The sequence below is a fragment of the Halomonas sp. SIMBA_159 genome, from assembly GCF_046536035.1.
In the GTDB taxonomy this organism is placed as follows: Bacteria; Pseudomonadota; Gammaproteobacteria; order Pseudomonadales; family Halomonadaceae; genus Vreelandella; species Vreelandella venusta_A.
Genome location: NZ_JAWJBT010000012.1, coordinates 1 through 54,989 on the forward strand (window position 1 = coordinate 1; position 54,989 = coordinate 54,989).

The following is a 54,989-nucleotide window of genomic DNA, read 5'->3' on the forward strand; positions in this document are numbered from 1 at the left end:
ACGGGGACGGCTCATGGATCCTCCTAGATACCTTTAGTATAAGGCCTGGAGGTGTCTACGAAACCCAGGGCGATTCATCCTATACCAATTTTAAAAAATGACTTTCATAGTGAATGGGTAGATATTCTTGAAGTTTTATCGACTTATGTATTGCGTCGAAGCGATATCATCTCCCCAGGCAGAAATAAATCACCTATTTCTGCTTATCTTGATGGCGAACTATATAGGAGGGGCTGGGAAGAACGAAAATTCAATGTCAATATAGATGTTGACAATAACAGCATGAACACACCAACACATAAAATTGACTGTTACAAAAACCGAATAGGCTTGGAAATTGAATGGAATAACAAAGATCCATTCTATGACCGCGACCTAAATAACTTTAGGCTTCTCCATCAATTGAATATAATTTCTGTTGGAGTCATTGTTACCAGAGCCTCCTCACTACAAGCAATATTTAATCAGTTAGGAAAAGGACCTTCTTACGGCAATTCGACTACCCATATGGATAAATTAATACCAAGAATTCTTGGTGGTGGAGCTGGTGGTTGTCCAGTATTAGCCATAGGAATTTCGGATAGGATGTATAACGAAAACTCTTAATACCAGTAGAGCCATCTTGATGGCTCTACTCTATTTAATTTCAGAAATGCTTGTTTTTCAACTTATCAAGCTTAAATTCACGTGCCCTAGGAAGATTCATTAGAAAAACTGGCTCTTCTCTCCATTGTTCCGCTCCAATTTTATGAGGAACAAGGCTTAAACTAGGGATAAGTTTTTTCCATTGGACGCACACTGCGCTATCACTCACATCGGTGACAATACCGGCTGCTTTTACAGTTGCTGATCTATCATTTAAATTGAAGTTAGCTAATATTATGAAGGCACCTAGAGACATGTCAGATACAACTTTCTCTACGGTGTTATATTTACCGGCAGCATTTGCATTTAACTCTGGAAACACCAGCTTCCCCGAATCTATAATTTCTTTGAGTGCGTCGGCGTTATACTGAAATCTCCAATACTGACTACTCATCATCATCTCCAAAAAAAAGGGAAGCATTATACAGCCCCCCTCCTATTTGTCAACAATGGCTTGCTGCTGTATTTTTCAGTCTCGCAAATTAAAAGATCGTTAACTTTAAGTTAAAAATGACTCATAAATAGAGGTTTTGCACATAATTAACTTAAAAATTGTGTAAAGCGCACAGTGATTAAATTACATCTTCTTCGGCGACCCACTCGCCATCAATCATCAGCTCGCTAGAGACGATCTCGCCCCCTTGCGTCATAACCACCCGCTTGTCCGCAAAATCCCAATTAGACCCGCCTGGACCATACGCCTCCCCCATTATCAGAAGGTTGTTGTAGTCCGTCAGCTCTATGCTGGTAACGTCCAAGAACGGAATCTGCATAGGGGGTCTTGTCAGGTCAACGTAGAACAGCTCTGCCACGCCAGCTCCCACGAAACTTACCTGCCATGTGACGCTACGACCACCATCACAACCCAGGCTGCTATGCCAGGCCACTGCATACTCTGTCTCATATGAGCCGATCACCTCTTCATCCAAAGGCTCTTGAACTCGCACCGCTTTGAATTCTTCTGGCCCCATTGAATCGTTGCAGACCGCAGCCTCGGCCACGTCATACATTTTTTGCACCGCGTCCTGCTCAGTCATTGCCCAAGCGTTTTGAGATAGGCAGCCAGTTAGAACGGCGGCAGAGATAAACGAACCTAGTGTCATGTTTTTAAACATTATATTCCCTGTTATTTAAACTCACAGTTTTAATTTTGAAGATAGCGCTACCTAGTTATAACTAACCAGATGCCACACGGCAACCGCAGGAGACTATTGCCCTTCTCCCCTTATACCGGCTAAGATAGTAAGTCATCGCTTACTTACAAGGCTTTCACCATGTCGATCTTCTCTGCCAAACCCGAATCCTGCGACCACATCGCTGACAATGCCCTTATTCAGTCAGAGCGCGCCCTACACGGCTTAATCGATGCCCTGGCAAAGTCAGAGAGCGTCGTCGACCAAATCGACGCTCAAATCGACTCTCTAATGGCACGCAAAGCCATGATCTTGAAGCGTAACGAACGTATTGAGTCTGTGATCGATGCGATGTCGGAGGCGCTGCACCCTGTCGACCCTAACGAACTCTTGACCAATGCGTAACCTGATTGGTCGCGACCCAGAGCTGTTCATCGCACAGAACCCGCGCTGCGTGGTTTTGTTGCGCGCTCCCTGGTGTGGTCGCCCGTGTGAATCAATGGTTCCCGTCCTTCAGGAGATCGGCTCTGAGAACCCCAGCGTGGCTTTTGGCTATTTAGACGTCGAGGGCTGCCAAGACTTTGTGTCAAAGCATCAGGTCGTCGCTCTGCCAACCGTTCTTGGTTTCGTCGAAGGTCATTTAAAGGGCGTTTCTGCTATTACGCGTGAGAAGAGTGAAATCTTGGTTGCGCTTAAAGAGGTGTTAGATCATGTGTAAGTGGTTCGTTTTGCCATTGCGAGTTGTCATCTTTCTCGCTGGTGTCGCTGGCATCATTGCTTCAATGACCTCGATGCTTTGGGGATTAGCGTTTGTTACTGCCCGGAGTTTCGGTTTAGAGGTGGTAAGTTGGTTCTGGGTATTTGCAGGGCCGGTAGTCGTCGTGTTCGCCGCTTTTGCATTGGCGATTATAGGCTACGTGCTGGTTTATTTGAGTCACGAGTTGTCGCCATGAAAATCTCAATACTGGCTATTGTGATAGCATCGTTGACATTTGGCGGAGACAAAATTCAAACGCAACAATTCGCAGAGCCAATGGTAGATATTGAAGTAATACCGATCACCAGCACCGCTTATCGAGCATGACAAATAGGGCGCTACAAAAGCGCCCTTTTATTTAGGCGCGATTTATTTTTTTAAAAGAGCAAGGATTTCCTTAACCCGTTCTGGGCTGAGCGGTTGAGTAACCGACTCTTCTTTTGCAGGTTTGTTTTGTTTGTTATCAATATAGGGTTTCAGTAGACTGACTGCTTGCTCGTAATTTAAAGCCAAAAGAAAACACTCAAGTATTTCACTGTTAGTGAGTCCAGTTTTGGCTGCTATAAATCGCAAATGCCTATGAGCTTCCGAATTAAGGGCAATGTTTGCGGTTACAGTATCTTTTTTACTCATTAAATTTGCTCTCATGCCGCAGCAACACCCAGCTTATAAAACTCAAAGTCGGCTGGACTATAAATGATATTCTCAGAAAATCCAGGCGTGTTTTGAACTATTGCCAATCTTTCAATTGAGTGTTTGCGGAGGTGATTATTGGCCGTATCGATAAAGTCCACGACGAACGCTACGTTTGGCCCATTTTTCTTCGCTCTTAACCCTCGTCCAATTCTCTGTCTTAATGCAACCTCTGCTTTTCCTCCCCCTGCAAGTATCACACAACCCACAGCAGGAACATCGACACCTACATCCATTATGGTAGAACCAATCAGCGCTTGAATCTTCCCATCCCGAAGATTATTTAACGCCTGCTGTCGAGTATCGCGCTTTGATTCGCCAAATACAAAGCTAGATCGAACCCCAGCTTCTTTCAGACGCTTCTCCAGCAAACGCCCGTGATTCTTTTGCAGCACCAGGATCATCACAGGTAATCCCATGCTAGCTGCACGCACCGCTTCATCGACAATCGCACGGTTGCGTTGTTCATTGTAAATGACACCGAGCTTATACGCTCGCTGCCAACCTGTCCCTCTTCCGAGTCGAGTGCTTCCGATGGTTAGCTCTTTCATATCGTCGATACCGGCTCGGTCGGGAGAATACCCAACGTTGTGGTATCGAAAATAGGGTCTTGCCAACACACCACGATCAATGAGCATCTTTTCAGATACCTTGATCAGCACCGGCCCCGTGCAGGCCAACAAGCGCATATTGGACTCTTGGTCGTCTCGCATAAAGGGGGTAGCTGTCAACGCCATGCGATAACGAGCGTTTTTGCACACATCGAGGATTCGGTAATAGCTATCACCGCCGACCTCGTGGGCCTCCTCAAGCACCACAAATTCGACCAATGCCAGGTATTTCAGCGTTTGTTCGCGGATACGAGCTTGCTTAGCCTGTTCAGCCTTCGATTTTGAACGATCCGGCTCTTTCAAACGCATGGCCAGCGTTTGAACCATGCCTACTGTGACTGACTTGCGAGGGTTCCACTCGCCATCACCAATCACACCCACTTGACGGCCTTTCCAGTAGTGATCGCCGTTGTCGGCTTGATACTTCATCGCCGCTTCAAAGGCGCGCTTCATCTGATACATCAGAACGCCACGAGTGGTCAGAAAAAGCGTGGGTCGACGGATGCGTGAAACGGCAATGTTACAACACCGACTTTTTCCTCCACCTGTTGCGATCTGAAAAATGCCCTGACCTTCGCGAATAAGCGCATTGACGCACTTGAGCTGGTAGTCATATTCAGGCGTGTAGCCAAAGGGGTCGATTGCTGGCATAACCGGCCCCAGAGGTTCTGGTAATGGCTTTTGAATCAACTGAACGTTATAGCCCTTCTTTGAAAGCTCGGTCATTACCGGCTTCGTAAATCCAGCAGGGAATTTTCCTGTGGCCCATTCAAAAAACGTGCTCGTTCCATCCCATGCGCCACTCTTGGCGGAATCGCTGAACTCTGCGCCCGCCACCTGATACGACAGGAGTGATTGCACAATGCCTTTGATGGTGGCGTCGGCATCCACTACCTGAGCCATCCGAGCGTTTCTGGCAATCCTTACGACTGAAGTCATTCCGCTGGTCTCCTGCGGTATTTTGCCTTATATTTTAAGTAAGTAACCGCTTACTTATCTAGCAGGCCAAAAGAGTCGTGACAAGTCACGATTACTAACGATGGATATTAGCACAAAATGTCAAAACTAACGAAAGTTGATCCGCGTTTGTTACGGCGAAACCCCTGGAATACCAACAAGGTGTCTGCCGAGAACGAGGAGAAGCTGCGAACCAGCATTCGCCGTAATGGGTTGATTGGCGTCATCGTAGCTCGCGAGCTTGACGATGGCTCCTTGGAAATCATCGGTGGCGAGCATCGCGCTCAAATTGCCATTGAAGAGGGTCTTCATGAGGTAGACGTTCAGAACGTTGGTTACATCGGTGATGAGCGAGCTAAAGAGCTAATGCTGCTCGATAACGGCCGCTACGGCCAAGACGACGCTTTTGAATTGGCGGCTCTGTTAGACGAGCTGTCTCAGGACGCCGATCTTGCCTCTTTCATGCCCTACTCTAGCGAGGACATGGATAAGCTGCTGACTACCGCCAACATCGACCTGGATGCCCTTGAGGATGAGTTGAACGACGACCTGGATGACATCGAGGTCACAAAGGAAAAGCGCGAAACGCCCATTCAGACCCATCAGATCCTTCGCTTCAAAGTGGCGATGGATGATGTTGAGCGCGTGCAGCGAGTCATCAATCGCATCAAAGCCGAGCAAGGTTTTGAAGATGCTGACTCCCTGACCAGTGCCGGTGACGCCTTGGTATTCCTGGCGGGAGAGTTTGACGATGAGTGAGCGTGTCGAGCAGAAAATGGTCTTCATGAATCCGAAAGACCTGATTCCCTACGATAAGAACGTCAAAAAGCACCCGCAGAGCCACATCAACGTGCTTAAAGCGCTCATGACCAAGTATGGCTTCTCTACCGGCAACGCCATTCAGGTAGATCGCAACTTGGTGATCATCGCGGGTCATGGTCGACGCGAGGCTGCCATGCAACTGGGGCTTGAGCGAGTTCCGGTGATTGTGCGTGGCGACCTCACGGATGATGAGGTGAAGCGCTGGCGTATCGAGGAAAACAAGTCTGTTGGCCTCGACTACGACGTGGTGATGATGAAAGAGGAAATTGCCGAGCTTCTTGAAGGCAACGATGACCCTCTTCTTGGCTTTGACGACAAGGAGTGGTCGGTTTTGACCGACGATCTCACCGCTGGTTTTGATACGGAAACCATCATTAGTGATCTCGAAGAGGAAATGGCCGCTTCTCAGCGTCAACACGACGAAACCATTCGTGAAGCAAAGACCACCGATGTCGCTGTCACTGACTTACTAGGGTTCAAACGTGTCCCTGCCGATCAGCAGCGCAAGTTTGCCAACTTCATGGCGGAAGTGGAGTTTCGTGCCAAAAAATCTGGTCTCGATGCCTTTTTGGAGCTGATTGACCGCTGCGACCTGGATTTAGCTATGCCCGAAAGAGGAAGTAAGCGATGAGTGTTCTTTGTGAGGTCATCAACGTCGATAAGCGATTTAGCTCTCGCGTCATGCAGACCGAGCGCGTTCTGGAGGTGGCAGAGGCTTTTGGCTTGGGCTTAGAAGAGCGCGACTTCGTTATTTACGACAACCTCCCGATCACTGTCGAAATGGGCGATGTGGTGTATATCAACGGTCAGTCAGGTTCCGGCAAGTCACTGGTGCTTCGTGAGCTGGCCGCCGAGCTGCGGAATCGCGGTCATCGTGTTGCCAACATCGACGAGATTGAGCTGCTGGATAAGCCGCTGGTGGATCAGATTGGCGAAACCACCAATGACGCCATTCGTTTGCTCTCACTGGCCGGTCTGAACGATGCCTATCTGTTAGTGCGAACGCCTGATCAGTTGTCCGACGGTCAAAAGTATCGCTTCAAATTGGCGAAGGTCATTGAGTCCAACGCCGACGTTTGGGTGGCCGATGAGTTTTGCGCCGTCCTTGATCGTGAAACTGCCAAGGTGGTGTCGTTCAACGTCCAGCGCACCGCTCGGAAAGTAGGTGCTACGGTCATCGTGGCCACCACTCACACAGATCTTGTAAGCGACTTAAAGCCCAGCCTGATCATCGAGAAGCACTACAAGGCCAAGGTGTCCGTTGAGAGGTCTGAGGCATGAAAAAGCTATTGACCGCCAGTGAGCGCCGACGCATTCAGCGCGTGGGTGCCCATATCGCTCGTATTGAACCGTATGGTTCTGAGGTGGTGATTTTCACTAGCCTGACCAACCTTCCTAACGACCTGAGTTTCGTCTTCCCCAATGGCCCTGGCATTGGGCAAAGCGAGATCGGCGACAGCATTTATGGGATGTCGTTTTTCGCCACCACAGAGCAAGGGCAGTTGTCGTGCATTGCCTTTAATGCCGACAAGTATCGCGAGGAGACCATTTGGCATGAGGCTCTGCACACTACGGTCGACGTCCTGAACGCTCATGGGGTGTTGTTTACCCCTGACAATCATGAGCCTTTTGCCTACACGCAGGGCTATTTGGTCAGTCAGATTCGCAGCAAGGTCTATGGTCTGCCGGAGTTTGGGTATGACGACTGATACACACGTCTACCGCCCCGCTAAAGGCGAGTATCCGGCTCATTTCTCCCTTCTGGAGCGAATGATGGTGGAGCCTGGGGATCGAGAAGACTGGCTCTCGCTTCATGATCTTCACTACAAGACCGAATCCGACTCGTTTGGCCAGAAATACTATCGGTGCACGATGGATGGGAAGTTGATTGGCGTGGTTGTGACGGCCTACCCAAAGCTGTTGCTTGAGCCGCGTCACCGAATGTTCCCGAAAATCAAACCCACAGGCGGAACGAAGCTGACGAATACGGCGCGTGGCAAGTTCGTCAATGACCTGTTCGCCATCGTGAATCGCTCGGTGGTGGACACGCTCTACCGTGGCGTCGGTGTTAGCTACCGGATGATCAATCTGGCGGCTCGACTTCATCCGCGTCAGGTCATGGAAATTCAGTCGGCCATGTCCAAGTTCAGCCCGTTCGCCATGAAAGCAGGGTTTCAGTTCGCCAAGCCCGTGCAGAACAAGAACTACGGCAAAGGCGTTCAAGTAATGAGTCGCTACCTGGACTCGCACCCTTATGACACCGAAGGGCTGATCGCAGAGATAGAGGCAATGTCGCCGGCTTTTCGCCACAAAGCTATGCGCGAGCTGACCGCGTTTTACTACGCCTGCTCATCGCTTGAGAAGACCGGTCGCAACCTTGGGCGAAGCCTGGACGACCTGAATTACGGCCCACGCGAGCTGATCGCAAAGATACAGGGCTTGATCTTCACCAGCCCTCTCTATGGTGCCTACAAAAACCCCGACTATGGCCGCGATTTACCTCAACGACTGCCGCTGATCGCCTTTGATCTTCAGGCACCTTCTGAACCACTAAACCTTGACCGATTGGCACAGATAACCGGAGTCAGTTATTCAAAATGAGCCTCTATCGATTAACCGAGAAGCAAATTCAAATCCTGTCCGTGATCCACCAACACCGAATGGATCAGGATGAGGCTGTTGATATGGACCAACTTCTTGCCGAACTGCCCTACACGACCTCGAAAGAGTCGATGCAATTCAGTCTGCGAGCGCTCATCAAGAAGGGGTTTATCAAGAAAAACGATCAATGGGCCGTGCGTCGCGGGCGCGCCCGCCGCACGTATGATCTGACGGAATTCGGAAAAACCATGCTCCGACTGTGAGGCAGAGTTTTTGTATTGAATGCCTCACTCCATCTATATAAAACCCCTATTCCGAAGGACTTGTATTACTTGTAAGTAAAAACAGACAGAGAAAGCCGCGTTGCAATAGCTCAAAGGAGTGAGCCTACCTCTGCGCGACGCGGCCACGCCATCGATCCCCCACAATCAACATTCTTCGCTGCTCTGCTCGGACTAATAACGCTGTCTGAGCGCTTTCGCGTGCGACGTATCCGCTGATACGTCCAAACGCTTAAAAGCGCTGAGAACGCAAAACTGAGCGATCTGGAGCGCTTCTTACGAATGAGCGAAGCAAAAAAACGATTGAGTCCTGCACAGTGGGCAGAAGCGCGTGCTATGTGGGCCTCTGGCGAATTTAATCTCGACCAAATCTCGGAGAAATACGGTGTTACCCGCGAAACGCTATCACGCCGTTTCAACAAAGATGGCGTGAAAAAGGGCGAGGCGGCCATCGACAAGAAGATCGAAGCCGAAATCATCGATAAGGCCGTCAAGAACGTCGACAAGTGGACAGAGCGTGGTGAGCAAGCCCGCGAAAGCCATTTCAAAGCTCTCGACATGCTTCACAAAATGACCGTGAAGACCCTCGTCGATGCTCAACGAGGCAAGGGCTTATTTACCGCGCAGCCTGATCTCAAAGCTCTACAAATGGGCGCAACCACGTTGGGGCTGATTCGCCAGCATCAGTGGGCGGTCATTGGTCTTGATAAAGATCTCGGCGAGGAAGACGACATCCCGGAACTGCTCGTCCGCAGCCTCACGCCTGACGAAGTGCAGCGTATTCGATCCATGCAGGGCCAATTACCGGAAGACGACATCGAGATTGGCGATGCAATGCCCTATTTGGAAGGGGATCTGCTCGAAGAGCTTGAAAATGACCTCGTGATTGAGGGGGATAACGACTAATGGCCGCCATTGTCGATGTCTCTCTGCATGACAAACAGATGGAGGTTTATGCGTCTCGCCACCGATTTAAAGTCGTGGTGGCTGGTCGACGTTGGGGAAAAACCGCCCTCTCCAAAGCGATGATCATGCGGGCAGCCAAATATCCGAAGGCTCGGATTTGGTATATCGCACCCACCTTCCGCATGGCCAAGCAGATCATGTGGGACGAGATGCTTGAGATGGTGCCTAAGCGCTGGATCAAGAAGATCAACCACTCCTCGCTGACCATTACGCTTCGCAACAAAACCGAGATCGCGCTGAAAGGTGCCGACCGTCCTGACACACTTCGAGGCGTGGCGCTGAACTTCGTTGTGCTTGACGAGTTTCAGGATATGAAGGCGGATGTATGGGTGAAGGTTATTCGCCCAACGCTATCGTCAACGGGTGGCGGTGCCATGATCATCGGCACGCCCAAGAGCTTCAACTACCTCTACGAACTCTGGAAGATCGGCCAGCGACCCGAAATGCAGCTTCAGGGCCAATGGAAGTCTTGGCAGTATGAAACAGCCACCTCGCCGTTCATACCCACCGAAGAGATTGAAGCGGCGCGGGCCGATATGGATCCAAAGTCTTTTGAGCAGGAATACCTCGCCTCATTTTCGACCATGAGCGGCCGCGTCTACTATCCGTTTGATCGCAACCGCCACGTCGGTCGGTATCCGTTCAATCCAGCATTGCCCATTTGGGTAGGCCAGGACTTCAACATCGACCCTATGTCATCGGTCATCATGCAACCGCAGCCCAACGGCGACGTTTGGATTGTTGACGAGATTATCCTGCCCTCCTCCAACACCTCCGAGGTCTGCGACGCCATCGAGCGTAAGTTTTGGCGTTGGCAAGAGAAGGTAACGGTATATCCCGACCCTGCCGGTGGTCAGCGACAACACGCTAGGGGCGAAACGGACATCGACATCTTTAGGGATCGGGGCTTCAAGCGGATCAAGTTTAAGCGCAAACACCCGCCCATTTCAGACAGGGTGAATGCGGTGAACTCGATGCTAATGTCGGCCTCCGGCCAAATTCGGCTCTACGTCAACGAAACGTGTCGAGAAACCATTGCGGCCTTTGAGCAGACGCTTTACAAGCCAGGTGGGAGAGACATCGATAAGGCGGCGGGAGTTGAGCACCCTGCTGACGCGTTGGGCTACTGTCTTGAAATCGAACGACCTCTGCGCAAACGCAACATCATGGGCGCTTCTATTTGATCTAAAAAGTAAGTAAGTGTTTACTTATTATTGGGCTTATGCTTGAATTGCCAACTAGGGCTTAAAGGTGAAAGGTATGGATTTAACAGGCGTTATCAAGCGGCGTCATCCTGAATATGAAGACACCCTTGCACACTGGGAATTCTTAGAGGCGACCTATAACGGTGGCCGTAAATGGTTTGCGAAAAACATCTTCGCCTATCACAAAGAAGGCAAGAAGGAATTTAAAGACCGCCTTTCCCGTGCTTATCGGTTTAACCACACTCGCGAGATCGTCAACCTCGTCAACAAGTATGTCTTCCGTGGCGAAGTGAAACGCCAGGATGACCCCACCCCGGCACTCGGTGAGTTCTGGAAGCGGGCCACGCGTGACGGGCGGACGATTCAGCAGTTTATGCGTCAAGCCGATGTGAAAGCCTCTACGTTTGGTCGCATTTGGATCGTAGTTGATAGCAGCCTGGAGGATGGAGAGGCGATCTCGGTCGCTGACCAGAAGACCGGCGGCTCACAAATTTACGCTTACATCGTTCCACCCACCCACATGCTCGACATGGGCTTTGGTGAAGATGGAGAGCTGCTTTGGGCGTTGATTTACGAGCCTGTTCGTGACGACGACGACCCTTTTACCTCTACGGGTTGCATCAAGAAACGCTGGCGTATCTGGACTCGCGATAAGTGGTATCTGATCTGCGAGAAAGGATCCGGCACGTCGATGGCTTGTGAGGTTGAAAAAGAAGGCATTAATAGCCTGGGTGTTGTTCCGATTGTGGCTTTAGATGCTCTGGGCAACCACGAGTCGCAATACACCTCCCCTGCTCTTATCAACGACGTAGCGTATCTGGATCGTGCGGTAGCCAACTATCTCTCGAACCTGGACGCCATTATCCAAGACCAGACTTTTTCGCAGCTCGCCATTCCCGCTCAAAACCTGATGCCTGGGGATGACGACTACAAAAAGATGCTGGAAATGGGCACCAAGCGAGTGTTCGTTTATGACGGTGAAGGTGGCAGGGGGCCTTTTTATCTGTCACCGGACGTCAAGCAAGCCAACCTTATCCTCCAAGTGATCGGCAAGATTATCAATGAGATCTATCACTCGGTAGGTGTCGCTGGCGAACGAACCAAAGAAGACAACAGCAAAGGGATCGATAACAGCTCAGGCGTGGCAAAAGCCTACGACTTTGAGCGCGTCAACTCCTTGCTGTCTGCCAAATCACGTTCTCTTGAGCAAGCCGAGAACGAGATTGCACGTCTGGTCTTGCTTTACGCAGGCGAAGAAAAGGAAGTAAGCGATGACTTCAAATACGTCACTTACGCCGAAAGCTATGACGTTCGTGGTCTGATGGATGAGTTTTCGGTGTGTGAGCGACTTGCTCTGATCGATGCACCGAAGACGGTAATGCGTCAGCAAATGCGAACTCTGGTCGATAAGCTCTTCCCTCATTTGAAGAAAGACCTTCGTGAAGCGATTGAAAGCGAACTGAAAACCTACGGTGAGACAGAAGAGCCTCGACTGCCCACCGCATCGTTTCCATCCGTGGAAACAAACAACCCAAAGTGGGTAGCCCAGTGATCGGCGAACCACGCCCCGATAGACCAAGAGATAGGTCGTAAAGGAGAAAGCAATGCCCTGGTATCTGAAGTTATTAGCTGATGCACGAATCATGGACGCCGCTGGTGATGAAGGCGGTGAAGCAGGCGGCGGTGCTGCCTCTGGTGAAGGTGCTCCTGGCGGTGAAGATCCTGCCAATGAAGGTGGTGAAGCTCCTGCCAATGAAGGCGGTGAAGCTCCTGCCAATGAAGGCGGTGAGAAGCTATCTGATCGTGAAGCGAAGCTGTTGAAAGAAACCATGCAGCGCAAAGAGCGCATTCGCGAGTTAGAAGCGCAAGTCCAGGCGTTCGGTGATGTGACGCCAGACCAGATCAAATCGCTGCTTGAAGCCGAAGCTGCTCGTAAGGCTGAAGAGGCCAACCGCGAGAAGGCGGATCTTGAGGCTCGCGGCGAATTTGATCGACTCAAAGAGATGATGGTGAGCGAGCATCAATTAACGCTCAGCGCCAAGGATCAAGAGCTAAATGAGTTGCGTGAGATTAACGCCTCTCTGGTCAAAAATCTTGAAGAAATGACCGTAGGTGCTGACTTCGGCAACTCCAAATTTATCGCCGATGAGCTGCTGCTGACACCCTCCAAAGCGCGAGTGGTATATGGCCAGCACTTCGACGTGAAAGACGGAAAGGTCGTGGGTTACGACAAGCCAGCAGGCGCTAAAGATCGCACCGTTTTAGTAGGTGGCGACGGTAAGCCTCTTAGCTTCGACGACGCTCTGCGCAAAATCGTAGCGGCCGACCCTGACCGAGATTCGCTGATCCGAGCAAAGGCTAAGCCTGGAGCCGGTTCTGCACAACCCGAAGCTGGGGCACCCGAGAAACCTGTCGCCGCAGGCGTAGGACGTATCTCTGTGGGCCTCGCCTCTCTAAGTAGTGATTAACTGAAACGAGGTAATTGATATGCCTTTGCTGGTCGAAGAAGCTGCCAAACTGTCCAATACAGACTTGCAGCGCGGTATCATTGAAGAAATTATCGACAAAGAAGACCTGCTTGCAGTGCTGCCTTTCGTGCGCTCTGAAGGCAAGTCTTACGACTACAACCGCGAAAAGACTCTGAGTGAAGCGGAGTTTTTGAGTCCTTACGACCCCGTGCCTGAAGGCGCTGCGACGTTTGAAGAGGTCAACACCAAGCTGCGCATCCTGGCGGGCGACGTGGACATCGACAAATTCACCGCAGAAACACAATCTGATCTTAACGACCAGATTGCTATTCAAGTGCAAGGTAAGGCGAAGGCTATCACTCGCAAGTTCCGCCGCTCTCTGGCCCAAGGCGACTCCAGCGTGAACCCGAAAGAGTTTGACGGTGTTCTGCGTCTGGTATCACCGACTCAGAAAATCGACGGCCTTGAGACAGCACTGTCCTTCACCATGCTCGATGAGCTGCTGGATGCGGTGCCGAACGGCGCTGATGCCATCTTCATGACCTCTGCGCATATTCGTGCGCTGCGCGCCCTTCTGCGTGCAACCGGTGGTCTGGAGCCTGCTCACGTCATGATGCCGAACTTCGGTCGTCCGATGCTGACCCACAACGGCGTTCCGGTTCTGGTCAACGACTTCATGCCGATTGCTGATAATGCCGGTGTGAAATCTTCCAGCATCGTGGCTGCTCGTCTTAACGAGACCGATGGTCTGCACGGTATTTTCGGCGGTGCATCTGCTGGTATCCGTATGGAGCAGATTGGCACTATTCAGAACAAAGACGCTATCCGCTACCGCGTGAAGTGGTATGTCGGTCTGGCTCTGAAGTCCACCAAGTCCCTGGCAACACTGGACAAGGTAAAAGTCGGTTAATTTCGGCTTAAACAGTAAGTAACAGCTTACTTATAGGGGAGACGGGGCAACTCGCTCCCCTTTTGTCTTAGGAGGCAGATATGAAAGTCCGAATCGTAGAACCCGTATTGAGCGGCTATACCGGCACGCTCTATCAAATCACCTTCACAGATGGCGTGAGTGATCGCGAGCTAACCCCCCAGGAAGTGTCAATGGTGGGGGCGGCCATGCGGATTCAATCACTGGAGGGTCAGCAAGTGGGCGCGGGAGTAGAGCAGTTGGCCGCGAAAGGCATGACGGTCGCGTCGGCTGACAAGATCAACAGCGACAAAACCGATCAAATCAATCAGCAGCACGCCAAAGAGTCGATCAGCAAGGTGGCCGACGTGGCCGTTGAGCTTCGCGATGCCCTGGTGGCGGTTGCAGAGTCGACCCCAACGAAGCGCTATACCCGCGAAGAGCTTGAAGCAGTGGCCGATAAGTCTGGAGAAGACGGCGGCATTTCCGGCCTTCGTGCTATCGGTTCAAAGCTGGGCGTTAAGGGTCGCTCTATCAATGAGTTGATCCGCGAAATTCTGGTGGCTCAGGGGGAGTAAGCGATGAAGATCGTTGACGCTGGCGAGTCGTTCTCCATCTCTATCGACATCTCTGCGGTCGCACACCCGACCAGTGCAACGTATGAAATCGCCGACCAGACCGGTGTCGTCAGACTTTCAGAAACAGAATTGGTGGTCTATGGGGATGATGAGCGGCTAGACATCCCCATCACCTCTGAGCTGACTACGCTCGACGAGTCGGAACGTCGACGGGTATTGGTCGTAACGCTCAAAGTGAATGGGAAAGACGACCAGTTCATCAAATTCAGCGAGTCGCTGCTGGTTCAAGATCTGGACAAGCTGGACATTCCGCGTGAGTCATTCCAGACGGTGAATCAAGCCAATATGTTGGCGATGGATGTGTATCGCATCGACAACTGGCTTTCATCGTCGGATGAAGATCGTCGTAAAGCGCTGATTGAAGCGGCTCACCGCATCAAGACTCTTCGCTTCGACATCACAGACTCGCTAGGCGAAGATCATGTGACCTTTGAGGGTATCCAGGCAGGATTCGCTTTTGAGGTAATGAGTCGCGAGACCTTTGACACCCTACCAAAGCCATTTATCGATGACCTTCTGATTGCGCAAATCATCGAGGCCGATGAAATTCTTGGTTACGGTGCCACTGCCGAAAGCAAACGTCACTCTGGCGTTCTCTCAGATACCGTTGGTGAAACCTCGCAGATGTTCCGAACCGGCAAGCCGATTCACACAGGTGTGTGTATGCGGGCTTTCCGATACCTCACTCGCTGGACAACAAGCCGCTGGAGGATTGGTCGTGGATGACTTCTCCTACCTCGATCAGTTAGCAAACAGCGCCATTGAGGTTGAGCGCAACTTCATGAACGCGCTGATTGGTTCCAAGGACGGAGCCATATCACAAGCCAGGTCTTCTCGGATTGCCATTGGCCAAATGACCGGCGTCTCTGATACCGGCTTTTTAACGGCGTTGAGGCTTAGAAATGATGAGCTTCTTGGTATCTGCGACAGCATGATCTCTCAGTCCCTTTCGCAAGCCTCCAAAATATCCAATCAAGACGTCACGATGGAAGCTAACGACATCGCCCTTCACCACCGGTCGTTCGTTTATGAGCGTCTTGTTAGTGATGGAGAGCGAAAAGTTGCCCAGCTTCAGCTCGACATGAAGCGTATCGCTATCATCGCTCGCTCAATGCGTGACGATAACGATTGGGATACGTCAGCATCGCTTCTACGCTCACGCGAGAGCGTCGAAAAGAGAAAACAGCTATCGACGGATGCAAACGGAAAATCGCAGCTTACAGAGCGTTTTACGAAGCTCCTGATGCGTGGACTTGGGGTCTTGTGTCTTGCGGATGCTGTCATGGCAATGTCGCCAACGGACAGCTTTGAAGTGGTGGGTTTTGAGGGTGAGGTTCTAACGACCATTGAGCGCGGAGAGTATGAGTCGGTGCGAGATTCACTCTTTCACCCTCAATGTCGCCGTTACTTACGCCCGCTTAGTAAGTAAGTGCTTACTTTTATTCGCAACAAAGGTAGAATAAATCATGTTCCGACCGAACACATTTTGCTTTGTGAGTCAGCGCAAAGGCTTTGATGACTGGGGTCGAGAGACGTATGGGCCAAGCCTGCGAGTCCCCTGCTCTCTTGTGCGGCTGAAGATGACCAAAGAGTCGACGTCGGTGCGCGCTGACAGCTCAGCATCACGAGGTCGCGGCCAGGAAGTCAGTTCTGAATCCATCGTCTTGCTTCCACCAAGACTAAACATTCAGATCGGTGATCGCCTGGAAATACTGGGCTTTCAGCTTGAGGTGTCTTCATTGACACCGCGTTTGGACATCATGGGTCGCCATGATCATAACGAGGTGGGCTTGAAGGTATGGGTCTCAAAATCGTCGGTGTAAAAAGCACCCAATTTCGCCTGAACAACGTCGTCCAGAAGACAAACCGAGCCGTTTACTCCTTGCTTGAGCAGGCGGCAAAAGAAGCTAAGCGGAGGGCGGAGCTTCAAGCACACTTAGATACGGGTGCTTTAGAAAAAGCCTTTCGCATTAGGCGGCTGTCTCGGGCGGGTGCAGGTGGCAGAACGGTATTTGAGGTGTTCGTAGACTCCAATGCTCGTCGCAATCAGCGCACTCGCAACGGCATACGTAGGCAGCGTGTTATCACCTACGCGAAAAGGCTGGAGTCCGGCGAATTTAAAGGGTTGGGCCGCAAATCGAGGGAGAAGGATCAAAGGGTTAGAAATACCGACCCTAATCTTTCAGTGGGAAGTGGATTTATGGCCCGCTCAATGAACTACGTAGAGGCGGTATATCGACGCCGGATTGAACGGGCGGTCAGTCAGATAATGAATCGGGGCTAACGGAGGCTCTTATGATTGAAAGAGCGATTGTTCAGGGGTTGAAAGATAGCCGCGTAGGCTTTGAAAAAACCCCCGTTTTTTTCAATTTCATGCCGGAAACAGTCAACTTCGCCATCATGGTTGACACCCCCATTCCTGGCTTTGAGATCGACCCTGAGCTTCCTGGTTATTACAACGACATCATTGAAATTGTCGTCCGGCATAGCGACCCAGAAGCGGGTTTCGCGTTGTGCCAGAAGGCAATGAAGGTTTTGAATGTGACGAATCAGCGGTTTGGTGATTATCACTTCAATCACGTCAGGCCAATCAGCGAACCCACCACTTACCCCATCTCCAATGGAGGTCTGTTTGAGTTCGCTTTTCGCCTTGAATTTAGCTGTTACCGACTAGAGCAATAGGAGACTTATATGAGTCGCGAAAACATCAAATTGGGTGCGTGCAACGTCAACTTCAAAGGCACCGAGCTTGGCTTGACCAAAGGTGGCGTTGAAGTTTCTGTCGAGACCACCACCTACCCTATCACCGTCGATCAGCACGGCGAGACGGCGGTAGACGAGTTTATCACCAAGCGTCAGTTCAAGATCACTGTGCCTATGGCTGAAACCACTCTGGCCTTGCTTGGCTTGGTGCTGCCTGGATCTCAAGTGACTGCCGGTCAGCTTGTCGTCAATAACGCCGTTGGCGTTTCTCTGATCGACGGTGCTGGCCTGTTAAAACTTGTTCCGGTATCAGGTGGAAACGCCGACGAGCCGGTGGAGTTCGTGAAAGCCAACACTGCCGGTAACTTCAGCTTCGCTTACCGTCACAACCAAGAGCGAATCTACAACATCGAATTTACGGCCTACCCCGACGACACGGGTGTTCTGGCCAAATTTGGCAAAGCCACACCTTAATTTAACGCTAGAAAGTAAGTCACTACTTACTTATTATAAGGGGCTTACATAGCCCCTTTTTTTGACAACTAACCGAGGTAACGACTGTGGCTGAAATTTTAAACCTGGATGAGCTAAGCAATGTGGTGAAGCAGTTTCAGTTTAAGGGACAGATTCACGACATTTGCGAAATTTCGCTTGGCGACTTTATCACCATGACTTCTGAACAGAAGGCTATGGAGAAGAAGTTGGAAAAAGGCGGCATCACTCAAGAAGAGCTGGTTCTCAATTACCGCAAAAATATCTTGCGCGTGATCCCCACCATGACCGACGAAACCCTCGATCTGATGACCGTTCGTCAGCTCAAAACGCTGCTCGACTTCATCAACACTGCCGCGATTGATCAGCAGGTTGTAGAGGAACACGCAAAAAAGTAGCGCGGGCAGAACAGGACGATGAAGCGCCGAGGATTGAGGCCATCGACCTCGGCTTTTTTATATCCCGCGTCATGCGGTTTTACTCAATTAGCCATCGAGACGTTCTGAAACTGCCCCTGACATCGTTTTGGATGCTCGACCGAAATATCTCCCGAATTCGCGCTGACGAAGAACAGCGCCACGCCCGTCTGCTGCTCGTCACCCAGTCCGGTGATCAAGAAACGATCAACGGCTATTTCCGTGAGCTTGAGGCTGAAATCGATAAGCCCATCCGCCAAGAGGCTCGCATGGAAAAGGGTGCCATTGATCGCCTAAAGGCACATTTGGGAGTAATTGAATGAACAAGCAAGGCGATGACTTGGTTGTCGTTCTGTCACTTGACGGGAACGACTTCGAGGTTGGCATTCGTGGCGCTGGTCGACTGCTCAGTCAATTTGAAAATAGAGCCGTCAGCAGCGCCGCTCAAGTCAAAAAGCTCGATGCCTCTGTTGAGGGTCTAGCGGCTAAAACTCGCGATTTAACCATCATTTTAGCTACTGCCGAGCAGGCGCTTGGCACGATCTTCCGTGCAACGTTCGGATGGCAGATGGCCATCATGAATGCTGCCGGTGAGATCGAGAAACTTACCGTCATGATGCGCGGCATGTCGTCAGAATCGGACATGGCCAAGCGCAACATGGACGCTTTAGCCGATACCAAGTTCGTGACTGACTTCGCGCAAAACGCACCGTTTACGATGGAGTCGATCACCGATGCGTTCATCAAATTCCGAACCGTTGGCCTGGAGCCTACCGATGGAAGCATGAAGGCGCTGACGGATGCGGTAGCAACGTTTGGTGGCAACGGTGACATTCTCCACCGCGCCTCTATCGCCATTCAGCAGATGGTCGGTAAAGGCGTTATCTCGATGGAAGAGCTTCGTCAACAGCTCGGTGAGGCGGTTCCCAGCGCGATGGCTATCATGGCTCGCTCGATGGGCCTCTCTATGTCAGAGCTGGTCGTGAAGATCGAAAGCGGCACGGTTGAATCGCGCACTGCATTGAACAAGATGCTATCTGAGATGGCACTGACCTTTGATGGTGCCGGTGTTCGGATGATGACCACTTGGCAAGGCGTTCTTCAATCCATGAACACTCGCTGGAAGCTGTTCTTGAAGGATGTCGCCGGTTCTGCTGAAGATTCCGACAGCTACTTCTCGACCGTCAAGGATATGGCTGACCGAATGTCCCAATGGCTGACCTCTTCTGAGGCAAAGCTGTTCGCTCAAGAGCTGTCTGAGGCCATGAAAGAGTTGGCGTTTTGGATGGAGAAGGGTCTGGTTTTCATTTACGAGAACCGTGACGCTATTCAATCGCTGTTGAAGGTGTTTGCTACATGGTATGTGGTTAGTCGCGCCACTCAAATCACGCACTCGCTTATTACTGCCATGATGAGTCTCAACACTCAGACCGGCATGTTAGGCACATCTCTTCAAAACTATCGACGTCACATGGATGCGGCCAGAGCGACAGCGGTAACCACTGCAAACGCCGTGGATGCCGCCAGCTCCTCTTCTCAGCGAGCAAGCATTGCCTTTGGCGGCCTCGCTGGATCTGTAGGTCGCGTGGGAATGGCATTTGCCTCTATGGCAGGGCCAGCGTTTGCAGCAGTCTCCATTCTTTACACCGCTTATCAAGCCATCAAAGAGCTAACCGGCGGCGTTGACGAGGCGACACGAACCATTCTGGAAAGTCGCGGGCTATTGGCCACAACCGAAAACGTCGATCAGATCAGAGAGCGCTTTCAGGAAAAAACAGCCGAACTAGAACGCGAGGAAGCGTGGCTTGCGCAATTCCAGAGCCGAGCTGCCAATCCGCGACTGAGCCAATATGAACGTGGCCAAGCCCAATCACTTGTCGACACCACGACGATTCAGATTGAGCGTCTGCGAGCCGAAGCTGATGAGGCTCAGAGAGCCTTAGAGGTGGGCGAGCAAGGTCTTCACTATCTAAACGTAGAGCGCTCCAAAGCCTCTGTCGAGCGGATGCTACAGCATCAAATCGACCCTCTTCGTGCCGCCTTCCGAGAGCAGCGTGAAGAGCATTCGCGCATGTTGACAGAGGCTCGTGGCAATCAAGAGCGGGTCGAAGAAGTTAATCGCCTCGCCATTCAGTCGGCACAAGACCTGCTGGACGGTCAGTTGCAGGTGATCTCAAGTAACTTGGCAGCCGAGCAGGCGGTGCTTGACCGCTACAAAGACTCTTCTGGCGCTCTAAGTGAAACCGCCCAGGCCGAAGTTGCTCGCGCAGAAGCAGCCATCGCCGCTTTGCGCGAGAATGAAATTACCTTCCGCGAGCAGCACCGAAACTTTGTTGAGTCGTATGAGCAGGCCAACCAATACGTTGAGAAGCCTTCAACTGCAAAGCCGAAAACCCCTCAGTTCATCAAAGACTCCGAGCGTGCGCTGGCCAGTATGGGCACGTTGGCGAATGGCTTTGCTATCCGGCTTGCGCAGGTAAGAGGCACTGCCGAGGAGATCAACCCGCACCTTGAGGGATTAAACGAGCGCATTAGTCAGCTTGCCGAGTCGATCACCGACAAAGACCGAACCATGTTCGATCAGTTGTCGGCCCAAGCGCGTGACTTCGCAGAAGAGCTTTACAACATCGAGCGGCTAAAGAAAGCCGAAACCGATGGCCAAAAAGCCTACATGCAGTTGCTCGGTAAAACCGCTGGCTTCATGGAGGACACCGAAGAGGGTCGTCTGATGCGTTTGCGCTTGCAGACCCTTGAGCTAAACGAGCAGGTGAAGGAATACGAAGAGCTGCTGGAGAAAATGCGTGAGGCTGGCGTCGACACCTCGCAAATCGCTCAATTCTCAGATGCCCTCCGCCAGTATCAAGCCGAAGCTCTCCGCGACATCGAGAAGAACGCCGAGTCTAGCTGGGAAAAAATGCTCCGTGAAATGAACGACTTCAAGATGGACTGGGCGAACCTCTGGAAAGAGACCGCTGACCTGGCTATCGATGAGATGGTTCGTTTTGTGAAAGAAGGCAAGTTCAGCTTCTCGGGCCTTATCGACCATGTGCTTGAGCAGATGCTTCGGGTTCAGTTGCAAAAATCGATGATCACTCCGATGACGAATGCGCTGGATGGCATTGTTGGTGGCCTTCTAAAAGGCGCTACGGGGTCTGCTATCGCTGGCGGCTTCGCTACCCAGGTCAACACCTCCCCTGCTATCGCTGGCGGCTTCATGGGGCAAATTGGGGGCATTACGGCGAGCGCTAACGGCAACATCATGACTGACATGGGGCCTCTGCCACTTCAGCGTTATGCCAACGGCGGCATCGCGCACAAACCCCAAGTGTCGATCTTTGGAGAAGGTGCCCACCGAGAAGCCTACGTCCCTCTCCCAGATGGCCGCACGATTCCGGTCACGATGAAAGGCGGCACAAGCCCCAATGTTCAATTCAATCTCATTAACCAGTCGGGTCAAGAAGTTGAGGCCGAGAAGATGGGCGGCCGGTTCGACGGTGATACCTATGTTCTGGACGTTGTGCTGAAGGCGATCAGTCGCCCCGGCAACTTCCGCGATTCTATGAAGGGGGCAATGCGGTAATGAGCAGCTATCCAATCATGCCTAATTTCGGTGCGACGGCAGATAAAACCAAGGAGGATTCGTCTCGATTCAAACAGACCTCCCTGGACAACGCCGTTCGTGATGTCACCGAAGGCGGCTACAGCATCAATCGAGCCAGATACAAGCAGCCGCGAAAGCGGCTGTTCGAGACCGGCTTCACCAATCTGAAAGATAGCGAGAAGAAGCAGCTTGAGAATTTCGAGGTGTCCGTCAACGGCACCATTGAGCCTTTCTATTGGCGGAACCCGCAAACGAAAGAGCTGATCCTGGTTCAGCTTCAAGGGCCACTAACGTTCACCTATTCGGGATCCGGCAACAACAAGCGCTGGAACGTCCAAGACATTAAGTTGAGAGAAGTCTGATATGCCACGTCATCACTCTGTCGCCACTGTAATTGATAAAAACCGGATCGCCTCTTCGGAGGCGTTCATTCCCATGTTGGTCATCGATGTGATCGATCACGCGACCGGCAATTTGGTCGAGAAAATCCGCTTGTGTCGCAACGGAAATAGCGACATCGAATATCAGGGTAACGTTTACGCCTCCACCGAGTTTGACCTTAATCACTCTGCCGAGATCGACTCACCCTCTGAGGTGTCACTGTCGTTTTTCGACCGAACCGGTGTCGTGGTTCGCTATATGGAGAATTATCGGGGCGGCGTGGGCTTTAAGGTCGAGATGTTCTTTTTGAATACCGGCAACATGAGTCAGCCGCCAGAGTTCAAAGAGACGTATGCCGTCAAAAAGGCATCTGCTAACAGCCAGGATTACACCCTGTCGTTTGTCCTTGGAATGGAAAACCCGCTCTCTCTTCGCCTACCGCGCAGAATGCAGCGCAGAGACCGTTGCCAGTGGCAATACAAGGGGCCTGAGTGCAAATACACCGGTGGTTTAAAGAGCTGCGATTACAGTCTTCAAGGCCCCAATGGATGCTCTGCTCACAACAACGAAGAGAATTATGGCGGCTTCCCAGGTATTAACGCTGGGTGATATGATAAGTAAGTGATTACTTACTATGCCTTGCGCTCAATGCGAGGTCTTTTTTTGAGCAAAAGAGGAAGTAAATGGTTACTTACTGCGATCTGTTGGCGGCCAAGTTTCGCATTAACGGTAGAGGCGAAGACGGCACCTATGACTGCTACGGACTCTGCATGGAGGTCTCTAGGCGTCTTGGCAAAGAGCTTCCAGAGATTCACACGCCAGACAAGCACGTTGGCATGGACAGGCTGCTTATTCGTGAAACCGAGTCGGGCATTAGATGGCGTCCTGTCGCCCCAGAAGAAGGCGAATGGGGCGCTATTGAAGGCTCTGATCGACTTGGAAACACCCTCCTCTACGGCGTCAAAAGGGGCGCTATCGCCTACTTCCGTGTCGATGGTGTCCTGGCTCACGTTGGCATCGTAATCGCCCCAGATCGCTTCATTCACGCATGGGAGAAGGCTGGGGGCGTCTGCACTGAGCGGCTTTCAGCATGGAAACCTCGTTTGGTAGGACTCTATGAACACAGAACTGATAGCCGTTGATCAGGTGGGCGAAGATTTCGTCAATCTGGTCGTCGTTTATAACTGCTTCAACATGCAGGATCGGGAGCTATCCAAGCTCATTCACGACCCTCGCAAATCCCTAGCCGACTACATGACAGGGCTGCCTGAGCCTGAGAAATGGTCGGTGTCGGTCAACGGTGAGCTGTTTGATGTCGGTGCATGGGCCGCTGTGTATCCCGCAAAAGACGACTTCATCACCGTCATGCCAATCCCTCATGGTGGCAATAAGGGCAAAAGCGTTCTGCGAATCGCCGCTATGGTGGCAATAGCGGTCGCGGCCCCTTACATGGTGCCAGCCACCTGGGGAACCGTCGCTACTTCCGCAGCCATTGCCGGTATCAACATGGCGGGTGCGATGGTGGTCAACGCCCTTCTGCCGATGCCTACCCCCTCCACCCCTGGCTATGGTGATACCAGCGAATCCTCTACTTACGGTGTTGATGGGGCTAAAAATACCAGCACGGAGCAAACCTCCGTTCCGCTGATCTACGGCGAATACCGCTACGCCGGAAACATGGTCAACGTTAAGACCGAAAACGTCGACGATACCCAGATTATCACCTCTCAGATGGTGGTCTCTGAGGGGCCTATCGAGAGCATTGGTGATTTTCAGGTTCAGGATCAGCCGATTGCCAACTACGAAGACGTCGAAACCATCACGCGTCTTGGTGTGGACAATCAGGACATTTCTAGCTGGTTCGCATCCTCCACTCGGATGGTCAATAAGTCTGTCACCCTGACCACCAGTCATACCACTCATTTAACAACCGATGTGGTTGACGGTTTTCGGGTCGATCTTCTTTTCCCTAGCGGTCTTAGTGAAATCAACAAGAGCGATGGCAAGCGGCTAAATCGCACGGTGAGCTTCGCGATTGAATACAACCGCCAGGGAACCTCGACCTGGACCAGCATTTCGCCAAAGCAATATCGACCGCTCAGTGACGCATCTATTCTCGCTAGTGCCGACAAACTCCGCGTTGAGTATCAGCAGCGCCTCACGGGAACAGGCAGTCAGTCAGTCACCGGCAACCTATTCGTTCGTGTGGGTTCTGGTGCCTGGGTTCTCAAGCAAACCAAGACACACACCGTCTCCCTTTCGAGTGGCAGCGGCTTCTTGTCGGGTGCATTCAACGTCGATCTTGACGACATGGGTAGCGGCGCTAAAAGCTACAAGGTCGAATGGACTGGCGCGTCACCCGCCATCACCGCTTCCTCTCGCTACGCCATTGAGCCGACGGTGACGGCCAAAACGGGTCAGCCGCTTCGCCGGTCTTTCGACTCCCCTGTTCTCGCTCAGGGCATCTACAACATTCGGATTCGCCGTCTTAATGATGAGTCTACAAGCGACCTGATCACAGATCGCGTGACGCTCACCGATGTTGCGGAAATCATCAATGAGCGCGTTCGGTATAACCACACGGCCTTCTATGGTGTTCGCATCCGTCTTTCTGACCAGCTCAACGGGATGCCTCGCATTACCGCTTTGGTCAAAGGCATTAAGGTCAAGCACTACGATTATTCAGGCCGAGTAACCAAAACCGCGTGGTCGAACAACCCTGCCTGGATCGCGCTCGACATGCTGACCAACCGCCGTTATGGCGCTGGCCTGCCCCTATCCCGTATCGATATTCGCATGTTCGTTGAATGGGCGGAGTTCTGCGCTCAGCAGCAACTCACCTTCAACGGCGTCTTTGACGCTATGAGTAACATTTGGGACGCCTGTCAGGTCGTTCTTCGTGTTGGTCGCGCACGCTTTGTTTCCGTGGGTAACGTTTATAGCCTCGCCATCTATCGAGCCTCCGAGCCGGTCATGATGTTTGGCTCAGGAAACATTATCGAAGGTAGCCTGCAACTTAGCTGGCAGAGTCTCGAAGATCGAGCCAACGAGTTTGAGGTCGAGTATTTCGACCGAGAAAACGGCAACAAGCCCGCCATCGTTCGAGTGGTAAATGAGAAGGCGTTAGATCGAGGAGAGCCGCAGCGCATTTCCACACTGCGCATGGTCGGCATCGACAATCAGGCTCAGGCGCTCAAAGAAGCTCACTTCCAAAAGGCACTCAACGAACACCTGATCATGACCGGTCAGTTTGAGGCAACGGTCGAGTCGATGGCTTGCGGTGTGGGTGATGTGGTGCTCCTTCAGCATGACATGCCTGATTGGGGCGAATCCGGTCGCGTAAAACCAGGATCGACTCGCAGTCTGATTAACGTTGATCGTCCGCTGTCACTTGCAGCAGCGCCGGTCAATATGTCGTTTCTGATTTTGCACCCTGCGGTGATTCGAGGCACGGGCGTCATCAGTAACATCAACACCACCAACAAGATTATTTACCTCACTGGACTTTCGACCTCGATTCGGGGCAAGCGCATCAGGATCGGCTCTAAAGACCTGCTGGTCTTATCGATGTCTGCATCGGGTGGTTATCTTGAAGTGGTCTTGGAGAGCGTTTCTGGCCTGTCAGTGGGCAATTCGGTGGAGCTGTGGGATACCGACGTCATCGAGACGCGTGCTATCCAAGCCTACGATGCCGCTGAGCAGCAGGTTCGACTCTCAGGCCCGTTATCCGTCGACCCGCAAGACTTCGCTAATTATATGGTTGGCAAGTCAAACACGGCCGCCAAGCCAGTTTCTATCACAGGAATCTCCGGCAATGGCGAATATAAGCGGATGATCAAATTCATCGAATACAACGCCACTGTATTTGATCCTGAAAATGCGCAGCCTACCCCGATTTACAGCCGACCCATCACTGCCGTTCAGCACGTTCGCGACCTTCGTGTTTTAGAAGAAGTGACCATGCGCACTGGCTCACTCACCTCTGATCTGGTGGTGTCTTGGTCGAAGCCTTCGGATGGCAACTACGCGGGCGCTCAGGTGTATATGTCGCGTAACGGCGGCCCACTGCTACGTCATGGCACAGCAGCAGCAGGAGCGACTGTCTATCACACGACAGGCGTGTTCGGCGAGACGATGGTCTTCAAGGTAGTGGCCTACGATGGTGCTGGCCGTGTAGCAGACTTTGATACCGCGCCAATCTTTGAATACAGCGTGGTGAAGTCGAGCGACCTGCCTACTGTGGTTCAAAACTTCCGCGCAACGCTCGGCATGGATGGCGTTGAGCTGATGTGGGACTTGATCGACGACCCGGACGTGGTGAGTTACGAGATCCGTGAAGGAGCGAGTTGGGCAGCGGGTAAGACGTTGGTCAAAAAGGTCGCCAGCAACCGCTTCTTCTCCACCGACAAAAACCACTCTTACATCTACTGGATTAAAGCCACCGATGTTACGGGCAAGCAGTCGCCAGCAGCGTCAATGGCCACCGTCGTTGACCTTCTAAAGCCTGCAATGCCCACCAGCGTCGACATCGAGGCAACCAGCTTTGCCATCAAGCTGATGCCCAATGGCTTATCTCCAGGCGCTTTGTGGGAGTTCCGTCGATCTAACGTGGCCCTGGCCACCAACATGATTGAGTCGAACGCCGTCAAAGTGGGACAAAGCACGGTATTGGTAGACACCGGCTTAAAGCACGGCACCAAGTATTACTACTACATTCGCGGCGTGAATGCCTTTGCCGTGGGCGACTGGTATCCCGTCCAGGCCACCACCAAAACGGACATCCCTGAGATTCTGGATGCTCTGGCAGGTCAAGTGCGTGAGTCGCATCTTTGGGGTGAGCTGAACAAGCGCATCGATCTCATCGACGGGCCATCCACACTCGCGGGATCCGTTGCAAAAAGAATTGAGACAGAGGCGAATGCGCGGATAGCGGCTATCACTAAAGAGCAAGGTGATCGCGCAGCAGCGATTTCCACCGAGACACAAGCTCGGAAAGACGCCGACAGCGCCTTGTCCTCCACCATCACATCTCTGACCAGCGTCGTAAACAACAACGCATCGCTCATACTCAACGAGCAAACTGCAAGAGCAAATGCCGACAGCGCCTTATCTACTCGCGTGGATGCGGTGTTGGCCAAAGCCAATACTAATGCCGCGTCGATAGTAACCGAGTCACAGGCGCGTGCAGATGCCGATTCAGCGCTGACTACTCAAGTGAATAGCGTATTGGCTAAGGCGAATGCAAATGCTGCCGCCATCACCAGCGAAGCGACCGCCCGTGCAAATGCCGATAGCGCTTTGTCATCCACGATCAACACGGTATCAGCTAAAGCCAATAGCAACGCTTCTGCCATTTCCACTGAAACGAGTGCTCGAATCTCTGCCGACAACGCTTTGTCGTCTCAGATCACCACTGCCCAATCGACTCTGAACGGTCAGATTTCAAGCGTTCAGCAAACCTTATCGACGTCGATTGCCAACGTCGATAAGCGTGTCGATGGCATGGCGGATACAACCAACCTCATTACCAACGGATCGTTCTATACCGGCGATACAAATGGGTGGACCAGCGTCAGCTCAGCTACTTCTATCATTCCAGGTAATGATCGGGGCGGCTCAATTGCGGCTAAGTTCGTCATGCAGTTCCCCGACGATCAAGGCAGCTACTCGCCTCGATCAACTAGCGTTCCCGTGCGAGCAGACGAGAAGTTTGGTGTTTCTTTCGACATGGCGCATGGAAATAGCGGCGCGGCAAACCGTATGCGCGCCTTCGTTCAATGGATTGATGCCAAAGGATCCACGGTAACCACCCACTACGGCATCACTCAAAACGCAACCTTCGCTTGGGTTCGATATGGGCCTCATGTCTTTACCGCACCGGCTAATGCCACTGAAGCTCGATTTGGCGTTCAACGACTGAGCGGCAACGATGGTGTTGGCTTCGTCACGAACGTTGTGGCCAATCGCGTGGATGCTGTATTAGGGGCGCAATACACCCTGAAGCTCGACGTAAATGGCTTTGTCAGTGGTTTTGGTGCCTACAACGACGGCACGACGTCAGACTTCGGCGTCATCGCCAATCGGTTCTTTGTGGCCGCCCCTGGCAGCACCTCTGGCGCAATGCCCTTTCTGGTGTCAGGCAATTCGGTCTACATGAACGAAGCCATGATTCAGACCTTGACGATTGGCAAGCTGCGCACGTCTACGGGCGGTGTTGTGGTTGAAAACAATCGTATCAAGGCGGATTACATCGACGCAGCCAACCTCGATGTTCGCTCATCAGCACGATTCACGGGAGATGTTCAAAGCACCAACTACTCAGCCGGATCCGCAGGGTGGCGCATTCGCCAGAACGGCACTGCTGAGTTTAACCAGGGCGTTTTCAACGCCTCTCTTCTCGTGGGTGATCTGAGCGATAACGTCACGATTGCCGGTGTTGATTCGCTTGGCCTGATTCGTCAGCGTGCTTATGCGGGTTCGCTGTCCAAGGATCGGGTGGACAACTGGACGCGGCCAGGGTCAACGCTGATAAACGGCAACTCGATTTTCACTGGTGATGCTTACGTCGACACGCTTCAGATCAAAGGGCGTGCGGTAACCATCCCCTTCTATATGTCCGCTGGCTATTCAAGCACCAACATGAGACTCCATAATGGCGATGACAGAGCAGATTGGCACACCTTCACATCATTCTTTGTTGAGGCTGGAGCAACAGGCGGGCCAGCTAACATCTTCATGGAGTTTTCGTTATTCATACGCAGATATGACCGAAGCGGCGATACAAAACTGGTTCAGGTTGAGAATGCTGATTTTCGCATTATCAATAGAAACACGGGGGGTGTTATTTGGTCGGGTAGCGCTGCTGAAAGAAGCGACACCTTAATTCGTCATGACACTCAAGGGGTGTTAATGCGAAACGTCAGCGTCCCTGCTGGCGGTCTTTGGCTAGATGTTCAATATCACGTCACTTACGCATGGAAATACGAAAGCCAGAGTTGGAACTACAGTGCCAACGAGGCTTACGCATCACCTCTTCGTATTTCCACTATGGTATCGCAGAGGTAATTTATGAAGTGGTTCATTGGGTATAAAACCGACGGTGAGATACTTGGCACAGTTACCGCCAGCACACCGGAAATTGCTCGGTATATGTTTGAGCAAGTATTAGAGGTTGAAGGGCCGGTGCCCGAAGAGCTGTTCTTCGTTCGGTTTGAAGACTCAATCCCTGTGATTCTAGAAAAGGGGGTTTTAGAGACCCCCTATCAGGTGAGCGGCTTGAGTTTAAGTATCGACCCTCTTCCTATTGGAACGATCATTGAAGTCGGCGGATACAGCTTACAAACAGATAGCGAACCAACCCAAATCGACTTTGATGAGCCAGGAGAATACTCGGTCGAGATTAACCCTCCCCCTGAGTTCAAACGCGTGATATTGGAGGTGAAAGTTGGCTAAGTTGGCGATCAATAAGCACAAGACCAGAGCGGATGCTGAAGTGAGTTATCTGCAAAAGGTCGATGATATTTGCGAGGCCATGCGCATGAAGCTAATGACCCCAGGAACCGGTCAGTCGATGGTCTACGAGATTAAATATCAAGAGGCATTACTGGGCAGCGGCCCTTATATTGAGGCGGAAGCAGAGGCTCTTGGCGTCCCTATTCAAGCTGTCATCGATACCGTCATCGCAGCTAGGCGATCTGTAGATCAAAAGTTATGTCTCTTAGAGGGGAAAAGAATCAAAACTAAGCGCCTGATCAGAGAGGCTTCTAGTGCGGCGGAAATGCACTCGATTATTGCCAGCGCGAATCTTTCTTTCGATATAGATTGACTTGGCCAAAATAGTAAGTAATCGCTTACTTACATGCTATGATTGCCCTCGTAGACAACTACCCTACGAGGGCTTTTTCGTGAATGACGAAATCAATGACATTGCCGCTTCGGCGACGTCGATCAATTGGGAGGATCGGCTGCTCTGGATTGTGGTGGGATTCGTCCTGCTGGGGCATTTAGCGCGCAATCTGGTCGCTGATGAACCCTTCAATATGAAGAAGTTCTTGGGCGAAATGATCCTGTCTGGGCTTGGCGCAGTGGCCATCTACTCGATGGGGCTTCTCCAGGGTCTATCTGAGATTGAGATCGTGCTGGTGGGTGTTTTTGCCAGCTTGGGTGGCATTCGCGCTCTTGAATGGGTCGCGAAAATCTACAAAACCGTCAAGCAGATCAAATAACAGGAGGCACAAATGGAGCATTTTGCACCTAACTTCCCCCGTCGTGAGTTTGAGGCGTCACAGACAGCCGTCCGCCGTGACATCGACAATACCATCCCCCAGGAGCTACTACCGAACACCATTCGGCTGTCCTGGTGGCTTCAAGAGCTACGCAACAAGATCAACCGCATTCATCGCACCGACGGCAAGGCGCGTGAATTGCCTATCATCGTAACGTCCGGCTATCGCTGTCCTGATTTAAACAAGGCCATTGGCGGCTCCACCAGCTCTCAGCACATGAAGGCTCAGGCAGTCGACTTCGGCGTTCCTGGTATGACGCCTCGTGAGCTGGTTGACTTTATCGTTAAACATCACCCTGGCTACGACCAGATGATCGAAGAGTTCGGTCGCTGGGTGCATGTCAGTGTGGTTGCGGACAGTCCTCGTGGCGAAGTCCTCGTGGCTCGAAAGTCTGGCGGAAAAACCAGCTACTCCCCTTTGAAACAAAATAGTAAGTAACAACTTACTTAGGAGGCTCAATGTCAGCGGGCGTTTACACCATTGTTTGTGAAAAGGGTTCCAGCTTTCGCATGGACATCACATACACCAACAACGACGGGACGCCTGTTCATCTAGGCGGGTTTAAGGCTCGCATGGATGTTCGGCGATCACGAACCACCGACAGTCGCCTTATCACTCGACTAGAGACGGATAACGGCCACATTCAGATGCCCTCCCCTGAGACGGGCGAAATCATCCTGGCCATGCCCAGCATCGAAACCCTGGATCTTCCTGAAGGGGAGTTCTTCTACGACCTGCTGATTTGGCAAGACATCATCCAGCCCGACTTTAGCGTCAACCGAGAGGTGGTTCGGGTGGTTGAGGGCAACTTCGTCATTCGCAGCGGGGTAACTCAGCTATGAGCGACGTAAAGATCAAAGTCACGGTGCAGAGCGACAACAAGGTCGTTCAGGTCGACGCCAGTCGAGTGAAGGTTGCATCGGTAGGCACTCAGGGCGTTCCAGGCCCACACATAATTTCTGGCGCAGTAGACACCGACCTCGACTCTCGTCAGGAAGGGTCGGTGATGGCGTTCAGCGAGTCTTCTCAAAAGTGGGAATCCACCAACGAATTACGAAACATCAAAATCAATTGCGGGAGCTTTTAACGCATGAGCAACATCATTCAGATCAAACGGTCGCACACGACCAATGCACCGGCCAATCTCGCTGATGGCGAGCTGGCTCATTCTCATTTGTCCCGAGTGCTGTATATCGGGGATGGCGATAGTGTCCGCGCTATCGGCGGCGAAGGTGCTTTTATCCGCAAAGGCGGCGACACCATCACGGGCGACTTGGTAATCCAAGGAAACCTGATTGTTCGCGGTGCACAGTCAACCATCGAGTCGAACACCGTCGCCATCGGTGACGCCATTCTTGAACTGAACCAGGATATGCCCGTTGACGGCATCGCCTCTGAGAACTCCGGCTTCCAGGTAAATCGTGGTGCCGAAGCTCCGGTCGCTTGGTTGTGGGATGAGGCTAACGACGTCTTTACCGGCAAAGTAGGCGCGGCACCGGCCTCTATTGCTGGTATGAAAGACATCGCGCTGTCCGGCACTCTGTCGGCCTTCGATGCGGCGCTAGATACCACGCTAAATGTCGGCACTGACCTAACAGTGGGTGGAAACTCCGTCGTGTCTGGCACTGGTCGATACAACGGCCGACTCACCACGGCAGCCGGTATCACCAACACCGGATCCGCCAGCTTCAACGGCACCTTTACTCAGACAGGCGGCAACTTCTCTACACGCGGTCTTTCTGATGCAGCCACTACGCGGAAACTGGAAATCGACAACCTTAAAACGTCGATTCTGAATGCCGTGGAGCTACAAAGCACTCTCAAGGTAACTGACAACTTTACCTTCCTGGCAGGCGGTAGTGTTGCGGGCGTCGCCACATTTGCTTCGTTTGTCGACGTGATGAACCTGCGCCTTGACGGCAATACGCTTCGCTCTATCAACACCAACGGCAACATCGAGATTCTGACCGATGGCACCGGAAACGTCGTCATCGACCGTCTGGATGCAAACGGCGGAAACATTGACGGAACCGTTATCGGTTCGGCCGCTCCTGCGAACATCACCGGCACACGGATTACCGCAACTGACATTTTTAACACTCGCGGTATTACCGACAACGCCACCTCCAAGCGACTCACGATCAGCAACACGCTGACCAGCATCAGCAATGCCCTCTCTGTAACCGGCGCTCTGACTCTAAGCGACGCTCTTAGTGTCACCAAAGACTCCGTGCTGGGCCAAAACCTTAGCGTCGGCGCTGCCCTGACCGTAGGGGCTGCATCCACCCTGACGGGGCGTGTGCAGTTGGGCGAGAACTTGGTCGGCGCAGGAACCTCTTCCAGCGCAATCGAAGGTTTCACCATCGACGGCGGCACTTTCTAAACAGAACCGGAGATATAGGGGCTTCGGCCCCTTTTTTGAATAAGGGTTGCCAATGAATAAAGTCATCATCAAACACTCCACCGTTCCAGGGAAAATACCTACGGCTGCCGACCTGGCATTCGGTGAAATCGCTCTTAACATTGCCGATGGCCGCATGTATGCCAAGCGCTCAGATGGTGTCGTTGAGCCTCTAGCCCAGTCGGTAGACCTGAAGAGCTTCGGAACGATCTCAGCAGACGTCGGCTCAATGAGCGCAACCGGCCCTTCTCAGACGTTTTCTGTAAAGGGTGGAAGTGGCATTCGAGTCACAGCATTAAGCGGCACACGAGAGCTGGTTGTGGCGCTAAACAACGCAGATGCAGCAACACTTGGCGGTCAAGCGTCAAGCTACTTCTCGCCCGCTACTCACCTTCACGATGACCGCTACCTCAAGCTCCAGGCTCAAGGCGGTGATTACTACACGAAGGCTCAGGTGGATGGAAATATCACTGCGGCTATCGACGCACTGATTGGCGGCGCGGGATCAGCCTATGACACCCTGAAGGAGCTAGAGACTGCTCTTAATGACAGTGATAGCGCTATCGCCTCCATCAACGCAACGCTGGCGACCAAGCTGAACGCCTCCAGTTACACCGCTGCCGATGTCCTAGCGAAGTTGAAAACGGTTGATGGTGCATCATCTGGCTTAGATGCCGATTTGCTCGATGGTCAGCAGGCAAGCTACTACCTAAGCGCATCCAACCTAAATGCAGGCACAGTGCCGGTGGCACGTTTGTCTGGCATCTATGACATCGGCATTTCAGGAAATGCAGCGACAGCCTCAAAGCTGGCAGCGCCCTACTCTCTAAGCCTCTCTGGTCACGCATCCGGCACGGTGAGCATGGATGGCAGCGCGAATGCCACACTCACAGTGACCGTGGCCAATGACAGCCACACTCATGATGCTCGCTACTACGAAAAGAGCCTGTCTGATGCAAGATATATGGCGCTATCAGGCAATCAAACTATTACCGGCACGAAAACCTACACCGACTCCGTTGAAATAGCGAGTTCAGGAGCTTTGCCAAAGCTCACTATTCGCCGAACCGATATTGCGGATAATTCAACTCTAAAGTTTCAGACGACAAGCGCCAATGATGCGGTTATTGGCCAAGGAGATGCTGGCTTTTTTGCGATTGGCTCTGGTTCAGACGTCCGTTACGCGTATTCAGGGGTCTTTGCGGTTAATGCTCTTACCGGTGATGTTAAGTGGAAAGGTAATGCCGCTGGAAGTGGATCAGGGTTGTCAAATTTAAACGCTAGCAGTTTATCGTTTGGAACAGTCCCTATCGCAAGAATTAGCTCTACCAGTGCTCGTAATAGTGCTAGCGAAACCACTCTTCTTCATGCAAAAGCGATGAATGACCATGTTTTGAGTGGTGATCACGATAGTCGCTACGTTAATAAAGCGGGCGATGTAATTACAGGTAAGCTAATGCTTGCGGGTGATGGCCATCATTTAGGTCAGAACGCCAGTATAGCTTTGGCGCTTGGTGATGCGGATACAGGTCTCAAGTGGGTAAGTGACGGTGTTTTTGAGCTGCACGCAAACGCTCAAGCGGTAGCAAACATTACCCGAGATGCGTTTTCGTTAAACAAGCCTTTGAACTTACTGACCAACACGTCTCTTGAAGGGACGATCAATGGTCTAAAAGTCACAAATGGAGCAAACGGCTTCCTTGAAATCGGCAACCGAAATGCCAGCTTTACTCATTACGGAAGCTCAACCGGTAAACACTATTTTTATGGCACCGTAGAAAGTCAAAGCGGCTTCATTGGAAGTGGAGCAGCTCTAACTTCGTTAAATGCCAACAACCTCGCCTCCGGCACGATTCCTGATGCACGTATTTCCGGCTCTTACACTGGGATGTCAAACCTGACAGGCTCGGGTAACGTCGACTTCGCCCGCTTCCTGGGTAACGCCTCTGATACCATCACAGCGCCCTCCTTTAGCTGGACAGGTGACACCAACACAGGTCTTTATCGCCCCGCTGCGGATACCATCGGGGTATCAGTGGCGGGTGTAGAGCGAGCGCGCTTTAGCAGCGCGGGCATTAGCGGTGTGGGCACTGGACTGACCTCACTGAACGCTTCCAACTTAACCACCGGCACTGTTCCAATTGCTCGCATCAGCTCTACCAGTGCGCGTAACAGCACCAGTGAAACCACTCTACTGCACGCAAAAGCGATGAGTGATCACGTTGCAAGTGGCGACCATGACGGTCGTTATGTGAACAAAACGGGGGATACAACAACCGGCAGCCACCTCTACTCAGGTGATATTGGATGGATCGTCTCTACCTCTAACACCGCTCGTCAGCGTGTCGATGCGCGCACCGATGAAACCAGCTTTGCCCGCCTGCACTGCTACGGCATCAGCACGGGCGGCGCGACCAGTAACTTTCGACATGCGTGGTATGACGGGGCCGCCTATATCCCTGTAACCGCAAACGCTGGAAAAGTCACGTTTGGGGGTGCTTTAGAGGCCAACTCACTCCAGATCACCCCAGGAGCGGGTATTGCGCTGGGCACCGCCACCCCAAGCTCGTCTTACAACATCAACATGAACGATACGTTCAGCGCTAACGGCACACGGGCGGCAATTTACTCAATTGCTAACATCAGTGACGGAACGCTGACCAGTAACCGCACTCATTACGGCATCTATAACTCGCTGCGTAACGACTACCTTTCCACCGAGAGTTACACGTTGACGCAACGGGCTGCCTATAACGAAGTGGTCAACGGCCCCGCCAACGATGAACCGGCGACGATCAACACCGCAGAGGGTTCACGTAACTACGTGTTGAACCGCGCAAACGGCACGATCACCAGTGCCTTCGGCTCTTATAACTACGTGTTGACCAGCCGTGCGGGTTCGACAATCACCAACGCCTATGGATCTTACAACTACGTTCAGCATAGCCTCGGCACCATTACCAATGCCTATGCTGGATATTTCCGTGTAGCAGGAACCATCGCAAGCAATAGCTTTGGCATCTATGTTACCGGAGAAGATAAAAACTATTTCTCAGGCAATGTCGGAATTGGCAACAGCAACCCCACCTTCCCCCTGGACGTGAATGGCACAGCGAGAGCGACCTTTTTTAGCGGAAGCGGCAAAGATTTGTATGAACTGGATGCCAGTAAATTGGCAATCGGCACCGTTCCTATTGCTCGTATCAGCTCAACAACAAGCCGAACTAGCACCAGTGAAACCACCCTGCTTCACGCGAAAGCAATGAATGATCACCGATTAAGTGGAGATCATGACAGTCGTTACTTAATTAGCGGCAACCAAAGCCCTGAGTATCTAGGCGATCTACGAAGCATATCTGGCATAGCTGATCCACAAATCTCTACGGCACTTAACCATGTTGGCTATCGATTAAAAGACTCAGGGCAGCTCTATTGCGCAGCTCCTTACACGATGGTAGCGCTTAACCGAACTAGCTCTGGTGGTGGTAATGCGATTGATTTCAACTTCAGAGGCGCTTACGTAGGTGGAATTTTTGTTACCTCTTCATCCGTAGCATATAACACCGGTTCTGATTATCGCTTAAAGACAGATATAACGCCGCTCCAAAAGGCGCTATCTACCATCGTTCGCATACCGGTGTATGAATATCTGTGGAAGTCGAACCCAACCACTCATAAGTCGATGGGGATTTTGGCACACGAGGCGCAATTGGTAATCCCTGAGTGCGCAACGGGTTACAAAGACGAGGTTCGAGAGGTAGGCAAGATAGTCATTGACGGGGAGGTATATGAAGACCGCGCTCCCAAAGAAATGCTGTCACCGGAAATTATCAAACGAGGTGGGGAGTGGATTAAGACGGGCGAGGAGCCGGTTTATCAATCGGTTGACTACAGTAAGTTCGTTCCGCTGCTGATTGCCTCAATTCAAGAGCTTATCGAGGAGGTGGAGGGTTTAAAGGCTCAAATTCAAAGTCAATAATGACCGATAGCATATAGGCAGGATTACAAACAACTGATATAGTGAGTAAACGCTTACTTACTATTGAGGGCGCAAAGATGAATCCACTACATGCAGTCGTCGCAATGCCGGTTATGCAGCGCATCGCCGTCAAAGTGATTGTGGTGCTAGCGGAATGGCTGGTCGATAAGACCGAAAACCAATTCGACAACAAACTGCTTGCCTCCATCAAGGATGCAGCAGGTCTGAAGTGATCCAGGCGGCCTAGTGCCGCCTTTTTCATAGGAAATTTGCGAATGCCTCGATCAAACCACCAGAAGCAGCAGAAGCGCAACGAGCGCCGTGCAGAAAGGCGAAATCGGCGTCAACCGGAATACCAAGTTCAACCGGCGAACGACAATCACCGCGTTAAGGCTGGATCAGATGCCATCGCTGACGTCGTTCGTTTCCTGGCCGACGCCAAGACCAAACAGGCCAAAGAACCCGTCGAGGCGCGCTCAGAGGCTCAGGGTCACTACCTGATCTCCATGAGCCAAAACGACATCACATTTGGCATTGGCCCTGCTGGAACAGGTAAAACATTCCTGTCTGCCGCCGAAGCCTGCGAAGCGCTCATCGCCAAAGAAGTCGAGAAAATCATCATCACCCGTCCAGTATGTGAAGCGGAAGAGAATCTTGGCTTTCTGCCTGGGGATGTAGCAGAAAAATTTGCGCCCTACTTCGCGCCGGTTCGTGAAGCGCTCGAAGAACGGCTTGGTAAAGGCTTCGTAGAATACCTGATCGGCACCGGAAAGATCGAGATTGCACCGCTGGCCTACATGCGAGGCCGCACCTTTAAGAACGCCTTCGTGATTTTGGACGAGGCACAGAACACCACACCCAAGCAAATGAAGCTGTTTTTGACCCGCTTGGGTGAGAACGTGCGAGTCGTCATCAACGGCGACAGCACTCAGCAGGACATTCGCGCTGCGGTCAACGGTCTGGATGACGCCAAGCGTCGCTTTAGCCGCACCCCTGGCTTTGGGTTAGTTGAATTTGAGGCCAGCGACGTTCGCCGCTCCGCCCTGGTTCAGCGCATTGTGGAAAGCTACGAGCTGACCCCAGACCCGATTGCAGCGTAGATGTAAAAGCGCATCCAAGGATAGCGCTAGATCGAGCAGAGAAGCGTCCCTGAGCGCGTTCGTATCCGACACAGTGCGATGATATAGAGGAAACGGAACGGAGCTTATACGCGAATTCTGAGCGATCAACCCACTAAGCCCCGGCAATACGTCCGGGGCTTATCTTTCGCGAGCGGCCTCCGCCGATTGTTTGATTTCGATAAGACGACTAAGCAGTTCGATTTGTTCGGTGATGTAGGGCACCATCCTGTCTTCCGCGTAATCCCGACCATCCTCTTTAAGCCAAAGACGAAACTTTTGCACCAAGACCTCTGGTTCGATACCGGTCAATTCTAAGCCGGTAGCTGGGTGCTGAAATCGTGACAGTCCATCGTATTGCCTTGCCAGGAGAACAGCCCCTTTCTTGAGTAGGTCGTCTGATAACTCTCTTTCTAGCCCCTCGCTTTTGATCATATCCGCAACTAGCACAAACTCCCTTGTCCGACCGTCACCATACTCAGAAGCAAAGCCGCCAGGGTGTCGCATCGCAAGAGCCAAGGCAGTTCGGTAGATATTCACTCTTCCAGTTTCGAGCTTTTTGATAGCGGTCTCAGCATTTTCAATCGCCACCTCTGCACTGTTCGTCAACTCACGCAACTTCACGCTGCTACCGAGCAGACTCAGCTCTGACAAACGAGACCATTGAGCGATGATAAATCCGGTCACAAGAGCGATAGCAAAAAGACTGACGAATGATGCGCCCGTCAGATGGCCGAGGATCAGCAGGCAGTAGCCAAAGGCGACGATTATAAAAGCTAGGAGACCGGCAATTACCATTCTGGTGTAATGCCCGCCGCTCCCTTTTTTCTGACTCATGCCACCTCCTCTCTGTAAGTAATAATTAAGAATATCTTCGGAAAAGGTATTTATATAGATGGAGTGAGGCATTCAATACAAAAACTCTGCCTAGCTCATCCTCGGAACGGACGTCTCGCCTCCGGCTCGCGTTCACTCTCTCGATTCACTTTTACTACCGTGTTTTTCGCTGCTAGTGTAAGATCTTCGGATAGTAAGTCACAACTTACTTATAAAGGGTAGAGACATGGCAGCCAAAGCACGAAGAGACTATGCCGTTCACGATATGGCCAGCAAGCCGGTCAAGCATGTTCCGCTTGCCGACCTTCCTGAGAACCTACGGGATCGATACCGTGGACGCAAAGGGATATTTCTGTATGAAGACCTGAAGACCTCGGACATGGATGAGGTTGTCATGGAAGTCATTCAGCGCCCTCTTCTCCTTCGTGAATCGGAGCTGATGACAACGAAGTGGTTCGACTACCGGATCCTTCACCCCTGGCAGGCCACCGCGCTGTTTCTTGAAGCATACCGCTCAGAACACGCCTGGATTATGCGTAAGCGGGAGGACATCAACTCTCACTGGTTTCACAAGGGCATCAAGGCCACTTCACTCTGCAAAACGTCGCCCACTCAAATGACGGCAATTTGGAAGGCCCGCCAAGCTGCGGACTCCATCGGGGTGCCTTACGACTTTTACTGCAACGTGCTTCTGGATTGGGCGGAAAAGCGCAATTGGACGCATCTGCCGCGAGTGAATCAACTGTATCTGGAAGACCACATAGCGGTCGTCAAAGAAGCCTTTGAAGATAGAGCCAGGACAAAACTGTTTGTAGCTACCGAGCCTTGTTATCGCCATGACGCAGGCGATGAGCCGCATCAGACCGACTATCGACGCTTTTTGCAGGAGCAAATCAAGCGTCGTTCGGCACCCGAGTATGGCGTCGCCTCGCTGATTTTTCAGCACGAACATCTTTCTGAAGAGCAGGCCAAACAGCTCTTTGGAGAAGCTGTAACCCGCTCAGCGCTTCGAGCGGCCCGCGACCTTTACGCGGAAAAATTTACGCAATTAACCCAGTAAGCGCTTACTTATAATAGATAGCGCATCACTTACGCATCACATGAAGGAAAGCCCCATGAAAAGCGAAAACCGCCCTGTTTTATCTGCGAGCTTTAATACTCGTCGTGCTGATCTCGGCAAGGTCTCCAGTCACGAGACCAAAAAGCCTGCTAAGCAGAGCAACCGTCGACAACTTGAGCAGCATGAAGCCTCGCTGGTTCCTCTGATTCGTAGCAAGACGCCAATCAACATCGTCATGATCGGCGGGGAGCGTCTGGATGAGGTCTGCGTGATTGGCTTTGATCGCTACTCCATCGCCATCGAATATGACGGCTTCCGCGAGACCGTCTTTAAATCCGCCATTGCACGCATCATTACCCCAGCAGAGGTTTGATGTCAGATGAGTGTCGCTCATTCGGTCATTGAGACTATCGGAGCCGCCACAGCGGCTCCTTCTGGCACGGGCGTCCCCTCGCCTTTCACGCCAGAATTTGAGCTTAAAATAGTCAGCCACACGCTGCGCGACACTTCGTTCTTGCAGCAGTGTGAAGACTTGGTGGATCGCGACTTTTTCTCTGATGCGTCTTCGCGCTTTTTAGTCACAGTCGCCAAAAACCACTACAAGAAATACGAAAGCGCCCCCAGCATCCGAACGCTGACGTCCTACGTTCAAAGTGCTGTGAAGTCGGGGAAGGTGAAGAAAGAGCTGATCCCAGACATCAAGCAAACGCTCAAGGAGGCTTATGAAGAGCCTCTATCTGACCTCAACTACTTGATTGAACGGGTTACGACGTTTGCCCGTCACAGGGCGCTACAAGCCGCTCTGTTTAAAGTCGTCGAGGATATGGAGCGAGCTGAAAAGCTGGGCGTTGACCTAGACTACGGTGTCGTTGAGCGCGAATTTCAGTCAGCGCTAATGACCGGCTCAAATGACGCCAACAACGGCTACGATTATTTTGAGCGGCTAAGCGACCGGACAGAAGCTCGCGAGGATAGAGCGTCAGGCAAGATTGACCCCAGCGAATACAGCATCACCACCGGCTACCCTGCTATCGATTCGCTGCTCTATCACAAGGGCTGGGCGCGAAAAGAAATGGTGGTCTTTATGGGGCCACCTAAGTCGGGCAAGTCAACGGCGTTAGGACAGTTTGGTCTCAATGCGTGTCGTGCTGGTTTCGACGTCCTCTACGTGTCATTGGAGGTAAGCGATCTGGTCTTGGCTGACCGCATTGACGCTTCTTTCTCAAGCGTCGCTATGGCGGAATTGACCGACAAATCTACTTTCGTTCGCGATGAGATAGAGAAGTTGTCGGGATCGTGCGGGAAATTCATGCTGCATCAGTATCCCACGATGACATTCACGCCCAAGCAGCTCGCTCGTTTGATCGAGTATTACAAGGCTCGGGGCGTGGTGTTCGATATGGTTATCGTGGATTACGGTGATATTATGGCACCAGATTTCCGCACTCCCGACCCCATCGAAAACAGCAAGAGTATATACGCCGGACTGCGTGCTATAGCCATGCAATATGACGCTGCTTTGTTGACAGCGACTCAAACGAACCGTGACGGTGCTCGTAGCTCTGTGGCCACGATGACCGACGTCGCCGAGGACTTTAACAAGATTCGGATCGCTGACTTGGTGATCTCAATCAACAAAACCGAAGAAGAGAAAGCAGCACAAGAGGCGAGGTTGTATTTTGCCGCCTCTCGTAACCAGCGTGGCGATATAACCATTCGCATCAAACAGGATTTGGAGAAGATGAAGTTTCTTACCAAAATCCTCGATGTATCATGAACTTATGTCATTAAATACGGAGTTTTCAATGGCACTTAGCGATAAAGAGCGAGCGCAATCAAGAGAGCGATCTGGCCGCTATCGGGAAGGAAAGGTCACTGTTTCCTTCACTACGACGCCTGAAATAAAAGAAGACTTGAATTCGTTGGCCAAAAAATACGGCTATAAGAGCATTCGTGAGTTCATGGAGGCGCTTGCGCTGGGTCATGCCGAGCTAGACGAACAAGACATGCAGTAGTGGTATGAGGGGCTATTTGCCCCTCAATCTCACCCCCTAGTATAAGTAATTCGTGACTTATTGTTTTGTCTGAGGCATATTTGCCAAAACTGGTCTCATCACCAGAACTATCGGAGTTAGCAATGAAAGATCGCCAACTTTTTAAGCTCAAGAAGCCGTGTGCCAATTGCCCTTTCCGCAATGATGATCAGGCGATTGAATTGGCCCCAGGGCGTCTGGAAGACATCGCCAGTGAAATCACCAGTGGCGACGGAAAAGCGTTCTTCTGCCACAAAACGCTTAGCGGCGAGCGTGACGATGAGTATGAAGAGGAAGGCTATTACCCTGGTGAGAAAGATGCCATCTGTGCGGGCGCTTTGGCTTTCCAGCTCAATCATGGCCGAATCCCCATCGTTGCAAGATTTGCCTTTATGACTGGCGAAGCGAAAGTGGAGGATTACGAGGCGCTTTTTGACCGCATCATTTCACCGGAGGATGTTTTATGACCTCCTCTCTACAAGCGCTCAACAGCGTCATTCAGGCGCGAAATTCAGTCAAGAACACCAAAGACGAGAATCTTTGGCTGCCTTTATCCAATGCCAATTGGAGAGATGCCCTTAAAGGCATTTCGATTGAAGATTACCTGTCGAATTACAACTCGATGAAGACAGACCTGCATTTGCCGAAGTTTCGGGAGCTGGGAGATTCATCAAAGGTGTATTTGGAGTTGGCTAGACGGTTCGGCAAGAGCCTTTTTGCTCACAAAATGGACGAGTGGCTTCGATAAGACCACAGCGCTTTATATTCTCTGCCGAAAAAACACTGATAACATTTAACTTGTTCAGTAAGTAACAGGTGACTAACTATCATGGCGAACTTTAAAAAGCTGTTGGATGATCTCGACCTTCGAGACTATCTCGATACGCAAGGCATCACCTACAAGACGTCACGCTCGCGGAAAGGCACACAGCTTATCGTTAGAGACTGCCCTGTCTGTGGTAGTGATAGCTGGAAGGTGTATCTCAACGAACAAACGGGCCTGGGAAATTGTTTTGCGGGTGACCATCCCCTTGGAGAGAACTTCAATAAGTGGTCGTTCATCAGGGCGGCGTCGGGGTCAGCGACGAATAAACAAACCATCGATCACATCGAAGGCTACATGGACGCACAAGGGTTCATGGTGGAGCGTGTTCGCACTGAAACGACCTTCACGGCGCTATCTGGGCTACCTGAGCCACTTATCTCCTTGCCAGCCAAAGACGGGGGTATACCCACTTACCTGTTCGATAGGAACGTGTCGTCTAGGGTCTGTAGCTACTTCAAGCTGCACTACTCTGGCGAAGGCGTGTTTCGTTACAAGATGGACGGTTACGACCGAACGCAGGACTTCTATCATCGCGTTGTGATTCCGGTATTCGACATTACCGGCAAATTGAAGACCTTTCAGGGTCGAGACGTCACGGGAACACAGCCGGACAAGTATCGATTTGCTGTCGGAATGCCCGCCTCCGGGGCATATCTCTACAACGGGCACAATGCTCTGGGTAAAGCGCATGTGATCGTTGGCGAGGGTGCTTTTGACGTGTGGTCGATACAGCAATTTCTCTGGTCGCAAGGGATGGATGATGTCGAGGCCATCGGCACTTTCGGCAAGCACCTCTCTCAAACAAGCGACGAAGGTGAAGATCAGCTCTCGGCTTTTCTGATACTGCGAGATGCCGGTCTTAGGTCGGTGACGTTCATGTGGGATTCAGAGTTAGCGGCGATACGCGACGCCCTGAAAGCGTGCGATTTGCTTAGTCAGTATGGCATTGCTTGTCGTATGGCGACGCTACCACCTGGCATTGATCCCAACGACGCCACCCCTGCTGAGCTTGGTAAGACTATTGCTCAAGCGCAGCCCTACTCGAAGGCGCTGCAAATGAAAATGCGCTTAAAGCTGCTGTCGCCCCAGTAGTCTTTTTTTTAAACTGAAACAGTAAGTAATAACTTACTTCCCATAACAGGAGAAATTATGATCGCCTCACAAGTCAGCTCTGACTTTACGAATGAAGATAAGCTGGTCGTTCCCATCGCGTCTGGTCGGCTGGTCGGTGAATTTGACGAGGATCCTAGTGTTGCGCTGTTTGGCGCAGTGTCGATCCACAACGAGCTTGGTAGCAATAAATCCGTGCTGTTGCCGCTATATCGTCCTGAAGGCGAAGCGAGCTTGCTAGCGGCAGCGTTGGGACAGGCAGCGCCGGGATCAGTCGATTCTGTGAAGCCCGAGTGGTTCGGGTTGGCCTGCACCAACTCGGCCTCTGGCAGTCAGCGGGTCATCGATGGAACGATGAAAACCATCGTTACCTCAATGGGGGCCGATACCCCCATCAATCGATCCTTCCAGGTCAACTTGCTGGTCGACAAAAATGAAGACCTTGCCCGCAAGCAGCCTTCATCCGCCATCAAAACGATCAGCTACGAAATTCTGAGTGGCGATGCGGAGGCTGACCTTGCCACTTATCGTCGGGTCTATCCGGCAGATGAGTTTGTTGAGAACGGTCACCTACTGGAAGCCGTATTGAGCTGCACAATGATGCCTGCTTGGCAGTGCAAAAACTTTGATATGCCCTACTCCATTTGTCGGGATGTCCGATGGCTGGGCGCTCAATACCTCACCAAAAACACTAAAGGCAACTTGTTCCCTCAACTGCTGCCGGTGATTGAAAACACGCTCCGACAGGCACGAGACCGCGAAATGCAAGGCATGAATGAGCATTGGGGAGCGCTTGGCTTTCTGTCGTCTGCACGGAAGGGGTAAGTCGTGAAAAAGAGAAAGCTGCCCCTCTCGATGACTGGCGACAATATGTTTTCGTTCGACTGCGAGCCGACCGATAGAAGATCCAATTACACGGTTTGCCAACATACCGTATGGGCATTCAAAGAGGGACGCTTGCGAGGCTTTGAAGATTGTCGCGAAGCGATTGAAAAGCGCACCTGTCCGGCCATCAAAATGATGTTGGAAGAGCGAAAAGCGGGTAAGTCACTCTATTTCTGCTCATACGAGGCGCGGGTCAAAGAGCGAGAGCGGATGATGGCCGAAAGTGCCGCAGCCGAGCGCAATCAGTGGCGCAAAGAGCGAATGATTGCTTCGAGCAAGAGCGCCATTGACAAAGAGGAATTGAAACGCCGAGACCTAGAGATTAAGGCCAAGCTCGACGCTGAGCGGGGCGAGGCATTATCGCCAAAGGCAGCGCGACGCACAGAGCTTCCCGAGTCAGGTATGGATACCGGCAATATGTTCGCCGAGATCGTCAATTCGATGACCTCGGAGTAATCAGAGAGCGCTTCCAGCCCTGACAGTTCGCAGCGATACTTAGCGAAGGAAACAGGATAGGAAGCGCACTATGAGCCACTTTGTAATGTTTTTGAGGGCCTGCGAGCTGATCAACATGATCATTGGCAAATTGACCATGTTGATACTCAAAGGCTTGCTGATGATGCCCATTTGGGTGATTGGGTTCGTCGTTTATTTGGTCATGTTCAAGGAGGGTTAAGTGCTGACATCCACGATAACGTTATTGAAATTGGTCTACCTGCGGCGACGCGCTACTGCTCTGGTCACGGCCATCTATGCCGAGCTAGAAGGCTCTAACTGCGGTCATCGCTTAACGCTTGAGCTTAAACCTCGCTTGTGGCGTATGGCACGCAAGGCGGACAAGTTGATGGATGAGGTCGAGCGCCTGGATGGCTCAGCCAGCATGATGCGGGTGACGCCTCTGCTGGAGAGCTTTTCTAAATGAGCCGATTGCAAGAAGAGTTCGCCAAGCGTGAGCGTCAAATGAAAGGCTTTTCAGTCTTTGTTTACGCACTCATTTTGCTGGGGTCTATCGCCAGCTTGGGCCTTGTTACGCTTGGCATTACGCTGATGATGATCGTTTTGAAGTCTGTCGAAATACTTTGACACCAGCACAAAGCGCGTTATTTTTTAACTGCAAAACTAAGTAACAACTTACTTTTATACGGAAGGAAAATCCCATGAGCACCACTACTCGTCTCAACGCCGATATTCGCAATGCGATCCTGAACAACGCCATCAAGATGACTCTTTGGGTCAAGCTCAATGAGGCTTTGCTGGAGCGATCTTCGCTGGCAGAAGAGGTTCGCCAATTGAGCTTTGGCGGCAAACTCGCCGAAGTAGAAGAGAAGCTCAGTAAAGCCCAGGATCAAGCTGAGGAGCTGTGCGCCTTAACTGGTCAGTCGGTTTCTGTCAGTCATACCTACCTGCGAGGTTCTTCGCTGACCGCAAATATTGACGGGATGCACATTGATCTCCCCTTCGCGGAATCTTATCGGCTACTCATTCATGAGTTGAAAAGCACCGGCATCGGCTATCGCACTAACGACACTTATAAGGTCTCGGAAGGTGTTTATAGCCGCGCTCGCATCGTCGTGAAAGACGAAGACCTTAAATCGCGGGTGATGAAAAACATCGAGCTAATTCGGTCATTAGAAGAGACCGCATCGACGGTGATCCCCACCATTGCCGCTCTACTTCGCAAATCCCCCACTCTGGAGAAGCTGATTCAGCTATGGCCAGAAGTGGAGCAATACATTCCTGAAGACTTAACCGCTTCATCGAAGCAGGTAACCAACCTGCCCATTTCGATTAGCGATCTAAACAACAAGCTGGCGTCATTGGCTGCCTAATGAACAAGCGCGTCGTCGTTATCTGTGTGGCTGTCTTGGTGTCGCTGCTATTGCTGTTCTACGTCGCCAAGACACTGAAGTTGCTGTTGTGGCTGTTGGCCGCCATTGGCCTCTATGCCGTTTATTCCGTTGTGACCGATAAGGTCGAAAACCTGAAGAGGAAGTTCTGATGAAAAAGCTGACCATTGCTATGGCCGTTGCTGCTGCCCTGTCCTGCTCTGCTGCCGCTTACGCGAAAGACGTGGTGATTACCGCTGGGGTTCAGGGTGGAACCTATCATGACGTTTACGGCGTCAATTTAACCAACATCCTGCGTGAGCAGCGAATTTCGGCGGAAGTCCAGGCTTCTCGTGGCTCAGTAGAGAACCTTGAGCGTATTCACGCGGGGGATGCTGATGTGGGTTTTACCCAAGCGGACGCCCTGGCCGCTTTTCTGCGGAGCAATCCGACTGCGCATCTGGAAATCGTCGGTGCGCTCGGTCAGGAGTGCGTTTACATGGCCGCCCAAAAAGATGGGAAGGTTGAGGATGACGACGATCTAGGCGAAGAAGGCGTTCGCGTCGCAATCGGTGAGCGAGGAACAGGCTCAGCGGAATCCTGGGGCTTTATGCGCACCCTAGAGCCTGACTATCAGGAAGCCAGTGTTTACTACCAGGGCGGCATCCGAACGCTGGCTCAAGTGAAGACCGGCCAGATGGACGCCTTCATGTGGGTGACGTCCCCTGACAACCGCAACCATCGCTTCTTTGAGGCGGTAATGCAGCCAGATAGCGGCTTGGTGATGATCGATGTGGATAGCCGAAAGCTACGGGGTGAGCTGCCCAATGGCGAAGCGGTTTACACCCTGCGCGACGTAACGATTGCAGAGGGCTTCCTGTCGGACACCGAAGTTCGAGTCCCCTGCACCGACGTTTTAGTTGTAGCGCGTGGCGACATGGAAGATGTGGCCATCGAAGCGGTGGCGACAGCAGTCATGATGAACACCAATCGAATTCGCGGAAAATAGTAAGTAACAACTGACTAACTAGGCCGTCACAAGGCGGCCTATCACGCAACAAAGGAGATTGATCATGGCGAAAGTTGGCGAACGTATCGGTGCAGTGATGAAGGCTAAAGAAGGGGTTGTTCACCTCTTCGGATACGGCGTGCGTATTGAGGACAAAGTGCCTCCAGCCAATGCAGGTGGGTTTGGTTCTTTGCTGCATGAAGCCGGGGCACCCAACCCCTGCTTACGTCTTGATAACGGCGTGGAGGTTTTTGGGTGCGAATGTTGGTGGGGCGATGAGGAGTCAGTGAAGCAGCGCTTTGCTAGCTACGAAGTCGTTGAGGCTTCTATTGGCGAGATTCGTCAGGAGATCAAGAGCGATGGCTGAGCAGCGCCTTATGAACGTGGATGAGGCCATTGAGGACTTCAAGCAGCACCTCGACAAAATGGCTGCCGATTGGAAAGAGCAAAGTGAGAAGGATCCCGACAATTGGCCTGCCTTACTTCCTGAAGGTGAATGGTTCGAGCAGATATTGGCGCACATAAGCATGGATTGGGATGAAGACGATGAAGCCTATTTCAAAAGTGAATGACCTGCGTGCTTCCACCGCGCTGATGATCAAGATGATGAAAGACCTAGACCTAATCATTCGCATCGTCGACACCATGCAGGAGCGCGAGTATCTGACTGATCGCCGTCAAATTGAGAAGCGGGAAGAGAAGTTGCTCTGGGAGCGCGGCGCTTATGGAAAGTGCGTTCTGGTCGACTGGCTTGAAAATGGCGAAGTTAAAAAGCACTACGAGGTTGCTGTTCGATTGTCGCTGATGCTCAAGATCCCGTCGAACCGGTTTGTCGCTGTCGTGGATGACCTGGCTCATGTGTATGAACGTCGGTATCACGAGCTGACTCACCGCTGCGTCGTGAAGCAGGCCGAGCGCCAAGAGCGCAACAAGCAGGAGCTTAACGCTCTTTTCACCAAGAAGAAGTTTCAACCTTTAGCAGCGGGTGTATTCGCATGAAAACGCCATTTATGCTCGGCTTCTTTCCGAGCTTATGGGTCTTTTCTTTTGGTATGGGTAATGTCGATGAAAACTTGCCTCTGATTATCATCTTCTATACGTGGACGATGATGAGTTTGGTTTACTTCTTCTACAGCATCTTCAGGAGTTGGTCTTTTAAGAATGACAACGGAAGAATTATCCGCTACCAAATCAACACTTGGTTTCTGTTCGGAATCATATTGGCAGCAGGTTTAAATGAGGCTCTTCGCGCAGCCTTTGCCATTTTAACCGTGATGTATGTAGCTCTTTAGGAAAACACCATGACCGCTCTGACTGCTATTGTTAATGCCAACGATGAAGGCAACATCGTTTACTGCCTGTTGAAGCTGACTAAAAAGGCTAATAAGAAAAAGCGCATCGATCTTATTAAAGATTTTTTGGCCAATGAGTCCTCGTCTGAAGAAACAAAAGCCTACCAACAAGAGCTGATTCACTTTCTCTTTTCGCCCTTGCGCGTATTTTACGTTAAGCCCAAGAAAGAGTGGGTGGTTGGATCAGATAGCCCGACAAAAGAGTGGTCAGAAGCGCACGCTTTGCTATTGAAGCTGGAGCGACGAGAAATCACCGGTAATGCCGCCAAACAAGCCGCTCAAGCGATGTGCGCGGAGCTGCCTACCTGGGCAGCGGATTTATTCAAGCGCTGCTTAGAGAAGCGCCCTGACGCCGGAATGACCGCCAATACGATCAACGAAGCGATCAAGGGATATGTGCCTCAGTTTAAGTGTGCGCTGGCCGAGCCGGTCGAGTATGAACGCTGCTTATGGCCAATGCTGATACAGCCCAAGCTAGACGGCGTTCGTGTGCTTGCGCATGTCCAAATTAGTAAGTCAACGGTTACTTACTATAGCCGTAAGGGGCTTACTTTCAGCTCAATGGAGCATCTGACGGCGGACTGCCTGAAGATGGCAATGGCGTTCCAGAGCGTTTCTTCCGTCGACATGGGCGAAGGTAAATATCGAGACGTGGTGTTGGATGGCGAAGTCTTTGGGGATAATTTCAAGGAGTCCATCAGCGCGGTGCGCAAGAAAGACAAGGCGGCCACCAACACGAAATATCACCTATATGACTGGATGTTTGCCGACGAGTTTTTCGAGACCTCATGCGACCGTAAACAGCACAAGCGGCTGATGCTGCTTAGAAATGCCTTTAACGTCATCGACCCAGAGCTGGACAATATCAGGGTCGTGCCCACCTACAAAGTGTCTAGCGAAAGCGAGGCGATTGCCAAATACGACAAGTTGATTGATCAAGGTTTCGAGGGCGCGGTTCTCAAGAAGCCCTACACGCTTTATTCCTTCCGCCGCAGCTACGATTGGATGAAGATGAAGCCGGAGGAAAGCGCGGATTTGATGATCGTCGGCTACGAAGAGGGAACAGGCAAATACGAGGGTCAAATAGGCGCTCTAATCGTCGATTTCAACGGAGTAGAGGTGAGTGTAGGGTCGGGACTTACTGATGATCTGAGAGCTTCGTTGATGAGTGAGCGGTTCCTTGGTCGTATTATCGAAGTGGCCTACATGGAGGTGACGCCCGACGGCTCTCTGCGACACCCTCGCTTCAAGTGCTTCCGCGACCTCGCTGATCACCCTGGCATCAAGATTTAAAACAGAAGAGCCGCTATCGCTAGCGGCTCTATTTATTATTTGCTGATCAGCTCAAAACCATAAACGCAGATAAAAAACACAGCGGTATACAGCGTAACATTGACTATAGATTTGGCGTTTCTCTTCGACTTAAATGCCAAAATATAACCCATCAAAAGCGAGGCTAACATGAACATGCTAAAAAAACGCTCGTGTGAGAATGCAGCCCCCATGAGACCTCTCTCCCAAAACAGCGACAGGTAGCTTAACTGAAAATCACCCATCGTATCTTTTATAAAGCCTGCAATTGAAACTGCCCACAGCACCAACATAGAGAAAACGGTAAGTATCAGACGAGACTTAGCGACATCCCCTTTAAAAAACCGATATATCGCGTATCCTGTTGCAGCAAGATAGATTAGGATTGCCGCCCCAAATGATGCCAATCCTATGTAAACCATAGCTTTGTTCATGGGGAAAAAACAAATGATCGACACAGTGGAATTTACGGCAGCCAACTTCAAAAACCGATAGCGGGGACTGCGATCTTTTTCATTTTTTACTCCCCCATTAACCTGAACTTCAGGTTCGCTCAATAGAGCCAAATCTGCCTTATCCACCACTACCCCCTTAATTTCTTTTCAGCTTCCGTTTTAAAAGGCTTGTCTTTTAATAGCTATTGATTGGCCATAAGACGTCGGCGATTCTGATCGAAACGAGTAAAACGCACAAGTAAAATTAACAGCATATAGTAAGTAAGTGCTTGCTTACTTCTGAGCCTAGATTTATCATGACTAAAGCAACAGCAGGCGCAAAGTAGCGTTGGTTGTTATGGGAGAAGAGGCGCAGGATTGCGCCTCTATTTTTTTGGCTAAAATTTACCCTCAACACTCTTCACCATCTTCGCCAGATGCTCTCGGTCTAGGTGAGTATAGTGATCGGTTGTGGTCTTTATATCCGAATGCCCCATCAGATTCCGCACCGTCAGCAAGTCAGCCTTTGCCATGATGTAAAGCGAGGCAAAATTGTGTCGCAGCGTGTAAAGGTCAAGTGACGCATCTAACTCACCCCACTTCTTGATTTTCTCCCAGGGTTTGCGCATCGCACTCTCTGATAATCGGCGACGCTCCTCTCGATGCCTGGGGGAGTAAAACACCCAACCTGTCTCCGGCCTACCCTCCTGCTCCCACCATGTCTTGATGACTCTTTGACAGGGATCGGTGACAGGGAAATACATCTTGCCCTTTCCGTGGTGAGCTATTTTCTCTATCACCTTGCCAATGACTTTGAAGTCGTCCAGAAAATGCTCCCACCGAAGCCCAAGCACGTCGCCATTGCGGAATCCGGTGTAATACATCACCAAAACGACCGGGACCACATGATCAACATAAGTGACCTGATCCCAATCAGGTAGATGTCGGTTCGATTTCTTGAGGCGTGAGCGACGGCGCATGTCCTTCATTTGCCTAGTATATTCCTCCAACCCCTTAAATAATCCTTCTCGCTCGCTAGCTGTCAGAACGCGTCTCTCTCCGAGGCTTGGGGTGTCTGCGGTGAGATCAAGAGCGTCAGACTTTGGTCGCTTCAAAGAAACCCCCTTTATAGGGTTCCTCTCGATCACCCCCACTTCGACCGCGTAGTTGAGCGCACCTTGTAAAACCGCATAGTCTCGCTTGAGCGTTTGAAAGCTGACTACTTTCTCGGCTTCCTGCTGAGTCTCATAAACGTGAGACTTGGTGAGCAGGTTCATGTCCAACGCGAGCCAGTGGCCGAAGCGACGCTTCAATCGAGCGACGTCCTGATGACCACGCTTGTTGCGCTTCATGTGGGCGTCGTAGTGAGCGTCAATGAAATTGCCGAGGATACTGGCTTTGGCCTTAGCCTTGAGGCGTTTGGCCTCCGCTTTCTCTTCACGCTCTCGCATAAGCTCTATTTGAGGCTCAATATTTTTCGCGATGTCAGCGGCGTAGTTTTTGGCAATCACCCTCGCCTCTTCTACATCGAGCGTTGGCCAGATGCCCAACTTGATCACCGGCCGCTTGCTTGGGTCGAGTTTAGAGCGGTAGCGATAATTGAGCGTGGCTGTGCCGTCAGTATTGAAGCGAGCAAAGAAGCCTTTCTGCTCAGCGTCATAGATTCGACTCACGCCATTGCGTTTGCCATGAAGAAGAGAGGTTTTAGTGAGTTTCTTGGTGACGGTCAGTTCGGCCATCGGCTATTCCTCTGGATGTGCCATAGAGGAATGATGACTCAAAACAAATGAGGCGCACAAAAAAACCAGACCGATTGGCCTGGTTTTCTCCGTGGATTTTCAGAATCGGCATGGTGGTTATGCTGTGATTCTGGATCCACTGTGGATCCACGAACAGGTGGACAAGGGGATCATCCAACCTTTAACGCTCGTAACCCTTTGATTCTTTGGTCGGAGTGACAGGATTCGAACCTGCGACCTTTGCAACCCCATTGCAACGCGCTACCAAGCTGCGCCACACTCCGATGTCTATTTGGCTTTTCCCTCAAGACGGTGCGTATACTATCGCTTTATTAGCCAAATGAAAAGCCCTTTTTGCGCTTTCTTTTCAAATGCTTGCCGTTAGGCACCCTAAAGCTTTAGCGATCCGCTTGTTTTAGCATAGCGGCCATAGCGTCGTATACCTTTGGGGTGGTGACCAGTAGCTGCTCTGGGAAGAGATCCGCTGGAACATCCTCGGGTACATCAATGAGATGTCCTACCCGTGCGCCAGCTTCGCGTGCGATAACCCAACCCGCTACAAAATCCCACGGGGAGACGGTCTCGTAATAGGCGTCCAACCGACCGCAGGCGACATCGCAAATATCCAGCGCCGCTGAGCCGTTACGGCGTACATCTTGGCAATGGGTTAACGCCGCTTCAAGGCGGGGTAGTAACTGTTTGCGAGCGGCTTTGTCGTAGGGAAAACCGGTGCCTACTAACGTGCTCTCCAGCGAATCGGCATCACTTGGCGTGATTGGCTGTTGATTACAAAATGCGCCTAACCCTTGGGCAGCACTAAAGGTGTCGTTCAGAAAGGGAGCATGCACCACACCCACCTTACCAACTCCCTGCTCAATCCAACCGATGGAGACAGCCACATGGCGCAGACCTTGAGCAAAGTTCACCGTACCATCAATGGGGTCCACGACCCATAGCTGCTCAGCAGGGTTTTGCAACGCCTCTTCAGGGCTCAGCTCTTCGCTCAGGCGCGCCTCCCCAGGGAAGTGCTCTTCTAAACGCTGGCTAATCAGTTGATCGACGGCTACATCCACATCGGTGACTAGCTCGATACCTGCCTTCAACCGCTGGCTGAAAGTTTGCTGCTCGCGGGCATCACGAATCATCTGCCCCGCCTCTTCTGCAATACGCACTGCTAGCGCTAAGCGCTGTTCCAGAGTGACATTCGCCATAGGTGCTCCGTTTTATTGGGTCAACGTCATCGTTCACCCAGCATAAACGCTGCCCTTTTCAGGCGCTAGCGCAGTGCGTCTACCAGTACATCAACGACTACGCGGGTTGCAGCTTCGATCAATACCACGTCTGCCCCCACGCGCTCCCATTCGTAGCCGGGATAACGGGGCAATTGATTAGCAAGCGGGCCATCAAAGCGTTTGGCGATACCAGGCGGCAGCGGCTTACCGCGTTCTAATTGGCGCTGAATACCCGGTGGCAGTGGCTCGGCGCGAGGGGCATCGTACTGGCGCAGTAAATTGAGAAGGTCGCGCTCGTTAATACGTGGCAGATCTACCGAGCGATGATCACGCTCATGGTGACGCATTTCTTCATGGCGAGGCTGGCGCTCCTGCTGTGAGTAGTCTTGGTGGTTATTGCGAGCACCGTGGGCAGGTGCATGGGCAGGCTGAGCTATTGCCGATGTTTGCCAAAGTAGCGCGGCGATAACAACGCCTAGGGTGATGGGTTTCATAGCGAGCTCCTTGAGGTTGTATCTAGCTAGGAGCTTTGAGTGTATTAGGCAATTGCGCAGGGAGTGTGGAAGAATAAAGTTTTACGCTATTCTTTTTCATCACCCTCAAACCAAATAAAACTTCAATTAAACACAGTCCGTTATCCTATATCGATAAATAAATTTTTGAAGAAATTATAAAAAAGCCGCATATTCATGCGGCCTTACCAACAATAACTGGGCTATTAATCAACTCCATTTGTCGTCAAAGAACCATTATCTCCGATAACAACTGTTATACCCTCTCTACCAGTCTGGACAGGTAGAGATGTAGCCCCCTCTGCGAAGCTTCCTTGAAAAGCATTCTCTACATCAGTTTGCGATGTTGTTTCATCTTCACCAACTTCACAAGCATTCCAGCCAAAGTCACTTACGGGTTGGTCTAGTGCGCTTGCTGCAGTGTATGCCGAACGAAAATTGTTCAGCTCTCCCTGACATGCACTAGCGGCAGCGCGATCTAAATAATTCCCATACTGCGGCACACCCACGGCAGCCAAAATGCCGATAATCGCCACAACGATCAGCAGCTCGATCAAGGTGAAACCCTGCTGCTTCTTGAAGCGGCGGAGTTGGTTGGGTAGGGTTGTTTGCATTTCGAGGTTCCCTTGCGGTGTTAGAGTCATGAGCAAGCCAAAGGTAAGTGAACCAAGGCCTAACATAGGGCTTACAGTAGCTTACCGCCCTAGGGTTGGCAACTAGGTTTCTCAACCGTTCATCGACGATTTTTCAGCCTATTTCGGTG

Annotated in this window: 69 protein-coding genes and 1 tRNA gene; 59 read left to right on the top strand and 11 right to left on the bottom strand. The window is 51.6% G+C overall.

The window, feature by feature from the left end; translation table 11 throughout:
* The first annotated feature begins 51 nt into the window (after positions 1–51).
* Positions 52–606, top strand: coding sequence for a BglII/BstYI family type II restriction endonuclease (locus R0J87_RS09170; RefSeq protein ID WP_498885697.1), 555 nt, complete (start codon positions 52–54; stop codon positions 604–606).
* Between the two features lie 40 nt (positions 607–646).
* Here the strand turns inward: R0J87_RS09170 and R0J87_RS09175 are convergent, their stop codons facing one another.
* Together R0J87_RS09175 and R0J87_RS09180 are read right to left on the bottom strand one after the other, a co-directional pair.
* On the bottom strand, positions 647–1,066 hold the full coding sequence (locus tag R0J87_RS09175; protein WP_498885699.1) for a hypothetical protein: 420 nt from the start codon (positions 1,064–1,066) through the stop codon (positions 647–649).
* A 151-nt stretch (positions 1,067–1,217) separates the two neighbouring features.
* A complete protein-coding gene (locus tag R0J87_RS09180) occupies positions 1,218–1,760 on the bottom strand; it encodes a hypothetical protein (protein ID WP_498885701.1) in 543 nt (180 codons plus the stop codon).
* Positions 1,761–1,919: 159 nt separating this feature from the next.
* On the opposite strand from R0J87_RS09180, the gene R0J87_RS09185 reads away from it, so the two are divergent.
* From R0J87_RS09185 to R0J87_RS09195, 3 genes are read left to right on the top strand one after another with little or no spacing between them, the layout of a single operon-like run.
* A complete protein-coding gene (locus tag R0J87_RS09185) occupies positions 1,920–2,183 on the top strand; it encodes a hypothetical protein (RefSeq protein ID WP_498885703.1) in 264 nt (87 codons plus the stop codon).
* Complete coding sequence (locus R0J87_RS09190; RefSeq protein ID WP_498885705.1) at positions 2,176–2,496, top strand: thioredoxin family protein; 321 nt, start codon at positions 2,176–2,178, stop codon at positions 2,494–2,496. Before R0J87_RS09185 ends, R0J87_RS09190 begins: the two co-directional genes overlap by 8 nt.
* The gene (locus R0J87_RS09195; RefSeq protein WP_498885707.1) at positions 2,489–2,731 is read left to right on the top strand and encodes a hypothetical protein; all 243 of its coding nucleotides are present in this window, start codon (positions 2,489–2,491) and stop codon (positions 2,729–2,731) included. The genes R0J87_RS09190 and R0J87_RS09195 overlap by 8 nt, the downstream gene beginning before the upstream one ends.
* Before the next feature lie 173 nt (positions 2,732–2,904).
* Here R0J87_RS09195 and R0J87_RS09200 read toward each other — a convergent pair whose 3' ends face one another.
* Positions 2,905–3,168 (bottom strand): hypothetical protein, encoded by a 264-nt coding sequence (locus tag R0J87_RS09200; protein WP_498885709.1) that lies wholly within the window; start codon positions 3,166–3,168, stop codon positions 2,905–2,907.
* A gap of 11 nt (positions 3,169–3,179) precedes the next feature.
* Positions 3,180–4,778, bottom strand: a complete 1,599-nt coding sequence (locus R0J87_RS09205; RefSeq protein WP_498885711.1) for a DEAD/DEAH box helicase — start codon at positions 4,776–4,778, stop codon at positions 3,180–3,182.
* 117 nt (positions 4,779–4,895) lie between these two features.
* Between R0J87_RS09205 and R0J87_RS09210 the strand changes: the two genes are divergently transcribed.
* The 35 genes from R0J87_RS09210 to R0J87_RS09380 all read left to right on the top strand — a co-directional run bounded on the left by R0J87_RS09210 (position 4,896) and on the right by R0J87_RS09380 (position 38,042).
* Positions 4,896–5,555: a ParB/RepB/Spo0J family partition protein gene (locus R0J87_RS09210; protein WP_498885713.1), complete on the top strand. Its 660-nt coding sequence runs from the start codon at positions 4,896–4,898 to the stop codon at positions 5,553–5,555.
* Entirely contained in the window at positions 5,548–6,249 is a 702-nt protein-coding gene (locus R0J87_RS09215) for a ParB/Srx family N-terminal domain-containing protein (RefSeq protein WP_498885715.1), read from the top strand. Before R0J87_RS09210 ends, R0J87_RS09215 begins: the two co-directional genes overlap by 8 nt.
* Positions 6,246–6,899 (top strand): ATP-binding cassette domain-containing protein, encoded by a 654-nt coding sequence (locus tag R0J87_RS09220; protein WP_498885717.1) that lies wholly within the window; start codon positions 6,246–6,248, stop codon positions 6,897–6,899. The genes R0J87_RS09215 and R0J87_RS09220 overlap by 4 nt, the downstream gene beginning before the upstream one ends.
* The gene (locus R0J87_RS09225; protein WP_339118961.1) at positions 6,896–7,327 is read left to right on the top strand and encodes a hypothetical protein; all 432 of its coding nucleotides are present in this window, start codon (positions 6,896–6,898) and stop codon (positions 7,325–7,327) included. The genes R0J87_RS09220 and R0J87_RS09225 overlap by 4 nt, the downstream gene beginning before the upstream one ends.
* Positions 7,317–8,219: a hypothetical protein gene (locus R0J87_RS09230; RefSeq protein ID WP_498885720.1), complete on the top strand. Its 903-nt coding sequence runs from the start codon at positions 7,317–7,319 to the stop codon at positions 8,217–8,219. The genes R0J87_RS09225 and R0J87_RS09230 overlap by 11 nt, the downstream gene beginning before the upstream one ends.
* Positions 8,216–8,482 carry a hypothetical protein gene (locus R0J87_RS09235; RefSeq protein WP_339118963.1) on the top strand — a complete coding sequence of 89 codons (267 nt, stop codon included), beginning with the start codon at positions 8,216–8,218 and terminating at the stop codon, positions 8,480–8,482. The genes R0J87_RS09230 and R0J87_RS09235 overlap by 4 nt, the downstream gene beginning before the upstream one ends.
* Positions 8,483–8,782: 300 nt before the next feature.
* Entirely contained in the window at positions 8,783–9,406 is a 624-nt protein-coding gene (locus R0J87_RS09240; protein WP_498885722.1) for a hypothetical protein, read from the top strand.
* Complete coding sequence (locus R0J87_RS09245) at positions 9,406–10,650, top strand: phage terminase large subunit family protein (protein WP_498885724.1); 1,245 nt, start codon at positions 9,406–9,408, stop codon at positions 10,648–10,650. The genes R0J87_RS09240 and R0J87_RS09245 overlap by 1 nt, the downstream gene beginning before the upstream one ends.
* 76 nt (positions 10,651–10,726) lie before the next feature.
* Positions 10,727–12,223: a phage portal protein gene (locus R0J87_RS09250; RefSeq protein ID WP_498885726.1), complete on the top strand. Its 1,497-nt coding sequence runs from the start codon at positions 10,727–10,729 to the stop codon at positions 12,221–12,223.
* A 52-nt stretch (positions 12,224–12,275) separates the two neighbouring features.
* Complete coding sequence (locus R0J87_RS09255) at positions 12,276–13,139, top strand: DUF6651 domain-containing protein (RefSeq protein WP_498885728.1); 864 nt, start codon at positions 12,276–12,278, stop codon at positions 13,137–13,139.
* A gap of 19 nt (positions 13,140–13,158) precedes the next feature.
* Positions 13,159–14,049 carry a major capsid protein gene (locus R0J87_RS09260; protein WP_498885729.1) on the top strand — a complete coding sequence of 297 codons (891 nt, stop codon included), beginning with the start codon at positions 13,159–13,161 and terminating at the stop codon, positions 14,047–14,049.
* Between the two features lie 80 nt (positions 14,050–14,129).
* On the top strand, positions 14,130–14,624 hold the full coding sequence (locus R0J87_RS09265; protein WP_498885731.1) for a hypothetical protein: 495 nt from the start codon (positions 14,130–14,132) through the stop codon (positions 14,622–14,624).
* 3 nt (positions 14,625–14,627) lie between these two features.
* On the top strand, positions 14,628–15,410 hold the full coding sequence (locus tag R0J87_RS09270; RefSeq protein WP_498885733.1) for a hypothetical protein: 783 nt from the start codon (positions 14,628–14,630) through the stop codon (positions 15,408–15,410).
* Entirely contained in the window at positions 15,403–16,113 is a 711-nt protein-coding gene (locus R0J87_RS09275) for a hypothetical protein (RefSeq protein WP_498885735.1), read from the top strand. The genes R0J87_RS09270 and R0J87_RS09275 overlap by 8 nt, the downstream gene beginning before the upstream one ends.
* A gap of 37 nt (positions 16,114–16,150) precedes the next feature.
* Positions 16,151–16,507: a hypothetical protein gene (locus R0J87_RS09280; RefSeq protein WP_498885737.1), complete on the top strand. Its 357-nt coding sequence runs from the start codon at positions 16,151–16,153 to the stop codon at positions 16,505–16,507.
* Complete coding sequence (locus R0J87_RS09285; RefSeq protein ID WP_498885739.1) at positions 16,483–16,968, top strand: hypothetical protein; 486 nt, start codon at positions 16,483–16,485, stop codon at positions 16,966–16,968. The genes R0J87_RS09280 and R0J87_RS09285 overlap by 25 nt, the downstream gene beginning before the upstream one ends.
* 11 nt (positions 16,969–16,979) lie before the next feature.
* Entirely contained in the window at positions 16,980–17,366 is a 387-nt protein-coding gene (locus R0J87_RS09290; RefSeq protein WP_339118973.1) for a minor capsid protein, read from the top strand.
* Between the two features lie 9 nt (positions 17,367–17,375).
* Positions 17,376–17,861: a hypothetical protein gene (locus R0J87_RS09295; RefSeq protein ID WP_498885741.1), complete on the top strand. Its 486-nt coding sequence runs from the start codon at positions 17,376–17,378 to the stop codon at positions 17,859–17,861.
* A gap of 86 nt (positions 17,862–17,947) precedes the next feature.
* Positions 17,948–18,277, top strand: a complete 330-nt coding sequence (locus R0J87_RS09300; protein WP_339118975.1) for a hypothetical protein — start codon at positions 17,948–17,950, stop codon at positions 18,275–18,277.
* A gap of 131 nt (positions 18,278–18,408) precedes the next feature.
* A complete protein-coding gene (locus tag R0J87_RS09305; RefSeq protein ID WP_339118976.1) occupies positions 18,409–18,618 on the top strand; it encodes a hypothetical protein in 210 nt (69 codons plus the stop codon).
* Positions 18,615–21,875, top strand: coding sequence for a tape measure protein (locus R0J87_RS09310; protein ID WP_498885744.1), 3,261 nt, complete (start codon positions 18,615–18,617; stop codon positions 21,873–21,875). Before R0J87_RS09305 ends, R0J87_RS09310 begins: the two co-directional genes overlap by 4 nt.
* Positions 21,875–22,258: a hypothetical protein gene (locus R0J87_RS09315; protein ID WP_339118978.1), complete on the top strand. Its 384-nt coding sequence runs from the start codon at positions 21,875–21,877 to the stop codon at positions 22,256–22,258. Before R0J87_RS09310 ends, R0J87_RS09315 begins: the two co-directional genes overlap by 1 nt.
* Position 22,259: 1 nt before the next feature.
* The gene (locus R0J87_RS09320) at positions 22,260–22,886 is read left to right on the top strand and encodes a phage minor tail protein L (protein ID WP_498885746.1); all 627 of its coding nucleotides are present in this window, start codon (positions 22,260–22,262) and stop codon (positions 22,884–22,886) included.
* A gap of 74 nt (positions 22,887–22,960) precedes the next feature.
* Positions 22,961–23,419: an NlpC/P60 family protein gene (locus R0J87_RS09325; protein ID WP_498885748.1), complete on the top strand. Its 459-nt coding sequence runs from the start codon at positions 22,961–22,963 to the stop codon at positions 23,417–23,419.
* On the top strand, positions 23,394–29,342 hold the full coding sequence (locus R0J87_RS09330; protein ID WP_498885750.1) for a host specificity factor TipJ family phage tail protein: 5,949 nt from the start codon (positions 23,394–23,396) through the stop codon (positions 29,340–29,342). Before R0J87_RS09325 ends, R0J87_RS09330 begins: the two co-directional genes overlap by 26 nt.
* A gap of 3 nt (positions 29,343–29,345) precedes the next feature.
* Entirely contained in the window at positions 29,346–29,729 is a 384-nt protein-coding gene (locus R0J87_RS09335; RefSeq protein WP_498885752.1) for a hypothetical protein, read from the top strand.
* A complete protein-coding gene (locus tag R0J87_RS09340; protein ID WP_498885753.1) occupies positions 29,722–30,102 on the top strand; it encodes a hypothetical protein in 381 nt (126 codons plus the stop codon). The genes R0J87_RS09335 and R0J87_RS09340 overlap by 8 nt, the downstream gene beginning before the upstream one ends.
* 79 nt (positions 30,103–30,181) lie before the next feature.
* A complete protein-coding gene (locus R0J87_RS09345) occupies positions 30,182–30,502 on the top strand; it encodes a hypothetical protein (protein ID WP_339118984.1) in 321 nt (106 codons plus the stop codon).
* A 12-nt stretch (positions 30,503–30,514) separates the two neighbouring features.
* Complete coding sequence (locus tag R0J87_RS09350) at positions 30,515–31,000, top strand: D-Ala-D-Ala carboxypeptidase family metallohydrolase (RefSeq protein ID WP_498885756.1); 486 nt, start codon at positions 30,515–30,517, stop codon at positions 30,998–31,000.
* Positions 31,001–31,020: 20 nt separating this feature from the next.
* A complete protein-coding gene (locus R0J87_RS09355; protein ID WP_498885758.1) occupies positions 31,021–31,404 on the top strand; it encodes a hypothetical protein in 384 nt (127 codons plus the stop codon).
* Positions 31,401–31,649, top strand: a complete 249-nt coding sequence (locus tag R0J87_RS09360) for a hypothetical protein (RefSeq protein ID WP_498885760.1) — start codon at positions 31,401–31,403, stop codon at positions 31,647–31,649. Before R0J87_RS09355 ends, R0J87_RS09360 begins: the two co-directional genes overlap by 4 nt.
* A 3-nt stretch (positions 31,650–31,652) precedes the next feature.
* Positions 31,653–32,945, top strand: a complete 1,293-nt coding sequence (locus R0J87_RS09365) for a hypothetical protein (RefSeq protein WP_498885762.1) — start codon at positions 31,653–31,655, stop codon at positions 32,943–32,945.
* A gap of 52 nt (positions 32,946–32,997) precedes the next feature.
* Positions 32,998–36,942 (top strand): tail fiber domain-containing protein, encoded by a 3,945-nt coding sequence (locus R0J87_RS09370; protein WP_498885764.1) that lies wholly within the window; start codon positions 32,998–33,000, stop codon positions 36,940–36,942.
* Positions 36,943–37,019: 77 nt separating this feature from the next.
* On the top strand, positions 37,020–37,175 hold the full coding sequence (locus R0J87_RS09375) for a hypothetical protein (RefSeq protein ID WP_498885766.1): 156 nt from the start codon (positions 37,020–37,022) through the stop codon (positions 37,173–37,175).
* A 42-nt stretch (positions 37,176–37,217) separates the two neighbouring features.
* Entirely contained in the window at positions 37,218–38,042 is an 825-nt protein-coding gene (locus tag R0J87_RS09380; protein WP_498885767.1) for a PhoH family protein, read from the top strand.
* Between the two features lie 159 nt (positions 38,043–38,201).
* Here R0J87_RS09380 and R0J87_RS09385 read toward each other — a convergent pair whose 3' ends face one another.
* Positions 38,202–38,897 carry a hypothetical protein gene (locus tag R0J87_RS09385; protein WP_498885770.1) on the bottom strand — a complete coding sequence of 232 codons (696 nt, stop codon included), beginning with the start codon at positions 38,895–38,897 and terminating at the stop codon, positions 38,202–38,204.
* Between the two features lie 226 nt (positions 38,898–39,123).
* On the opposite strand from R0J87_RS09385, the gene R0J87_RS09390 reads away from it, so the two are divergent.
* The 20 genes from R0J87_RS09390 to R0J87_RS09485 all read left to right on the top strand — a co-directional run bounded on the left by R0J87_RS09390 (position 39,124) and on the right by R0J87_RS09485 (position 50,291).
* A complete protein-coding gene (locus R0J87_RS09390) occupies positions 39,124–39,957 on the top strand; it encodes a hypothetical protein (protein ID WP_498885771.1) in 834 nt (277 codons plus the stop codon).
* Between the two features lie 55 nt (positions 39,958–40,012).
* Complete coding sequence (locus R0J87_RS09395) at positions 40,013–40,330, top strand: RNA chaperone Hfq (protein ID WP_498885772.1); 318 nt, start codon at positions 40,013–40,015, stop codon at positions 40,328–40,330.
* Positions 40,331–40,336: 6 nt separating this feature from the next.
* Positions 40,337–41,734, top strand: a complete 1,398-nt coding sequence (locus R0J87_RS09400) for a DnaB-like helicase C-terminal domain-containing protein (RefSeq protein WP_498885774.1) — start codon at positions 40,337–40,339, stop codon at positions 41,732–41,734.
* 28 nt (positions 41,735–41,762) lie between these two features.
* Entirely contained in the window at positions 41,763–41,972 is a 210-nt protein-coding gene (locus R0J87_RS09405; RefSeq protein ID WP_498885776.1) for a hypothetical protein, read from the top strand.
* A gap of 80 nt (positions 41,973–42,052) precedes the next feature.
* Positions 42,053–42,457 carry a hypothetical protein gene (locus R0J87_RS09410; protein WP_498885777.1) on the top strand — a complete coding sequence of 135 codons (405 nt, stop codon included), beginning with the start codon at positions 42,053–42,055 and terminating at the stop codon, positions 42,455–42,457.
* Positions 42,454–42,738, top strand: coding sequence for a hypothetical protein (locus tag R0J87_RS09415; protein ID WP_498885779.1), 285 nt, complete (start codon positions 42,454–42,456; stop codon positions 42,736–42,738). Before R0J87_RS09410 ends, R0J87_RS09415 begins: the two co-directional genes overlap by 4 nt.
* A gap of 81 nt (positions 42,739–42,819) precedes the next feature.
* On the top strand, positions 42,820–43,908 hold the full coding sequence (locus tag R0J87_RS09420; protein ID WP_498885780.1) for a hypothetical protein: 1,089 nt from the start codon (positions 42,820–42,822) through the stop codon (positions 43,906–43,908).
* Positions 43,909–43,965: 57 nt separating this feature from the next.
* Positions 43,966–44,751: a hypothetical protein gene (locus R0J87_RS09425; protein ID WP_498885782.1), complete on the top strand. Its 786-nt coding sequence runs from the start codon at positions 43,966–43,968 to the stop codon at positions 44,749–44,751.
* 3 nt (positions 44,752–44,754) lie between these two features.
* The gene (locus R0J87_RS09430; RefSeq protein WP_498885783.1) at positions 44,755–45,267 is read left to right on the top strand and encodes a hypothetical protein; all 513 of its coding nucleotides are present in this window, start codon (positions 44,755–44,757) and stop codon (positions 45,265–45,267) included.
* 70 nt (positions 45,268–45,337) lie between these two features.
* Positions 45,338–45,487, top strand: a complete 150-nt coding sequence (locus R0J87_RS09435) for a hypothetical protein (RefSeq protein ID WP_498885785.1) — start codon at positions 45,338–45,340, stop codon at positions 45,485–45,487.
* The gene (locus tag R0J87_RS09440) at positions 45,488–45,733 is read left to right on the top strand and encodes a hypothetical protein (protein ID WP_498885787.1); all 246 of its coding nucleotides are present in this window, start codon (positions 45,488–45,490) and stop codon (positions 45,731–45,733) included.
* On the top strand, positions 45,730–45,894 hold the full coding sequence (locus R0J87_RS09445; protein WP_498885789.1) for a hypothetical protein: 165 nt from the start codon (positions 45,730–45,732) through the stop codon (positions 45,892–45,894). Before R0J87_RS09440 ends, R0J87_RS09445 begins: the two co-directional genes overlap by 4 nt.
* A 74-nt stretch (positions 45,895–45,968) precedes the next feature.
* On the top strand, positions 45,969–46,640 hold the full coding sequence (locus R0J87_RS09450; protein WP_498885791.1) for an Nmad5 family putative nucleotide modification protein: 672 nt from the start codon (positions 45,969–45,971) through the stop codon (positions 46,638–46,640).
* Positions 46,640–46,810, top strand: coding sequence for a hypothetical protein (locus R0J87_RS09455; RefSeq protein WP_498885793.1), 171 nt, complete (start codon positions 46,640–46,642; stop codon positions 46,808–46,810). The genes R0J87_RS09450 and R0J87_RS09455 overlap by 1 nt, the downstream gene beginning before the upstream one ends.
* Positions 46,810–47,646 carry a TAXI family TRAP transporter solute-binding subunit gene (locus tag R0J87_RS09460; RefSeq protein WP_498885795.1) on the top strand — a complete coding sequence of 279 codons (837 nt, stop codon included), beginning with the start codon at positions 46,810–46,812 and terminating at the stop codon, positions 47,644–47,646. The genes R0J87_RS09455 and R0J87_RS09460 overlap by 1 nt, the downstream gene beginning before the upstream one ends.
* A gap of 64 nt (positions 47,647–47,710) precedes the next feature.
* Positions 47,711–48,013: a hypothetical protein gene (locus R0J87_RS09465; protein ID WP_498885797.1), complete on the top strand. Its 303-nt coding sequence runs from the start codon at positions 47,711–47,713 to the stop codon at positions 48,011–48,013.
* Positions 48,006–48,218: a hypothetical protein gene (locus tag R0J87_RS09470; protein WP_498885799.1), complete on the top strand. Its 213-nt coding sequence runs from the start codon at positions 48,006–48,008 to the stop codon at positions 48,216–48,218. Before R0J87_RS09465 ends, R0J87_RS09470 begins: the two co-directional genes overlap by 8 nt.
* Entirely contained in the window at positions 48,193–48,645 is a 453-nt protein-coding gene (locus R0J87_RS09475) for a hypothetical protein (RefSeq protein WP_498885801.1), read from the top strand. Before R0J87_RS09470 ends, R0J87_RS09475 begins: the two co-directional genes overlap by 26 nt.
* Positions 48,642–48,938, top strand: a complete 297-nt coding sequence (locus R0J87_RS09480) for a hypothetical protein (RefSeq protein WP_498885802.1) — start codon at positions 48,642–48,644, stop codon at positions 48,936–48,938. The genes R0J87_RS09475 and R0J87_RS09480 overlap by 4 nt, the downstream gene beginning before the upstream one ends.
* A gap of 9 nt (positions 48,939–48,947) precedes the next feature.
* The gene (locus tag R0J87_RS09485; RefSeq protein WP_498885804.1) at positions 48,948–50,291 is read left to right on the top strand and encodes an ATP-dependent DNA ligase; all 1,344 of its coding nucleotides are present in this window, start codon (positions 48,948–48,950) and stop codon (positions 50,289–50,291) included.
* 35 nt (positions 50,292–50,326) lie between these two features.
* Here the strand turns inward: R0J87_RS09485 and R0J87_RS09490 are convergent, their stop codons facing one another.
* The 6 genes from R0J87_RS09490 to R0J87_RS09515 all read right to left on the bottom strand — a co-directional run bounded on the left by R0J87_RS09490 (position 50,327) and on the right by R0J87_RS09515 (position 54,840).
* Positions 50,327–50,890 (bottom strand): hypothetical protein, encoded by a 564-nt coding sequence (locus R0J87_RS09490; RefSeq protein ID WP_498885806.1) that lies wholly within the window; start codon positions 50,888–50,890, stop codon positions 50,327–50,329.
* 251 nt (positions 50,891–51,141) lie between these two features.
* Positions 51,142–52,482, bottom strand: coding sequence for a site-specific integrase (locus R0J87_RS09495; protein ID WP_498885808.1), 1,341 nt, complete (start codon positions 52,480–52,482; stop codon positions 51,142–51,144).
* A gap of 207 nt (positions 52,483–52,689) precedes the next feature.
* Positions 52,690–52,766: transfer RNA gene (locus tag R0J87_RS09500), tRNA-Pro, on the bottom strand.
* A 114-nt stretch (positions 52,767–52,880) separates the two neighbouring features.
* On the bottom strand, positions 52,881–53,693 hold the full coding sequence (locus R0J87_RS09505; RefSeq protein WP_498885810.1) for an inositol monophosphatase family protein: 813 nt from the start codon (positions 53,691–53,693) through the stop codon (positions 52,881–52,883).
* 65 nt (positions 53,694–53,758) lie between these two features.
* Positions 53,759–54,208, bottom strand: a complete 450-nt coding sequence (locus R0J87_RS09510) for an anti-virulence regulator CigR family protein (RefSeq protein WP_498885812.1) — start codon at positions 54,206–54,208, stop codon at positions 53,759–53,761.
* Between the two features lie 224 nt (positions 54,209–54,432).
* Positions 54,433–54,840 carry a pilin gene (locus R0J87_RS09515; RefSeq protein ID WP_498885813.1) on the bottom strand — a complete coding sequence of 136 codons (408 nt, stop codon included), beginning with the start codon at positions 54,838–54,840 and terminating at the stop codon, positions 54,433–54,435.
* Positions 54,841–54,989 lie beyond the last annotated feature (149 nt).

Excerpts from the sequence above, each read along its gene's own strand:
- R0J87_RS09290 (WP_339118973.1), top strand. The coding sequence starts at position 16,980 with ATGATTGAAAGAGCGATTGTTCAGGGGTTGAAAGATAGCCGCGTAGGC.
- R0J87_RS09230 (WP_498885720.1), top strand. The coding sequence starts at position 7,317 with ATGACGACTGATACACACGTCTACCGCCCCGCTAAAGGCGAGTATCCG.
- R0J87_RS09320 (WP_498885746.1), top strand. The coding sequence starts at position 22,260 with ATGCCACGTCATCACTCTGTCGCCACTGTAATTGATAAAAACCGGATC.
- R0J87_RS09485 (WP_498885804.1), top strand. The coding sequence starts at position 48,948 with ATGACCGCTCTGACTGCTATTGTTAATGCCAACGATGAAGGCAACATC.
- R0J87_RS09365 (WP_498885762.1), top strand. The coding sequence starts at position 31,653 with ATGAGCAACATCATTCAGATCAAACGGTCGCACACGACCAATGCACCG.
- R0J87_RS09370 (WP_498885764.1), top strand. The coding sequence starts at position 32,998 with ATGAATAAAGTCATCATCAAACACTCCACCGTTCCAGGGAAAATACCT.
- R0J87_RS09270 (WP_498885733.1), top strand. The coding sequence starts at position 14,628 with ATGAAGATCGTTGACGCTGGCGAGTCGTTCTCCATCTCTATCGACATC.
- R0J87_RS09425 (WP_498885782.1), top strand. The coding sequence starts at position 43,966 with ATGATCGCCTCACAAGTCAGCTCTGACTTTACGAATGAAGATAAGCTG.
- R0J87_RS09445 (WP_498885789.1), top strand. The coding sequence starts at position 45,730 with ATGAGCCGATTGCAAGAAGAGTTCGCCAAGCGTGAGCGTCAAATGAAA.
- R0J87_RS09470 (WP_498885799.1), top strand. The coding sequence starts at position 48,006 with ATGGCTGAGCAGCGCCTTATGAACGTGGATGAGGCCATTGAGGACTTC.
- R0J87_RS09475 (WP_498885801.1), top strand. The coding sequence starts at position 48,193 with ATGAAGCCTATTTCAAAAGTGAATGACCTGCGTGCTTCCACCGCGCTG.
- R0J87_RS09260 (WP_498885729.1), top strand. The coding sequence starts at position 13,159 with ATGCCTTTGCTGGTCGAAGAAGCTGCCAAACTGTCCAATACAGACTTG.
- R0J87_RS09215 (WP_498885715.1), top strand. The coding sequence starts at position 5,548 with ATGAGTGAGCGTGTCGAGCAGAAAATGGTCTTCATGAATCCGAAAGAC.
- R0J87_RS09405 (WP_498885776.1), top strand. The coding sequence starts at position 41,763 with ATGGCACTTAGCGATAAAGAGCGAGCGCAATCAAGAGAGCGATCTGGC.
- R0J87_RS09195 (WP_498885707.1), top strand. The coding sequence starts at position 2,489 with ATGTGTAAGTGGTTCGTTTTGCCATTGCGAGTTGTCATCTTTCTCGCT.
- R0J87_RS09315 (WP_339118978.1), top strand. The coding sequence starts at position 21,875 with ATGAGCAGCTATCCAATCATGCCTAATTTCGGTGCGACGGCAGATAAA.
- R0J87_RS09175 (WP_498885699.1), bottom strand. The coding sequence starts at position 1,066 with ATGCTTCCCTTTTTTTTGGAGATGATGATGAGTAGTCAGTATTGGAGA.
- R0J87_RS09190 (WP_498885705.1), top strand. The coding sequence starts at position 2,176 with ATGCGTAACCTGATTGGTCGCGACCCAGAGCTGTTCATCGCACAGAAC.
- R0J87_RS09280 (WP_498885737.1), top strand. The coding sequence starts at position 16,151 with ATGTTCCGACCGAACACATTTTGCTTTGTGAGTCAGCGCAAAGGCTTT.
- R0J87_RS09200 (WP_498885709.1), bottom strand. The coding sequence starts at position 3,168 with ATGAGTAAAAAAGATACTGTAACCGCAAACATTGCCCTTAATTCGGAA.
- R0J87_RS09185 (WP_498885703.1), top strand. The coding sequence starts at position 1,920 with ATGTCGATCTTCTCTGCCAAACCCGAATCCTGCGACCACATCGCTGAC.
- R0J87_RS09265 (WP_498885731.1), top strand. The coding sequence starts at position 14,130 with ATGAAAGTCCGAATCGTAGAACCCGTATTGAGCGGCTATACCGGCACG.
- R0J87_RS09180 (WP_498885701.1), bottom strand. The coding sequence starts at position 1,760 with ATGTTTAAAAACATGACACTAGGTTCGTTTATCTCTGCCGCCGTTCTA.
- R0J87_RS09355 (WP_498885758.1), top strand. The coding sequence starts at position 31,021 with ATGTCAGCGGGCGTTTACACCATTGTTTGTGAAAAGGGTTCCAGCTTT.
- R0J87_RS09375 (WP_498885766.1), top strand. The coding sequence starts at position 37,020 with ATGAATCCACTACATGCAGTCGTCGCAATGCCGGTTATGCAGCGCATC.
- R0J87_RS09205 (WP_498885711.1), bottom strand. The coding sequence starts at position 4,778 with ATGACTTCAGTCGTAAGGATTGCCAGAAACGCTCGGATGGCTCAGGTA.
- R0J87_RS09435 (WP_498885785.1), top strand. The coding sequence starts at position 45,338 with ATGAGCCACTTTGTAATGTTTTTGAGGGCCTGCGAGCTGATCAACATG.
- R0J87_RS09460 (WP_498885795.1), top strand. The coding sequence starts at position 46,810 with ATGAAAAAGCTGACCATTGCTATGGCCGTTGCTGCTGCCCTGTCCTGC.
- R0J87_RS09380 (WP_498885767.1), top strand. The coding sequence starts at position 37,218 with ATGCCTCGATCAAACCACCAGAAGCAGCAGAAGCGCAACGAGCGCCGT.
- R0J87_RS09285 (WP_498885739.1), top strand. The coding sequence starts at position 16,483 with ATGGGTCTCAAAATCGTCGGTGTAAAAAGCACCCAATTTCGCCTGAAC.
- R0J87_RS09295 (WP_498885741.1), top strand. The coding sequence starts at position 17,376 with ATGAGTCGCGAAAACATCAAATTGGGTGCGTGCAACGTCAACTTCAAA.
- R0J87_RS09420 (WP_498885780.1), top strand. The coding sequence starts at position 42,820 with ATGGCGAACTTTAAAAAGCTGTTGGATGATCTCGACCTTCGAGACTAT.
- R0J87_RS09505 (WP_498885810.1), bottom strand. The coding sequence starts at position 53,693 with ATGGCGAATGTCACTCTGGAACAGCGCTTAGCGCTAGCAGTGCGTATT.
- R0J87_RS09360 (WP_498885760.1), top strand. The coding sequence starts at position 31,401 with ATGAGCGACGTAAAGATCAAAGTCACGGTGCAGAGCGACAACAAGGTC.
- R0J87_RS09515 (WP_498885813.1), bottom strand. The coding sequence starts at position 54,840 with ATGCAAACAACCCTACCCAACCAACTCCGCCGCTTCAAGAAGCAGCAG.
- R0J87_RS09350 (WP_498885756.1), top strand. The coding sequence starts at position 30,515 with ATGGAGCATTTTGCACCTAACTTCCCCCGTCGTGAGTTTGAGGCGTCA.
- R0J87_RS09255 (WP_498885728.1), top strand. The coding sequence starts at position 12,276 with ATGCCCTGGTATCTGAAGTTATTAGCTGATGCACGAATCATGGACGCC.
- R0J87_RS09465 (WP_498885797.1), top strand. The coding sequence starts at position 47,711 with ATGGCGAAAGTTGGCGAACGTATCGGTGCAGTGATGAAGGCTAAAGAA.
- R0J87_RS09395 (WP_498885772.1), top strand. The coding sequence starts at position 40,013 with ATGAAAAGCGAAAACCGCCCTGTTTTATCTGCGAGCTTTAATACTCGT.
- R0J87_RS09245 (WP_498885724.1), top strand. The coding sequence starts at position 9,406 with ATGGCCGCCATTGTCGATGTCTCTCTGCATGACAAACAGATGGAGGTT.
- R0J87_RS09310 (WP_498885744.1), top strand. The coding sequence starts at position 18,615 with ATGAACAAGCAAGGCGATGACTTGGTTGTCGTTCTGTCACTTGACGGG.
- R0J87_RS09495 (WP_498885808.1), bottom strand. The coding sequence starts at position 52,482 with ATGGCCGAACTGACCGTCACCAAGAAACTCACTAAAACCTCTCTTCTT.
- R0J87_RS09235 (WP_339118963.1), top strand. The coding sequence starts at position 8,216 with ATGAGCCTCTATCGATTAACCGAGAAGCAAATTCAAATCCTGTCCGTG.
- R0J87_RS09455 (WP_498885793.1), top strand. The coding sequence starts at position 46,640 with ATGAACAAGCGCGTCGTCGTTATCTGTGTGGCTGTCTTGGTGTCGCTG.
- R0J87_RS09480 (WP_498885802.1), top strand. The coding sequence starts at position 48,642 with ATGAAAACGCCATTTATGCTCGGCTTCTTTCCGAGCTTATGGGTCTTT.
- R0J87_RS09250 (WP_498885726.1), top strand. The coding sequence starts at position 10,727 with ATGGATTTAACAGGCGTTATCAAGCGGCGTCATCCTGAATATGAAGAC.
- R0J87_RS09510 (WP_498885812.1), bottom strand. The coding sequence starts at position 54,208 with ATGAAACCCATCACCCTAGGCGTTGTTATCGCCGCGCTACTTTGGCAA.
- R0J87_RS09305 (WP_339118976.1), top strand. The coding sequence starts at position 18,409 with ATGCTCGACCGAAATATCTCCCGAATTCGCGCTGACGAAGAACAGCGC.
- R0J87_RS09390 (WP_498885771.1), top strand. The coding sequence starts at position 39,124 with ATGGCAGCCAAAGCACGAAGAGACTATGCCGTTCACGATATGGCCAGC.
- R0J87_RS09385 (WP_498885770.1), bottom strand. The coding sequence starts at position 38,897 with ATGAGTCAGAAAAAAGGGAGCGGCGGGCATTACACCAGAATGGTAATT.
- R0J87_RS09400 (WP_498885774.1), top strand. The coding sequence starts at position 40,337 with ATGAGTGTCGCTCATTCGGTCATTGAGACTATCGGAGCCGCCACAGCG.
- R0J87_RS09325 (WP_498885748.1), top strand. The coding sequence starts at position 22,961 with ATGGTTACTTACTGCGATCTGTTGGCGGCCAAGTTTCGCATTAACGGT.
- R0J87_RS09415 (WP_498885779.1), top strand. The coding sequence starts at position 42,454 with ATGACCTCCTCTCTACAAGCGCTCAACAGCGTCATTCAGGCGCGAAAT.
- R0J87_RS09225 (WP_339118961.1), top strand. The coding sequence starts at position 6,896 with ATGAAAAAGCTATTGACCGCCAGTGAGCGCCGACGCATTCAGCGCGTG.
- R0J87_RS09450 (WP_498885791.1), top strand. The coding sequence starts at position 45,969 with ATGAGCACCACTACTCGTCTCAACGCCGATATTCGCAATGCGATCCTG.
- R0J87_RS09335 (WP_498885752.1), top strand. The coding sequence starts at position 29,346 with ATGAAGTGGTTCATTGGGTATAAAACCGACGGTGAGATACTTGGCACA.
- R0J87_RS09240 (WP_498885722.1), top strand. The coding sequence starts at position 8,783 with ATGAGCGAAGCAAAAAAACGATTGAGTCCTGCACAGTGGGCAGAAGCG.
- R0J87_RS09330 (WP_498885750.1), top strand. The coding sequence starts at position 23,394 with ATGAACACAGAACTGATAGCCGTTGATCAGGTGGGCGAAGATTTCGTC.
- R0J87_RS09210 (WP_498885713.1), top strand. The coding sequence starts at position 4,896 with ATGTCAAAACTAACGAAAGTTGATCCGCGTTTGTTACGGCGAAACCCC.
- R0J87_RS09220 (WP_498885717.1), top strand. The coding sequence starts at position 6,246 with ATGAGTGTTCTTTGTGAGGTCATCAACGTCGATAAGCGATTTAGCTCT.